The 57,671-nt window shown below is 54.3% G+C and carries 47 protein-coding genes and 1 pseudogene (1 of these 48 running past the window's edge); 2 read left to right on the forward strand and 46 right to left on the reverse strand.

Annotation, left to right across the window (positions count from 1 at the left end):
- Window positions 1-116: 116 nt before the first annotated feature.
- Complete coding sequence (gene ftsZ, locus ACTQ52_RS06000; RefSeq protein WP_410042444.1) at window positions 117-1,361, reverse strand: cell division protein FtsZ; 1,245 nt, start codon at window positions 1,359-1,361, stop codon at window positions 117-119.
- A gap of 287 nt (window positions 1,362-1,648) precedes the next feature.
- On the opposite strand from ftsZ, the gene ACTQ52_RS06005 reads away from it, so the two are divergent.
- Window positions 1,649-2,965, forward strand: a complete 1,317-nt coding sequence (locus ACTQ52_RS06005) for an IS30 family transposase (RefSeq protein ID WP_441982067.1) — start codon at window positions 1,649-1,651, stop codon at window positions 2,963-2,965.
- A gap of 364 nt (window positions 2,966-3,329) precedes the next feature.
- On the opposite strand, the gene ACTQ52_RS06010 is transcribed toward ACTQ52_RS06005, so the two are convergent.
- From ACTQ52_RS06010 to yajC, 27 genes and pseudogenes are all read right to left on the reverse strand, one after another.
- Window positions 3,330-4,088, reverse strand: coding sequence for a cell division protein FtsQ/DivIB (locus ACTQ52_RS06010; RefSeq protein ID WP_410042443.1), 759 nt, complete (start codon window positions 4,086-4,088; stop codon window positions 3,330-3,332).
- Window positions 4,089-4,213: 125 nt separating this feature from the next.
- Window positions 4,214-5,347 (reverse strand): FtsW/RodA/SpoVE family cell cycle protein, encoded by a 1,134-nt coding sequence (locus ACTQ52_RS06015; protein ID WP_441226161.1) that lies wholly within the window; start codon window positions 5,345-5,347, stop codon window positions 4,214-4,216.
- Window positions 5,348-5,365: 18 nt separating this feature from the next.
- Window positions 5,366-6,721 (reverse strand): UDP-N-acetylmuramoyl-L-alanine--D-glutamate ligase, encoded by a 1,356-nt coding sequence (murD, locus tag ACTQ52_RS06020; protein WP_441982068.1) that lies wholly within the window; start codon window positions 6,719-6,721, stop codon window positions 5,366-5,368.
- A 31-nt stretch (window positions 6,722-6,752) separates the two neighbouring features.
- Window positions 6,753-7,715 (reverse strand): phospho-N-acetylmuramoyl-pentapeptide-transferase, encoded by a 963-nt coding sequence (mraY, locus tag ACTQ52_RS06025; protein WP_441226162.1) that lies wholly within the window; start codon window positions 7,713-7,715, stop codon window positions 6,753-6,755.
- A gap of 138 nt (window positions 7,716-7,853) precedes the next feature.
- On the reverse strand, window positions 7,854-10,028 hold the full coding sequence (locus ACTQ52_RS06030; protein ID WP_441982069.1) for a peptidoglycan D,D-transpeptidase FtsI family protein: 2,175 nt from the start codon (window positions 10,026-10,028) through the stop codon (window positions 7,854-7,856).
- Window positions 10,029-10,107: 79 nt separating this feature from the next.
- Entirely contained in the window at window positions 10,108-10,647 is a 540-nt protein-coding gene (locus ACTQ52_RS06035) for a cell division protein FtsL (protein WP_410042438.1), read from the reverse strand.
- Between the two features lie 38 nt (window positions 10,648-10,685).
- A complete protein-coding gene (gene rsmH / locus ACTQ52_RS06040; protein WP_410042437.1) occupies window positions 10,686-11,636 on the reverse strand; it encodes a 16S rRNA (cytosine(1402)-N(4))-methyltransferase RsmH in 951 nt (316 codons plus the stop codon).
- A complete protein-coding gene (mraZ, locus tag ACTQ52_RS06045; RefSeq protein WP_410042436.1) occupies window positions 11,629-12,057 on the reverse strand; it encodes a division/cell wall cluster transcriptional repressor MraZ in 429 nt (142 codons plus the stop codon). Before mraZ ends, rsmH begins: the two co-directional genes overlap by 8 nt.
- Before the next feature lie 269 nt (window positions 12,058-12,326).
- Window positions 12,327-13,424, reverse strand: a complete 1,098-nt coding sequence (gene ychF / locus ACTQ52_RS06050) for a redox-regulated ATPase YchF (protein ID WP_441982070.1) — start codon at window positions 13,422-13,424, stop codon at window positions 12,327-12,329.
- Between the two features lie 258 nt (window positions 13,425-13,682).
- Complete coding sequence (gene lgt, locus ACTQ52_RS06055) at window positions 13,683-14,543, reverse strand: prolipoprotein diacylglyceryl transferase (RefSeq protein WP_410042434.1); 861 nt, start codon at window positions 14,541-14,543, stop codon at window positions 13,683-13,685.
- An 84-nt stretch (window positions 14,544-14,627) separates the two neighbouring features.
- A complete protein-coding gene (gene ligA, locus ACTQ52_RS06060; RefSeq protein WP_441982071.1) occupies window positions 14,628-16,634 on the reverse strand; it encodes an NAD-dependent DNA ligase LigA in 2,007 nt (668 codons plus the stop codon).
- A 104-nt stretch (window positions 16,635-16,738) separates the two neighbouring features.
- Window positions 16,739-17,590 carry a pseudouridine synthase gene (locus ACTQ52_RS06065; protein WP_441982072.1) on the reverse strand — a complete coding sequence of 284 codons (852 nt, stop codon included), beginning with the start codon at window positions 17,588-17,590 and terminating at the stop codon, window positions 16,739-16,741.
- A gap of 188 nt (window positions 17,591-17,778) precedes the next feature.
- Window positions 17,779-18,795 (reverse strand): annotated as a pseudogene (gene queA / locus ACTQ52_RS06070) (tRNA preQ1(34) S-adenosylmethionine ribosyltransferase-isomerase QueA); the annotation flags it as partial.
- A 146-nt stretch (window positions 18,796-18,941) separates the two neighbouring features.
- The gene (locus tag ACTQ52_RS06075) at window positions 18,942-20,144 is read right to left on the reverse strand and encodes a hypothetical protein (RefSeq protein WP_410042431.1); all 1,203 of its coding nucleotides are present in this window, start codon (window positions 20,142-20,144) and stop codon (window positions 18,942-18,944) included.
- Window positions 20,145-20,166: 22 nt separating this feature from the next.
- Window positions 20,167-21,000 (reverse strand): hypothetical protein, encoded by an 834-nt coding sequence (locus tag ACTQ52_RS06080; RefSeq protein ID WP_410042430.1) that lies wholly within the window; start codon window positions 20,998-21,000, stop codon window positions 20,167-20,169.
- A 122-nt stretch (window positions 21,001-21,122) separates the two neighbouring features.
- Window positions 21,123-21,929, reverse strand: coding sequence for a VTT domain-containing protein (locus tag ACTQ52_RS06085; RefSeq protein ID WP_441982073.1), 807 nt, complete (start codon window positions 21,927-21,929; stop codon window positions 21,123-21,125).
- Window positions 21,926-22,192, reverse strand: coding sequence for a TIGR03905 family TSCPD domain-containing protein (locus ACTQ52_RS06090; RefSeq protein ID WP_441982074.1), 267 nt, complete (start codon window positions 22,190-22,192; stop codon window positions 21,926-21,928). Before ACTQ52_RS06090 ends, ACTQ52_RS06085 begins: the two co-directional genes overlap by 4 nt.
- Before the next feature lie 81 nt (window positions 22,193-22,273).
- A complete protein-coding gene (gene tuf, locus ACTQ52_RS06095; RefSeq protein WP_410042427.1) occupies window positions 22,274-23,467 on the reverse strand; it encodes an elongation factor Tu in 1,194 nt (397 codons plus the stop codon).
- Between the two features lie 234 nt (window positions 23,468-23,701).
- The gene (fusA, locus tag ACTQ52_RS06100; RefSeq protein WP_410042599.1) at window positions 23,702-25,774 is read right to left on the reverse strand and encodes an elongation factor G; all 2,073 of its coding nucleotides are present in this window, start codon (window positions 25,772-25,774) and stop codon (window positions 23,702-23,704) included.
- 66 nt (window positions 25,775-25,840) lie between these two features.
- Window positions 25,841-26,311 carry a 30S ribosomal protein S7 gene (gene rpsG, locus ACTQ52_RS06105; RefSeq protein ID WP_410042426.1) on the reverse strand — a complete coding sequence of 157 codons (471 nt, stop codon included), beginning with the start codon at window positions 26,309-26,311 and terminating at the stop codon, window positions 25,841-25,843.
- Between the two features lie 172 nt (window positions 26,312-26,483).
- Entirely contained in the window at window positions 26,484-26,903 is a 420-nt protein-coding gene (gene rpsL / locus ACTQ52_RS06110) for a 30S ribosomal protein S12 (RefSeq protein WP_410042425.1), read from the reverse strand.
- A gap of 118 nt (window positions 26,904-27,021) precedes the next feature.
- A complete protein-coding gene (rpoC, locus tag ACTQ52_RS06115; protein ID WP_441982075.1) occupies window positions 27,022-30,741 on the reverse strand; it encodes a DNA-directed RNA polymerase subunit beta' in 3,720 nt (1,239 codons plus the stop codon).
- An 11-nt stretch (window positions 30,742-30,752) separates the two neighbouring features.
- Window positions 30,753-34,877, reverse strand: a complete 4,125-nt coding sequence (gene rpoB, locus ACTQ52_RS06120; protein WP_410042423.1) for a DNA-directed RNA polymerase subunit beta — start codon at window positions 34,875-34,877, stop codon at window positions 30,753-30,755.
- A 600-nt stretch (window positions 34,878-35,477) separates the two neighbouring features.
- A complete protein-coding gene (locus ACTQ52_RS06125; protein ID WP_410042422.1) occupies window positions 35,478-35,966 on the reverse strand; it encodes a hypothetical protein in 489 nt (162 codons plus the stop codon).
- A 106-nt stretch (window positions 35,967-36,072) separates the two neighbouring features.
- Complete coding sequence (locus ACTQ52_RS06130; protein WP_410042421.1) at window positions 36,073-36,483, reverse strand: DUF1934 family protein; 411 nt, start codon at window positions 36,481-36,483, stop codon at window positions 36,073-36,075.
- On the reverse strand, window positions 36,480-36,878 hold the full coding sequence (locus ACTQ52_RS06135) for a helix-turn-helix domain-containing protein (RefSeq protein ID WP_441982076.1): 399 nt from the start codon (window positions 36,876-36,878) through the stop codon (window positions 36,480-36,482). Before ACTQ52_RS06135 ends, ACTQ52_RS06130 begins: the two co-directional genes overlap by 4 nt.
- A gap of 74 nt (window positions 36,879-36,952) precedes the next feature.
- On the reverse strand, window positions 36,953-37,249 hold the full coding sequence (yajC, locus tag ACTQ52_RS06140; RefSeq protein WP_441982077.1) for a preprotein translocase subunit YajC: 297 nt from the start codon (window positions 37,247-37,249) through the stop codon (window positions 36,953-36,955).
- 257 nt (window positions 37,250-37,506) lie between these two features.
- On the opposite strand from yajC, the gene ACTQ52_RS06145 reads away from it, so the two are divergent.
- Complete coding sequence (locus ACTQ52_RS06145) at window positions 37,507-38,844, forward strand: MATE family efflux transporter (RefSeq protein ID WP_441982078.1); 1,338 nt, start codon at window positions 37,507-37,509, stop codon at window positions 38,842-38,844.
- Between the two features lie 42 nt (window positions 38,845-38,886).
- Here the strand turns inward: ACTQ52_RS06145 and ACTQ52_RS06150 are convergent, their stop codons facing one another.
- The 18 genes from ACTQ52_RS06150 to secD form a co-directional block, all read right to left on the reverse strand.
- A complete protein-coding gene (locus ACTQ52_RS06150; RefSeq protein ID WP_441982079.1) occupies window positions 38,887-40,242 on the reverse strand; it encodes an MATE family efflux transporter in 1,356 nt (451 codons plus the stop codon).
- Window position 40,243: 1 nt separating this feature from the next.
- Entirely contained in the window at window positions 40,244-40,654 is a 411-nt protein-coding gene (locus tag ACTQ52_RS06155) for a hypothetical protein (RefSeq protein ID WP_410042416.1), read from the reverse strand.
- Between the two features lie 119 nt (window positions 40,655-40,773).
- Window positions 40,774-41,682 (reverse strand): LysR family transcriptional regulator, encoded by a 909-nt coding sequence (locus ACTQ52_RS06160; protein WP_410042415.1) that lies wholly within the window; start codon window positions 41,680-41,682, stop codon window positions 40,774-40,776.
- Between the two features lie 146 nt (window positions 41,683-41,828).
- Window positions 41,829-42,611, reverse strand: a complete 783-nt coding sequence (locus ACTQ52_RS06165) for a hypothetical protein (protein WP_441982080.1) — start codon at window positions 42,609-42,611, stop codon at window positions 41,829-41,831.
- 107 nt (window positions 42,612-42,718) lie between these two features.
- A complete protein-coding gene (locus ACTQ52_RS06170; RefSeq protein ID WP_441226170.1) occupies window positions 42,719-43,699 on the reverse strand; it encodes a diaminopimelate dehydrogenase in 981 nt (326 codons plus the stop codon).
- A 154-nt stretch (window positions 43,700-43,853) separates the two neighbouring features.
- Complete coding sequence (locus tag ACTQ52_RS06175) at window positions 43,854-45,113, reverse strand: alanyl-tRNA editing protein (protein WP_441226171.1); 1,260 nt, start codon at window positions 45,111-45,113, stop codon at window positions 43,854-43,856.
- Complete coding sequence (locus ACTQ52_RS06180; protein ID WP_441982081.1) at window positions 45,113-46,942, reverse strand: aminopeptidase P family N-terminal domain-containing protein; 1,830 nt, start codon at window positions 46,940-46,942, stop codon at window positions 45,113-45,115. Before ACTQ52_RS06180 ends, ACTQ52_RS06175 begins: the two co-directional genes overlap by 1 nt.
- A gap of 371 nt (window positions 46,943-47,313) precedes the next feature.
- Window positions 47,314-47,745, reverse strand: a complete 432-nt coding sequence (locus ACTQ52_RS06185) for an aspartate carbamoyltransferase regulatory subunit (protein WP_410042410.1) — start codon at window positions 47,743-47,745, stop codon at window positions 47,314-47,316.
- A gap of 11 nt (window positions 47,746-47,756) precedes the next feature.
- Window positions 47,757-48,674, reverse strand: a complete 918-nt coding sequence (gene pyrB / locus ACTQ52_RS06190; protein WP_410042409.1) for an aspartate carbamoyltransferase — start codon at window positions 48,672-48,674, stop codon at window positions 47,757-47,759.
- Between the two features lie 54 nt (window positions 48,675-48,728).
- Window positions 48,729-49,373, reverse strand: a complete 645-nt coding sequence (pyrE, locus tag ACTQ52_RS06195; RefSeq protein WP_410042408.1) for an orotate phosphoribosyltransferase — start codon at window positions 49,371-49,373, stop codon at window positions 48,729-48,731.
- A gap of 123 nt (window positions 49,374-49,496) precedes the next feature.
- Complete coding sequence (gene pyrF, locus ACTQ52_RS06200) at window positions 49,497-50,195, reverse strand: orotidine-5'-phosphate decarboxylase (protein ID WP_410042407.1); 699 nt, start codon at window positions 50,193-50,195, stop codon at window positions 49,497-49,499.
- Window positions 50,196-50,219: 24 nt separating this feature from the next.
- Window positions 50,220-51,131: a dihydroorotate dehydrogenase gene (locus ACTQ52_RS06205; protein WP_410042406.1), complete on the reverse strand. Its 912-nt coding sequence runs from the start codon at window positions 51,129-51,131 to the stop codon at window positions 50,220-50,222.
- A complete protein-coding gene (locus ACTQ52_RS06210; RefSeq protein WP_441982082.1) occupies window positions 51,125-51,850 on the reverse strand; it encodes a dihydroorotate dehydrogenase electron transfer subunit in 726 nt (241 codons plus the stop codon). Before ACTQ52_RS06210 ends, ACTQ52_RS06205 begins: the two co-directional genes overlap by 7 nt.
- 141 nt (window positions 51,851-51,991) lie before the next feature.
- Window positions 51,992-53,317, reverse strand: coding sequence for a dihydroorotase (locus tag ACTQ52_RS06215; RefSeq protein ID WP_441982083.1), 1,326 nt, complete (start codon window positions 53,315-53,317; stop codon window positions 51,992-51,994).
- Window positions 53,318-53,463: 146 nt separating this feature from the next.
- Window positions 53,464-53,736, reverse strand: coding sequence for a type II toxin-antitoxin system HicB family antitoxin (locus ACTQ52_RS06220; protein WP_441982084.1), 273 nt, complete (start codon window positions 53,734-53,736; stop codon window positions 53,464-53,466).
- Between the two features lie 3 nt (window positions 53,737-53,739).
- Complete coding sequence (locus ACTQ52_RS06225; protein ID WP_441982085.1) at window positions 53,740-54,630, reverse strand: helix-turn-helix transcriptional regulator; 891 nt, start codon at window positions 54,628-54,630, stop codon at window positions 53,740-53,742.
- Between the two features lie 136 nt (window positions 54,631-54,766).
- Entirely contained in the window at window positions 54,767-55,948 is a 1,182-nt protein-coding gene (gene tgt / locus ACTQ52_RS06230; protein WP_410042401.1) for a tRNA guanosine(34) transglycosylase Tgt, read from the reverse strand.
- A 289-nt stretch (window positions 55,949-56,237) separates the two neighbouring features.
- Window positions 56,238-57,671, reverse strand: partial view of a protein translocase subunit SecD gene (secD, locus tag ACTQ52_RS06235; protein ID WP_441982086.1) — the 3' portion only. The gene runs 762 nt beyond the window's last position; only the last 1,434 of its 2,196 coding nucleotides appear in the window; its start codon lies off the right edge, out of view — the gene reads right to left on this strand; the stop codon is at window positions 56,238-56,240.

The raw sequence follows: 57,671 nt of genomic DNA on the forward strand, positions 1-57,671 counted from the left end.
TTTTCCATCGTTTCCGCTCTTTTTCGGCACAAAAAAACTCCACCCCGTGGAATTTACTCCTACAAGGTGGAATTTAGTCTTACAAACTGGAATTAGCTTTTACAACTGACCAGTGATTACTTTCTGTTTCTCAGGAAGTCCGGAATATTGATGGACATTTCCTTATTCTGCTGCGGACGGAAGGTCGGCTGCTGCGGCTGTACCGGTGCTGCGCCCTGTGCAAGCGTCTGCTCCTGTGGTGCTACCGTCACCGGAGTCGTCGGACGAAGCTGCGGCTGGAAGCTGGTGTTTCCGTTCAGGAAGCTCGGCATGGTCGGTCTGACCGTGGTCTCTGCTGCCTGCGCTGCTGGTGCGGCTGCCTTCGGCTGCGCCGGCTTCTTCAGCGTATCAAATGCAGAGCTGGTCGCCGCGGAATCCTCTATACCGGTTGCGATGACGGTGATCTTACACTCATCCTGGGCATTCTCGTCATACATCGCACCGAAGATGATGTTTGCATTATCACCTGCCAGCTCCTCGACATAGGAAGCGGCTTCGTTTGCCTCTACGAGGGAGATGTCTCCGGAGATGTTGATAATCACATCTGTAGCGCCCTCGATGGTGGTCTCGAGAAGCGGGCTGGAGATCGCCATCTTCACCGCCTCGGTCGCCTTCTCGTCACCCTTGGCTGCGCCGATACCGACATGCGCCACACCCTTATCCTTCATAACAGAAGAAACATCTGCGAAGTCGAGATTGATGAGGCCTGGAACATTGATCAGATCCGTGATGCCCTGTACAGCCTGCTGGAGAACCTCGTCGGCCTTCTTCAATGCATCCGGCATCGTGGTTCTGCGATCTACGATCTCAAGCAGACGGTCATTCGGGATGACGATCAGGGTGTCTACGGACTCCTTCAGCTTCTTGATGCCATCGATTGCGTTCGTCATACGCTGACGAGCCTCGAAACGGAACGGCTTCGTCACGACGCCGACGGTAAGGATACCCATATCCTTCGCAATCTTCGCGATGACCGGTGCTGCACCGGTTCCGGTTCCGCCGCCCATACCACAGGTAACGAATACCATATCGGCACCCTGCAGTGCAGCGGTGATATCCTCAGAGCTCTCCTCTGCAGCCTTCGCACCTACCTCTGGTCTGCCGCCGCAGCCGAGTCCCTTCGTCAGCTTCTCGCCGATCTGCATCGTGGTCGGTGCCTGGCTGTACTGAAGCGCCTGCTTATCGGTATTGATGCCGATGAACTCGACGCCCACGATACCATCCGTCACCATGCGGTTTACCGCGTTGTTACCTGCGCCACCAACACCTACGACGATAATCTTTGCAGCTGCCTCTGACTCAGGAAGCTTAATCTCAAGCATAATCTTCCTCCTTCAATCCCTCATATATATTCATTATATAAGATAACCTGTTTTACTGCGGCCACATACGCATATGACTGCACAATAAGATAATATACAAACAAAGCTATCAGATTGCAATAGCTTAGTCCATATAATATTACCACCAAAATTGAAATTCGAAATGCTACTCCTCTGAGTGCAAGTTGCATTTAGTCTTACACAAGTAGCATTTACTCTTTCATATATCCCAAACAGACTATAATGACCTCTTGTACGTTTGCCTGGCGGCAGCAAAGGAGGTACTCATGTCAAATCTTATACCAGGCAACCAGAAACACCTTACTCTTAACGATCGTTTGTACATCGAGCATGCTCTTGATGAGGGCCGCTCATTCCGGGATATTGCCAAGTACTTATGCAAGGACCCTACCACGATTTCCAGAGAAGTCCGGCTCCATCGTTCTCTCGACACGTGGCACAAAGGCAGCTTCAACAATCCATACAACTTTTGCATCCATCGCTTCAAATGCAGAAAGACCAACGTGTGCAAAAAGCTTTTGATCTGTGACCAGAAGTGTGCGTCATGTCACAAATGCAACCAGGTCTGTGATCGTTTTGAGAAGGAAGCCTGCCGTCATTTGGACAAGGCTCCATTCGTTTGTAATGGCTGTAGCAAGGCAAGGAACCTTTGCAGTATTCCGACCAAGTATTCCTACGATGCTCATTTCGCACAACGAAAATACGAGGAGCTTCGCACGTCTTCCAGAGAGGGTATCGCAAAGTCCAGAGCCGAGATTCATCGTATCAACTCCATCGCTCACCCGCTGATCATGCAGGGACAGTCACCTTACGTCATTCTGACAAACCACCCGGAACTGGATATGTCCGTCAGGACCATGTACAAATACATCGACATCGGCGCTCTAATCACGAGGAACATAGATCTCAAACGGAAAGTAAAGTTCAAGACCCGCAAGGTTCATAAGACGCAGATCAAGGATAGAACCGTATTTGAAAATCGCACATACGACGATTTCAAGGCGCTGAATCTCCAGCTCAGTGAGTTCTGGGAAATGGATACCGTTCTCTCTGCCAGAGGTTGTTTAAAATGCATCCTGACCTTCGTCGATCCGGAAATTTCGCTTTTCTTTGCACGGCTGTTGCCATGCCATGAACCCTGCTATGTCGAAAGAGCATTTGATACCCTCGAGAAAACATTGGGCGGTGTCTATGAATTTCAATCCATGCTGCCGATCATTCTCACAGACCGTGGTTCGGAATTCGGAAAGCCCGATAATCTCGAAACGAATAAGGATGGCATCATACGGACCAGCATCTATTACTGCGATCCTATGCGTAGTGGTCAGAAGGGATGTCTCGAAGAGGCACATACACTACTTCGAATGATCTTGCCGAAGGGAACCTTATTTACAGATCTGACTCAATGGGATGTTCGCCGGATTGTAAATCACATGAATTCCTATGCGCGCAAAAATCTCGAGGGAGCCACGCCATACCAACTAGCATTAAAAAAATACGGCCCCAAGATACTCGAGGCCTTGCAGATCAAATTCATCCCGCCAGATGAAGTGACAATGTCACCAGACCTGCTTAAAAAGTAACCCATTCACTCAGATACAAGCTGCCGCCAGATGATTTTCAAATCTTCTGCCCAGGCATGTGGAATTTAGTCTTACACACGACTTTTTCAGATGCCTGTTTGCCATACGCAAAAAACAGAAAGTGCCGAGAAAATGTGTCTTAAATTATACCACATCTATCCCGGATGATAGCAAAACCTTCAAAAATTCGGCCACTTTTCATGCAGTGTAGCATTTATTTTTTCATACTGCATTTACTTTTACAATTCAGCTATAATATTACCACGCTTAGAAGTGGAGCTCTATCGAAATTTTCACATTATTTCTTACTTTTTTATAACTTCAGCCGTCGTTATGCGCAGAAAACGGTGCTGTTATGCGCAGATCAGCCCGTCTTTTCCTTGAAAATATAGGACTCATGATCCGAGGTCTCCGAATAATCTGAAAGATTCAGCTCCCCCTTCCGTCCACTGAGATGGGGCAGGATATCATGCAGCGTCGAGATTTTCATCTCCATGTCCTTATTACTGCCGAGGCGGACGCTGATGTCGCCGATGCGGAGTGTGGCATTCAGAAGTGAATCGTACTGAATCTCCTCACAGTCGATATCGTAGGTACGAAGTGCGCCGGTCAGGTTCAGGATATTATTGAAGACATCCTTATTTTCTACCGGCAGCTCCCGGTAGAGAACGATGGAGCCGAAGCTGAGACCGCTGATGCGCGGGATTCCCTCCAGCCGGTTGCCGGTGGACTCTACGATGATACCATCCTTATCGAAGTACATATGACTCGACATATAATCCACATAGCCGACGACATTTTTCTCATAGACGGTGATGCTCACCGCGAAGGGACCGTCGAAGTCGATATCATAACGCTGCACAAACGGAAGTTCCTTGTGCGGCTTCGTCTTATCCTTCACGAAGCACCAGGCCGTATCCGTATCCCATGGATCCGAAAAAATCATCTGGACGATCTCATCACTGCTGTACTGTGTATTCCCCACCACCGTGAAACGCTGAATCCGTACACTGGCGAGCAGGATGGCGATCAGCAGGAGCAGGACGACGATGCTCCAGCGAAGCAGATGCCGCTTATTCTGGTCCCTCGGATCATCGTAGCCGTAAAAATCTCTATCTGTCATTCTATACGTTCTTTCTGTTTACGTTCTGTTCCATTGCGATTTTTGCAATGCACACTGTCTGTTCTTTTCGGTTCTTTACTCTACCATAAAAAAAAGAGCTTTGCCATGGGCAAAGCTCTGAATACTTACGTCGGATCTTCCAGTCGGATCTGCCGTGAAACCGACAGCGCGAGACCGATCTCCGCCATCAGCAGCATCAGTGAAGTACCACCATAGCTGACAAACGGGAGCGTAACACCGGTATTCGGGATGGTGTTCGTCGCGACACCTATGTTCAGGATGACCTGCAGCGAGATGTGGCACAGAATTCCGATCACCAGCATTGACCCATAGAGGTCACGGGCATTTCGTGCGATATCGAACAGCCGGTAGATGATGAACACATAAATGAGAATCAGTGAGATCGCGCCGAAGAGGCCGAGCTCCTCACAGATGATCGTAAAGATCATATCATTCTGTGCCTCCGGCATGAGAAATTTCTGTACGGACTCACCGAGGCCCTTACCGAAGATACCGCCGGAGCCGATCGCATACAGGCCCTGCAGGGTCTGGAAGGTTTCGTCTGAGTAGCTCGCCGGATCCTTCCATGCGAAGATACGTGTCAGCTGATAATCCTGCAGGATGTTCAGCGCGGACAAGAGCTTCGCCATCGGATAGGCGAAAATGTACACGAGGACGCCCGCGACGCCACAGAGAACGAAGGGCCAGTACTTCTTCGATGCGATCCACATCATAAAAAAGGTGATGCCGAGGATGATCATGGCGGTCGACAGGTTCGTCGCCGCGACCACGATGCCCGGCGCGATGCCGACCAGCGCGACCTTCCACCAGGTTCTCCCGTTGTTGATCTGATATCCATAGTGGGTAATCAGATACGAGAGCAGTACGATCACCGCGATTTTCATGATCTCCGAGGGCTGGAAACGCACACCACCGAGCCGGATCCACCGCGCGGAGCCGTGGGAGGCGACACCGATGACCATGGTCGCTACGATCAGCAGCCAGGCCACGATATACAGGATCTTCGAAAAGATCGCGGTCAGGTGGTAATCGATGACCGACACGATCAGCATCGCTACGAGGCCGCCGGCCGCGAACACCGCCTGATGCCGGAGAAAGTACATGGCATCATTCATCTGGCTCTGCGCCGAGTAGCCGGAAGCCGAGTACATCATGATCATACCGAAGCCGGTGATGAAGATGACGGCAAACAAAAGGCTGTAGTCATAAAAATATTTTCTTTTCTTCTTCGCTGCCATCCTTCCTCCTGTCCATATTTACAGATTCTTTACGCACTCCTTGAAGATGCGTCCACGCTCTTCATAGTTCGGGAACATGCCCCAGGATGCGCAGGCCGGGCTCAGAAGGACATAGTCGCCTTCATCCGCATATGCCGCACAGTCCTTCACGGCCTCATCCATATCCTCTGCGAACATGACATTCGTAAAGCCGTACTTCTTCGCACACACTGCGATGATGTTCCGTGTCTGCCCGATCAGAACGAGGTACTTGACGCGGCCCTTAAAGAGCTTACACCAGTCATCGAAAGGGATCTCCTTGTCATAACCGCCGCCGATCAGAACGACCGGCCCCGGCATCGCCAGTAGTGCCTTGATGGCTGCATCCGGATTGGTGCCCTTCGAGTCATTATAGTAACGAACGCCATTGCGCTCACGTACGAACTCGATGCGGTGCTCCACCGGCTTGAACTTCTTTACGGCCGAGATGATCTTCTGCATCGGCACGCCCATCTCCATAGAGACAGCGATGGCGCACATGATATTCTCGTAGTTATGTGCACCGAGAAGGTTCGTATCCCGTACATCGAGCAGAGCCTCATCCTCGCCATCATGCGCATGATGAATCTCGAAGTTCTTATAGTAGAAGCCATCCTTCAGCTCATGTGCAGAGCTGAACCAGATGACCTGTGGCTTCAGGGTCTTTCGCTTTCCGAACTTCCGAAGCTCCGGATCTTCATAATTCAGGACGATGAAATCCTCCTCGGTCTGGTTCAGCGCGATGCTCTCCTTCACCTTCACATAGTTCTTCATCGTTTTATGACGGTCGAGATGGTCCGGGGTGATGTTGGTGATGCAGGATACATGCGGATGGAAATCCATGATGGTCTCGAGCTGGAAGGAGCTCACCTCGAGGATCGTCGCAGAGGCATCCGTCGTTTCCAGTGCTTCGGCCGTAAACGGATTACCGATGTTTCCACATATATGCGTATCGTCGTAGGTCGTTTTAAAGATTTCACCGATCAGGGAAACCGTCGTGGTCTTGCCGTTCGTTCCAGTCACGGCTGCAAGTTTCCCCTTGCTGGACTGATACGCGAGCTCGATTTCACCCCAGATCGGGATCTTCGCCCCATCGATCAGCTTCACAAACGGCTTATCGAGCGGGATACCCGGGCTGATAACTGCGAGATCTACGGATACGAGATCCGTCGGCTTCAGTTCTCCGACCACCAGTGAAATCCGTTCTCTCTTTCTGAAATTTTTCATCACCTTCACGGTGTCCAGCTTTTCATTGGAATCGAACAGAACGACCTGTCCTCCCAGCTGTAAAATCTGCTTTGCGGCGCAGATACCGCTTTTTCCCGTGCCGAGCACGAGCACCTTCTGACTATCCATCTAATCCACCCCTATTATGTTCTACTGTCTCTTACATCCCCAGGCTCGCCACCAGACATAAGAGCACTGTCAGCACTGTGAAGACTGTCACCACCTTCGTCTCCGACCATCCTCCGAGCTCAAAGTGATGGTGAATCGGTGCCATGCGAAAGATCCGCTTTCCATGTGTTTTCTTAAAGTAGGTCACCTGGATGATGACCGACAGTACTTCCACAAGATAAATCAGTGCAAAAATCGGTATAAAGAGCGGGATTCCCATCTCGAAGGCCGCTGCCGCGACGAAGCCGCCGAGTGCCAGTGATCCGGTATCCCCCATAAATACCTTTGCAGGGTAGCAGTTAAACATCAGAAAGCCCATCAGTGCCCCGAACACCGCACCGGAAATCGGTGCAAGCTGTGCATCTGCCTTTCCGAAATACAGGCTGACGAAGCCGAGGAACAGTGCGATCACAGCCGTGACAGAGCTCGCGAGTCCATCGAGACCATCGGTGAAGTTCGCACCATTGTCCGTACCGAGCACGATGAAGAGCAGTGCCGGCACATAGAACCATCCGAGATCGAGATAGATCTCCGTAAACGGGACCTGCATACGATGATCATAGGCAGGCGAGAGATAAAGATACAGTGCGAAAATCACACAGAACACCAGCTGGCAGAGAAACTTCTGCTTCGGATTGAAGCCCTCGGACTGATGCTTCACGACCTTCAGAAAGTCATCGATGAAGCCGACGATACCGAAACCGACCGTGAGAAGCATCACCGGAAGGATCTTCGGATAGCGGCGGACATAAACGAGGCTGACGATCACGATGGCCAGTACGAACACGAGGCCACCCATCGTCGGTGTGCCCTGTTTCTTAAGATGTGCCTTCGGTCCATCGTCCCGGACCTCCTGCCCGAATTTCAGCTTGTGAAGCTCCGGAATGGCGAAAGGCATCGCAAGGGCTACCAGCGCAAAGCCCATAAGAATAGAAACAACAAAATCAAGATACATAATCTAACTCCATATATAAATCATCCGCTGCCTGTGACCCGGATAAGCAGTGAATCTTAAGAAAATCGTAATGGGGTCTGACCCCCTTACGGTGAGCTTAAGAATTTCGTAAAGGATTCTTAATGGGGTCTGACCCCATTAATTTTCGGCGGAGGTTTCGGTTTCGCCTTCGCTGCTCTCGCCCGGCACGGCCTCCGGGAGCGCGAAGCTCGCGTCGTCACCCGCCGGTTCGATGTACTCGTCGGTCACCGTTGCAGCCGTGGTCGGCGTCATCACATTGCCATCCGCATCGGTTTCGGTGCTCGTTTCGTCCGCCGTGGTTTCACTCTCCGCGCCGTTCTCACCGCCTACCTGTGCACCCATCGTCTCGGAGGAGATGCCCTCCGGGTTCTGCTGAAGCTGCGCGTTGATGGAATCCTCCGGATTGGTATCTCCGGATGGTGCGATATTCAGGAACTGCAGCGCATCGTTCATGATTTCACGCTCGATGTTCACGGCGAAGGAGGCCGTCGCCTGTGCCTCTCCGACGAGGTTCGGCGTATCGACGATGACGTAAACAAGTAACTGCGGATCCTCCACCGGCGCGAAGCCGCAGAAGGAGACGAGGTAGTTCTTCGCCGAACGTGGCAGCTTCTCGGCGGTACCGGTCTTGCCACCAACATGGTAGCCCTGGATCTTCGCCTTCTTACCGGTACCCTCTTCTACGGTGGTATAGAGGGCCTGCTTCAGGAAGTTACTCGTCGACTTCGAGCAGGTGGTGCGGAGAAGCTCCGGCTTCACATCCTCGATGACGGTGCCGTTGCCGTTCAGGATCTGCTTCACCACATGTGGCTTGTAGTAGCTGCCACCGTTGATGATGCTGCAGTACGCAGCCGCCATCTGAATCATGGTGACGTTAAAGTTCTGGCCGAAGGAGTTGGTCGCGAGGGCCGTACGTCCCATGTTTTCTGCATTGTACACGAGGTCCGTGGTGTCGGCCTCTGCCGGCAGGTCGATGCCGGTATACTCACCGAAGCCGAAGATATGCTGGTACTTCACGAAGTTCTCGGCGCCTTCATTGAACGCGGTATTCATGAGGTATACGTTACAGGACTTCGCAAGCCCCATCGTGGCATCGAGCACGCCGTCACCGTTCCGGTTATGACAGCGGATACGCCAGGTATGGATACCGTCGTTCAGCTCGATGTAGCCCTGGCAGTCGAAGGTCGTATTCGGTGTGATGGACTTCTCCTCCAGTGCACCGGCGATCGTGATGCTCTTCGCTACCGAACCCGGCTCATAGGTATCGGATACCGGGATATTTCGCCACAGCTGGTTCCAGGCCACCTGACGGCCATAGGACAGGATGTCCTCGGTCGAATAGTACTTCGACACCTCATCCTCTGTGATCGCGGCGGCATCCGGATTCTCTCGACGATATACGCCGACGGCCTCCTTGCGGCCGAGCTGCATGAGATACTCATCGGTATAGACCGAGCTGTCCAGCGCACGCGGATCGTTCAGGTTAAACTGATTGGTGGAGCCCATCGCGAGCACCTCGCCGGTGTTCGGATCCATGACGATCGCCGCCGCCATCTTTGAGCCCACATCTTCTGTCTGCCACTTGTTGAGGTACTTCTCCAGCGACATCTGAATATTCGTATTGATGGTCGTCACGACGGAATTACCGTCGGTCGGCTCCTTCAGTACGGACTGCAGCTTCGTATCGCTGTCGAGGTAGCCGTACTCCCGGCCATTGACGCCCATCAGGGTATCGTTGTAGTACTGCTCGACGCCACCGGTTCCGCTGGAGCCGTCGGCACTCGAGAAGCCGATGATGTTGCAGGCGAGGGAATCGTACGGATAGGTACGCTTGTACTCATCCTCGAACCAGATGCCCTTGATGCGTGCCTTCGAGCCACTGCTGACATACGCGGCATTCTGCTCCTTCACATACGCTTCCCAGGCCGATTTCTGGTCGTAGCTCAGTCCCTTCGCATACTTCACATAGGACTTGTCGGCCTTTTCGCTGAGCAGCTTTCGAAGCTCGGTCTCATCGTATTCGAAGCAGGCGACGAGCGCCTGAATCGTCGGATCCACATAACGCTCATCCTGACCGGAGTAGATGACACGCGGGTCGATGATCAGGTTATATACCTTCTGGCTGGTCGCCAGCACCGTACCATTCCGGTCCATGATGTCGCCACGCCGGAACGGAATCGTACGTGAATCATAGGATGCCTGTCGCTGGGACAGAACGATCTTGTTGTACTCCTCGCTGTTGTTTTTTATCAGATTATAAATCGCCAGGATAAGCGCAATTAAAGCTAGCATGATCACACATAGTGTGACGGCTAGCTTTCTCTGCATGTACGGGGGAAGAATCTTCCCCCGGTTTCGTCTCTGGTTTTGATCAGTACTTCGGGATGTCCTCATATTGTCTTACGTACTCGCTTTCCGTCTTGTCATAGGTAATCGTCTGATCCTTGCCGGCATATACCATGCCGAGCTCCTGCGTGGCTACCCGATAGATCTCATCGAGATTCACGGACGTATCTATGCTGTTCTGAAGCGCGTCGTTCTCAGACTTCAGCTTGTCCAACTGCTGCTTTTTCGTCTCAATCGACGAAATCCGCGTATTGATCGAGGTCTGCATCTGAATATAGGAAAAGCAGAGTCCCAGCGTAAACAGAGAGGCGATGATCAGCACCGCAAGGTAGGTCCGATCGACCACGACCGTCTTATGGCGAAGTCGCTCCTGCTGCGCACGGTACTCCATCTCACGCTCGTCGAGGATCCGCTGCCGCTCCCGCATACGCGCCTGCCGTCTCCGCTCCAGTTCCTCCGGATTCGGACGACGCTTCGGCTGGATGCGACGGACCGTATTACCATCTATATAGGTCCCTGTCGTCCGCGGCGCACGTACCGCGGCTGCCTGTCTCGTTCTGGTCATACTACTCTTTCTCCCATTTTCCGGATCGGTTCCGGATTCTAAACTTTCTCATCATGTTTCTCGAAGATCCGAAGCTTCGCGCTCTTCGATCTCGAGTTCTCCTCGAGCTCCTCGGCACTCGGCAGGATCGGCTTTCGGGTGATCACCCGGCCCTTCGACTTCCGGCCACAAACGCATACCGGAAACTCCGGCGGACAGATGCACGGCTTCTCAGCAGTGCGGAACTTCGTCTTCACGATCCGGTCCTCGAGGGAGTGGAAGGTGATGATACAGAGGCGTCCACCCTCTGCGAGATCATCGATCATGCGATCGATGCTGTCCTCCAGTACATCGAGCTCACGATTCAGCTCGATTCGAATCGCCTGGAAGGTACGCTTCGCCGGATGGCCTCCGGTGGCACGAATCTTCGCTGGAATCGCACCTGAGATGATCTCGGACAGCTCCAGCGTCGTCTCGATGCGCTTCGTCGCACGATACTGGCAGATATGCTTCGCGATGTTCTGTGCGAAACGGTCCTCTCCATAGTTTCGAATCATATGGAAAAGCTCGGATTCACTATAATCGTTCACGATATCGGCAGCGGTGATCGGATTCCGGTCATCCATCCGCATATCGAGCGGTGCATCGCTCCGGTAGCTGAAGCCACGCTCCGCGGTATCCAGCTGGTAGCTCGATACACCGAGATCGAGGTAGATCCCATCGACCTTTCCGATGCCGAGTTCCTTTAACACATCATCGATTCTTTCGTAATTACTGCGGACGATCGTCACGCGGTCCCGTACATCCGAAAGCCGCTCGCTCGCTGCCTGAATCGCATCCTTATCCTGGTCGATGCCGATCAGGCGACCGGCCGGTGAAAGATGGGTACATACCTCATGGGCATGTCCGCCACCACCTAAGGTTCCGTCGACATAGATGCCATCGGGCCGGATGTTGAGTCCATCCACGGTTTCGTGGAGAAGTACGGAATAATGCTTAAACTCAGACACCTAAGCCCTCCCAGTCTGCTTCTAATGCAGCTTCATCATCGAAGCTGTACTTTTCTTCGTACGTGTTTGTATCCCAGATCTCGATATGGTCACCCACACCGAGTAAGGTGATATCCTTGTCAAGGCCCGCCCGATCACGGAGGACCTGTGGAAGAAGGATTCTGCCCTGCTTATCCAGCTCACAGATCGCGGCTGACCCCAGCAGAAAGCGCTTCAGGCTTCTCGCCTTCTCGTTCGTCATCGGAAGCGCATTCAGCTTCTCTTCGAGCGCCTGCCACTCCGGAGCTGCGTACATAGCAAGACAACCGTCCAGGCTTCTAGTGACCGTAAACTCGTCTCCGAGCTGGTCCCGAAATCTGGCCGGTATGATCAGTCTGCCCTTGGCATCCAGATTGTGGCGATACTCTCCTGTGAATGACATTTCCCTTTTCTACCACTTTCTACCACTTCTTACCACTTCATGACATAATAATGCGCTAATTTGGGTTTAGTGTCAAGGCAGGATACAGCAATAAATTAAAAAAAGAAGCCTCTCGAATGAGAGACTTCCTTCTATATAACGATATATTATCTGTCCTGAAAGGTCTGCAGCAGGCAGGCGGCACGCTTTTCCATAAATTGATCAGCACCCGCACCAGAGCTGCTGCACGGCGGCAGGCGGCACACTTCCTTCTATAGAATGATGGCGAATTATACGTTGAAGCGGAACTCAACGACATCGCCGTCCTGCATCACATAGTCCTTACCCTCCATGCGGACGAGGCCCTTTTCACGTGCTGCCGCGATAGAGCCACAGTCGAGGAGATCCTGGTAGTTGATGACCTCGGCCTTGATGAAGCCACGCTCGAAATCGGAGTGGATCTTACCGGCCGCCTGCGGTGCCTTCGTACCCTTCCGGATGGTCCATGCTCTGGTCTCCTTCTCACCGGCGGTGAGGAAGGACATGAGGCCGAGCAGATCATAGGAGGCACGCACGATCTTGTCGAGACCAGACTCGCTCATACCGAGGGACTCGAGGTACTCTGCCTTCTCGTCGTCCTCGAGCTCGGAGATCTCCTCCTCGATCTGCGCGGAAATCACGAAAACACCGGAGCCGTTCTCTGCCGCGTATTCACGCACCTTCTGGACGTAGGCATTGGACGCACCATCATCGGCGACGGAATCCTCGGAAACGTTCGCCGCATAAATCACCGGCTTACGGGTCAGGAGGTCGAGGGTATCAATGAAGGCGTTCTTATCATCATCACCGGCGTCGAAGCTGATCGCCAGCTTATCTGACTCGAGGTGGTCGTGAAGCTCGGTGAGGAGCGCATACTCTGCCTTCGCATCCTTATCGTTCATCGCGAGCTTCTTCGTCTTCGCGAGACGACGATCGAGGAGATCGAGGTCGGAGAAGATAAGCTCGAGGTTGATGGTCTCGATATCGCGAATCGGATCCACGGAACCATCGACATGCACGATGTTGTCATCATCGAAGCAGCGAACGACATGCACGATCGCATCGGTTTCACGGATGTTCGACAGGAACTGGTTACCGAGGCCCTCCCCCTTGGAGGCGCCCTTGACGAGACCTGCGATATCGACGAACTGGATCACCGCCGGCACGATCTTCTGCGTATTATAAAGTGCGCCCAGCTTCTCCAGACGCTCATCCGGCACAGCGACGACACCGACGTTCGGCTCGATCGTGCAGAACGGATAGTTGGCTGACTCTGCGCCCGCCTTCGTGATTGCGTTAAACAGTGTAGACTTACCGACATTTGGCAGTCCGACGATACCTAATTTCATAATCTAAATCTCCTTTATCCTTCCCTGCATCCCCCGTTTCCGACAGTGCCGAGAAGGTCGATAGCAGTTCCATCTATAAAATACAGCTAAAAAAGCATCGCTATTATAAACCAGAAGTTTCCGCTTTACAATGCCGGATATGCAACGCCCGTGTTCATCCCCTCGGCTGCAGTAAGCGTTCAGGCAGGCAGGGGAACCCGGAGTGGCGGCAACGGAGGCACAGTACTCCGAGACCGGTGACTGTTACAGGCTGCATCCTCACTTCGCCTTCCGCACACCGCGGAGGATCATCGCGAGACCGAGTACGGCGAGGGCCCCTGACAGGGCCTGCGAAACGGCGATGTTCGTCCCCCAGAGGAGCAGTGAATCCGTGCGGAGCCCCTCGATCCAGAAGCGACCGATGCCGTAGAACATGAGATACTCCCAGAAAATCTGTCCGGTGAACTTCTTCTTCGGCCCGGTGATCCAGAGGAAAATCAGGGTGCAGAGATTCCAGACCGACTCATAAAAGAAGGTCGGGTGCACCTGGATGAACATCTCGTCACCGATCCGGATCGCATGTGTGAGCACGTTCTCGTTCAGCATGTTCGGGTTTACGATGGATTCCTTGATCCGCATCGCGAGCAGTGAATCCGTATAGCGGCCGAAGGCCTCTGCATTGAAAAAGTTTCCCCAGCGGCCGATGAGCTGTCCTGTGAGAAGGCCGAGCACCGCAGAGTCCGCGATGGAGAAAAACTTCACCTTCCGCCGGTAGCAGAAAATCACGCAGCAGAGGATGCCGGTCAGGATGCCGCCATAGATGGCGAGACCGCCCTGCCGGAGGTTGAGGATCTCCCCGAGATGCTGCGAGTAGTAGTCCCACTCGAAGATGACATAGTAGGCACGCGCACCGAGAATGGCGAAAATGATGCTGTACAGCGCGAGGTCTTCGATGTCCTCTGACTTCTGTCCACGGCGCTTGTAATCAAAGCTCGCGATGAGCACGCCCATCAGCATACCGATACCGATGATGATGCCATAGTATGCGATGCGGAAGCCGAACACGGAAATCGAGTTTCCGAGATGCTCGACGCCGATCCCGAGATGCGGGAAATAAATATCATAATTGTCTGTATTCATCCAGTCTGTCCCTTTCCTGCAGTGCCAGGCGAGTGCGATCTATGCCCAGCCCGCGTCTTTCTGCCGTTACGGCATCCACGACGCTTATACTTCTCCCTTTAAGATCCGAAGAAACTCTTCCTCGGTGACGATCGGAACGCCCAGCTCCTTCGCTTTTTTGTTCTTGCCAGAGGTCGATGTGATGTCGTTGTTGACAAGGTAGGCGGTCTTCGCGGATACCGAACCTGCTGCCCGGCCACCGGCCTCTTCGATGAGCGCCTGCAGCTCCTTCCGGTTCTCGAAATGCTCGAGCGATCCGGTGATGACGACCGATTTTCCTTCCATCGTCTTCGGCGTCGTATGGTCTTCCACCTTCTTCTCGATGTCAAGATCCTGCAGCAGCGCATCCACCTGCTTCATCACCGTTGCATCCTGGAAGTAGCGTACGAGGTTCTCTGCGAGCACCGCGCCGATGCCGTCCACCTCCTGCAGCTCATCCACGCCTGCTGCCCGCAGCTTCGTGAAATCATCCCCGAAGTGTCGGCAGAGGACCTTCGCGTTTGCGAGGCCAATGCCGGCGATCCCGAGTCCATACACGACGCGGTAAAGCTCCGTATGGCGGGCACGCTCTGTCGCCGCCATCAGATTTTCATAGCTCTTCTCACCGAAGCCCTCCATCGTCACGATGTCGGCACGGCAGCGATCGAGATGGAGGATATCACTGTAGTGATGAATGAAGCCATGCGCGATGAACTTCTCCAGCGTCTGCTCGCTGAGGCCCTCGATGTTCAGTGCATCACGGCTCACGAATAGTGAGAAATTCTTGATCTTCTTCGCCGCACAGTCCGGATTCGGGCAGTACAGGAACTTCGCCTCATTATCCGAACGAATCTCCGTCGGCTGTCCGCAGACCGGGCAGACCTCGACCGGCTTCAGATTTCCGGAGCGTGTCCGGTTTTCCGCAATCTGCGGGATGATCATGTTTGCCTTATACACGGTGATCCGGTCCCCGATGCCGAGCTCCAGCTCCTCACAGTAGGAGAGGTTATGGAGACTTGCACGACTGACCGTCGTGCCCTCGAGCTCCACCGGGTCGAAAATCGCCACCGGATTGATGAGGCCGGTACGGCTCGGTGACCACTCCACCTCACGAAGAACGGTCTCTGCCTGCTCGTCGCTCCACTTGAAGGCGATGGCGTTTCGCGGGAACTTCGCGGTACGGCCGAGGCTGAGGCCATAGGCGATGTCCTCGTAGATCAGCACGAGGCCATCCGACGGGAAATCGTTGTGCTGAATCGCCTCCGAGAACCACTGTACCGTTTCCGCGATCGTAGCATTCGTCACATGCTTATACTCGACGACATCGAAGCCCTGGGCACGAAGAAATTCATACTGCGCCGCACGGGAGTTCTGGAAATCCACATTTTCGCCCTGCGCATCCACGGCACTCACGAGTGCGAAGGCCATCAGATTCACATGTCGGGATTTCGTCACCTTCGGGTCCAGCTGACGTACCGAGCCAGAGCAGAGATTCCGCGGATTCTTATACTTCGCATCCGCATCCGCGATGGTTTCGTTGATCTTTTTAAATTCGGAATACGTGATGATGGCCTCCCCGCGGAGCACCAGATCACCGGCGAAGGAAATCCGCGTCGGGACGTTATCAAACATCCGCGCGTTCTGTGTGATGACTTCACCGATCTCACCGTTGCCACGGGTGACTGCCTTCACCAGCTCCCCGGCATGGTAGCTCAGGACGACGGTGAGCCCGTCCATCTTCCAGCTGAGAAGGCCCTCTTTATCCCCCAGCCAGGAGGCCAGTTCCTCGACGGACTTCGTCTTATCGAGGCTCAGCATCGGGCTCGGATGACGCTCCTTCGGAAGCTCCGACAGCACCTCGAAGCCGACACGCTGGGTCGGCGAGCCGCCGAGAATCATGCCGGTCTCCTGTTCGAGCTTCTCAAGCTCATCATAGAGCTGGTCATAGCTCAGGTTCGACATGATCTCATTGCCATCCACATAGTACACACGGGCCGCTTCATTCAGGGTGCGGATGAGCTCCTTCATGCGTGCAAGCTTCTGGTTTTTCTCTTCGTTATGGGAAACACTCATAGTATCTTTACCTGTTCCAGTTTACTGTTTTTTACTTCCATGTCCGATGGAGGACGCGAATCACCCTCCATGGCAACGCCGCTTTCGAAAAATTTCTCTGCCCACTACTTTCCGGCATTTTCTTCCATATCCTCTTCCCGGAGGCCGAGCTCGGACAGCTCGATCTCGCGATACTGCCCCGGCTTCAGTCCATGCAGGGTGAGGTCCATGATACGGATGCGCTTCAGCTTCTTCACCTCATAGCCGAAGGCTGCACACATACGGCGAATCTGACGATTCAGTCCCTGTGTGATCACGATATGAAACTCCTGCTGACGAAGCTTCGGCGGACGGGTCATGTCCTGCCACACCTCACATGGGCGGGTCGTCGCATGCAGTTCCTTCAACTCGACGCCATCGGCGAGCGCATCCAGGAACTCCTTCGTGCACGGCTTATCCACGGTCACGACGTATTCCTTCTCATGGTAATTCCGTGCACGGTTGATCCGATTTACGAGATCGCCCTGATTCGTCAGAAGGATGAGTCCCTCCGACTCCTTATCGAGACGACCGATCGGGTACACTCTCGTGTGGTAGTGGATCGCTTCGATGATGTTCGGTGCTTTATCCTTATCACTCGTCGTGCACACGATCCCACGCGGCTTGTAGTACGCGAGCAGCACCGGTGCCGGACGGTCATAGTCCTGCCCCACCGTCGAAATCTGCTCTCCATAACGCTTCGCCATCCGGCGCGACTCCGTATGGAGAAGGTACTGTGCTTCCAGATTGCCGGCAGCGGCGTTCAATGCATGCGGATTCACACACTGTCCGTCCAGCTCGATCGAGTCTGCTTCCGTTACCTGCTGGCCGAGCTCGACCGGCGTCTTATTTACGGTGACACGACCCGCGGCGATCAGCTTATCCGCCTCGCGGCGGGAGCAGACGCCGAGCTCCGATAAACGCTTATTCAGTCTCATCTCGCATCCCCCGCGTTTTCCTCCGTCTTCCAGAGTGGCGCTTCATCGGCTGCGAGCGGCCAGCTGTAGCTCTTTCCAGGGATACCCTCGACCTCTGCGACGGCATCCTCCGGAAGGAAGGTGACTTCATGGTTCCGGTTCGGATCCAGCTCCGCCGGAAGCTGTGCGTCGTTCTTGAGATCTGCGAAGAAGCAGGCATCGCCGAAGCTGAAGAAACGGTACTTCTCGCGCACCGCCACCTTATACGCGCGGAGCACGTGCTCACGCTTCGTAAAGGCAGAAACCAGCATGACGAGGGTGGATTCCGGCAGATGGAAGTTGGTGATCAGCGCATCCATGCACTTAAACTGATAGCCCGGATAGATGAAGATATCGGTCCAGCCGGAGGTCGCCGGCATGGTGCCATCCGGAAGTGCTGCGGCCTCGACGGTACGGCAGCTGGTGGTGCCGGTGCAGATGACACGATGGCCCTCTGCGTGGGCGCGATTGATCTTATCCGCTTCCGACTGCTCGACGATGTAGTACTCGCTGTGCATATGGTGTTCCTCGATCTTGTCCGCCTTGACCGGACGGAAGGTGCCGAGGCCGACATGCAGGGTGATGTGGGCGATCTCCACGCCCTTCTCCTTCACGGCCTGAAGCAGCTCCTCGGTCCAGTGGAGACCGGCGGTCGGGGCCGCCGCAGAGCCGTCATTCTTTGCATAGACGGTATTGTAGCGTGCCTTTTCCTTCAGCTGATGATGGATGTACGGTGGGATCGGCATCTCGCCGAGGCGGTCGAGCACCTCCTCCCAGATGCCCTCGAACTCGAAGCGGATGATGCGGTTGCCATCATCGATCGTGTCGATGATCTCGCCCTTCAGCAGGCCCTCGCCGAACTCGACGCGCGCACCATTCCGGAGCTTCTTTCCAGGCTTGACGAGGCACTCCCAGTCGGTCGTGCTGAGGCGGCGAAGAAGCAGTACCTCGACATGTGCGCCGGTACCGGACTTCTCGCCATGCAGACGTGCCGGGATGACCTTCGTATCGTTGATGACGAGGCAGTCACCCTTATGAAGATAGTCGATGATGTTATAAAAATGACGGTGATTGATCTCGCCGGTGAAGCGGTCCATCACCAGAAGCCGGCTGTCCGAGCGCTTCTCGAGCGGATCCTGCGCGATCAGCTCCTCCGGCAGGTCATAGTAAAAGTCTTTCGTTTCCATACTGTGTTTTCTCCTTTTCTGCTGTCTCACGACATGTACACGGTGCAGAGCGCACCATAAACCTTATTATTATATACTGTCTTTCAGGTTTCTTCTACATAAAAGAGCAGGCGAATGCTTCTGCATTCGCCTGCATTTGTAAGTGTTCAGCCGACCGGGCCGTCATCGGAGATGACGGCATCTCCAGCCGGTGCGTTATCTGCAGCCCCCGGCTCTGCGATGGTCTCGCCGGAAGCAGCCGCTGCGGTCGTTTCTGCCTTTCCGCCTGCGCCCGTGTTTTCGGAGATGGTTTCTCCTGCGGTCGTCGTTTCCGTCGACTTTTTCGTCTCGGTCGTGCTCTTCTCCGAGCTCTTCTGATCGCTGTTCTTCTTACTGCTCTCCTTCGTTTCTTCGTTCGCCGTATCTCGATCAGACGGTGCCGTGGTTTCTGCCTCGGTCACGGCGGCCTCGGTTTCTACAGAGATCAGGGAAACCTCGCTGTCGATTTCTTCCTGCGAGTCTGTGTAGATACGTCCGCTCTGGATAGCATCATAGATGACCGCGAGCCGCTGATCACTCGAGATGGCCTCCAGCAGACGCGAGTTGGTCGCATTGATCAGCTCCTGTACCTCACTGTGATTCGTGATATAGCTGTTCACAAACTTCGTCTGCTCCGGCGACATGTTCTCGACGATTTCGAAGCTGTTCTGATCGTTTACCTTCACATAGCAGTACATGATGCCCGGTGCCAGCGTATCTGTCCGGCGGAACTTCACATTATAGGTGACGAAAACGAGCTTCGTGTTCTTCTCGAGTCCATCTACCGCATACTGCTGGATATCCTGGTATGTCTCGATGTAGCCGGCCTGGGTCTTCAGCTTCTTCTGAAGACTCGCGGTCTGCTCCTCGGTCTGATTCGTGACGCCGGTCAGACGGTACAGTGTATCGGTATCACCCTCGAGACGTGCGTTAAAGTAATCCTGGAAAAGCTTCGTCATATACTCGTCATTATACTGACGTACGAGTGACGCGTCCTCGTCGGCACCCGCGTTGCCGTCGGCAATGCCGGGAGATGCACTCTCATCGTCGCCCCCCGCGTTTTCAATTTCGGAAGCGCTGGCCACCTGCGGACCACCACTCTGTGCATCCGGATTCTTCGGATTCCGATCCAGAATCAGGATGATGATGATCAGCACGACCACCAGTGCCGGAATGCCCAGGAGACCAAGCATCTCATGAAGCTGCTCCTGTTTCTGACGTTTCCTCATATTCGCGATGCGACGCGCACGCTTGCGCTCGATCACACCCTCGACCGGTTTTTCCTCCAATGCCCGATCGACATCATCCAGATCTTTTAATTCTCTGTCCATTCTTTCTGCCTCATCTGTTTCGTCAGTTTACTCTCGCACCGTCCGCTCCGAAAAAGAAGCTTCCGATCCAAGCGTTCTGCAGCAGTGCACCATCCTGACCTGCATAGTAGTATCTGCCATCTGCGAGCAGCAGTCCCGGTCCCTGCAGCTGTCCACTGTTCGGTTCAAAATAGTATAGCCGGCCACTGATATTCTGCAGCCCACGAAGCATCTTCGCATCTGCCCCTACATAATACCAGGCACCATTCGCCTCGTAGATCCAGGTATTCACCTCGAGGTAGCCACCCTGGTTAAAATGATAATTTGCGCCATCGATACTGCGCCAGGAGCTGACCGGATAGGTCCCATCCGGATAGAGGTACCACATACCGTTATTTTCGAACTGCCAGCCGTCCTTCAGGTAGGTGTTCGCCACCACACGACGTGCATTGATCACCGTCGAGCTCGAGCTGTAGTGATTTCCCGCCGGATTCATCTGCGACGGATTCGTCACCTGTGCGAGTCCCGTCGCTGCCTGGTTTCCCGCCATCGGCCCGACGTTCAGTGTATTATACAATACCCCATTTACATAGTAGCCGCCCGTCGTACCGGTATAGTTCGTCGTATACATGGTATGATTCGTACTGCTGCTGTTCAGATACGGATTTGTATTCGCATCGGATGAAGGCGTCGCATGATAGACGACACCGCCCTGGCCATCCGGACTCACCGCGGACACCTGTGTCACGCTCTGTCCAGATGTCATCCCGGTATAGGCCACACCACCGCGGCCATCCGGACTCACCCCAGCTAACGCTGGACCCGCAAGCACCAGTGACATCACGATCGCCACGGTGCACACTCTATGTACTCTCATAAAAACTCCGATTCAGCATCACATAATTTTACATACACCATCATACTATATGCGATCCGAAGATGATAGTAGCAAAGTTCTTACAAAAATATCATCAGAAGTAACTGTTCAGATAGAAGGCTTTACTTCAAACTTCCGAGCAGCGCTTCTCTCTTCCAGCTGATCAGCCCGATGATGACGAGCTGCGCGACGAACACGATCGCCGCTCCGAGGTATTGCCCGAGAATCAGAAAATAACCACAGAGACAGTTCGTGACACACTGCAGCCAGGCGGTCGCCGCAACGGCGCCGACATACCCCCGACCTGTAATATCCGCACGCGACGCAATATACGGTATCGCGCCATTCGGCACGGCCGGTACCATGCAGGCGATGGCAACCACAAACGCCGGATGCGTCGAGTTGATTTTCTGTGTCAACCAGTTCTGGCGGTTCAGTCCCGGAATGAAATTCCCGAGTCGACGCCCGAGCCGCCTCGCCACAGCAAATACAAACGCATTTCCCAGGACAAAGCCGATATAGCAGGCGATCGACGCTTTCAACCAGCCATAAATCATACCAACCGCCAGGTGGATCGGAAGTCCCGGCAGAACGATACTCACCACCTGCAGCGCAGACAGTACGACTGCCAGCATCAGACCCTTCCACTCTCCCTCCAGCTCGAGATAACGTGCGATTCCCTGCTCATCGCCAGCCTTCAGAAGCGGCCATAAACCAGGAAAAATGTGGTTAAAAGTCACATAGAAAATCAGGACGATCAGGAGCAGAAGCAGCACGATCGTAGAAATACCGATCAGTTTCTGGTGAAATTTCGGCTGATCTTCAGACGAATCCGATCGTATCTGACTGCTGTTCTGCGCTTCATTCTCCCGCTCAGAAACATGCACCTGCTTCATGACATCCTTCAGCCTCCCGCGGTTCTGCTTCATGCGATCTTCTCAGCAAGCGCCTGATCGATCGCCTTTGAGAGCTGATCAGCGCAGGAGGTCGGACGTGGTCCACATGTATTTCCGCGCAGAATCTCTGAAACCTTCGACGCCTCCTGACCCTCTACGAGCCGCCCGATCGCCTTCAGGTTGCCATTGCAGCCACCACGAAAGCGAAGATTGTGAATCTTATTTTCGTTATCCAGCTCAAATGTAATCTCCGTAGAACATACCATCTTCGGTCTATATGTAAATTCCTGTGTCATATGATTTCTCCTATATTTCAAAAAACAGCGTGGAGATTTCTCTCCACGCTGTTTAAATGCTTAGCTTATCGCCTGACAGAATTAGTCGAGGATGCTGATTACTCTACCAGAACCAACGGTTCTACCACCCTCACGGATAGCGAAACGGAGACCCTCCTCCATAGCTACCGGGTGAATAAGCTCAACAGTCATCTCGGTGTTATCACCAGGCATGCACATCTCTGTACCCTCTGGAAGCTCGCAGACACCAGTTACATCAGTTGTTCTGAAGTAGAACTGCGGTCTGTAGTTTGTGAAGAACGGAGTATGACGACCACCCTCGTCCTTGGTAAGAACGTAAACCTGAGCGGTAAACTTCTTGTGGCACTTTACAGTACCCGGCTTGCAGAGAACCTGACCTCTCTCGATCTGATCACGGTTGATACCACGAAGGAGAAGACCTACGTTATCACCAGCCTCAGCCTCGTCAAGAGTCTTACGGAACATCTCGATACCAGTTACGACAGTCTTCTGAGTCTCCTCGGAAATACCAACGATCTCAAGCTCATCGGATACGTGAAGAACACCACGCTCTACACGGCCGGTAGCTACAGTACCACGACCTGTGATGGTGAATACGTCCTCGACTGGCATAAGGAATGGCTTATCAGTCTCACGAACTGGCTCAGGGATGTAAGAGTCAACAGCGTCCATGAGCTCCATGATCTTATCGCCCCACTCAGACTTCGGATCCTCAAGAGCCTTCAGAGCAGAACCGTGGATTACAGGGATCTCATCGCCTGGGAACTCGTACTCGTTCAGAAGGTCTCTAACCTCCATCTCAACGAGCTCAAGAAGCTCAGGGTCATCAACCATGTCGCACTTGTTAAGGAATACAACGATAGCCGGAACACCTACCTGACGAGCAAGAAGGATATGCTCTCTGGTCTGTGCCATAACACCATCGGTAGCAGCTACAACGAGGATAGCACCATCCATCTGTGCAGCACCAGTGATCATGTTCTTTACGTAGTCAGCGTGGCCCGGGCAGTCAACGTGAGCGTAGTGACGCTTCTCAGTCTCGTACTCAACGTGAGCGGAGTTGATGGTGATACCTCTCTCTCTCTCCTCCGGTGCCTTATCGATCTGATCGAAAGGAACAGCTGGCTCCATGCCAAGTCTGTCAGCGAGAACAGCTGTGATTGCAGCTGTAAGAGTGGTTTTACCGTGGTCTACGTGACCGATGGTACCAATGTTACAATGTGGCTTCGTTCTGTTAAAATGTGCCTTTGCCATTTTAAAATACCTCCATTAAATGTAATACAACGAGAATCATGTCAAGCACTATGCATGCGCTTGCATGCTCCGTGCAATACATTATGCTTCTGAGCGCAGTGTATGCTCAATCAGCAAACATGATTTTATCATCGTTATTCTATTTTATCAAGTATTTTTAGGCGTCCGAACGCCGTCGGAGGCCCGAAAACACTTGATTTTTATGATATGGACTGAAATCATCCACCGCGGTAATTACTTACCGTTACGCTCCTTGAGTACAGCATCCTGAACGTTCTTCGGGCACTTCTCATAGTGATCAAAGAACATAGAGTAGTTTGCACGACCCTGGGTCTTGGAACGAAGATCGGTTGCATATCCGAACATCTCAGAAAGCGGAACATACGCGTTTACCTGCTTACCGGATGGGATATCCTCCATGGACTCGATACGGCCACGACGAGAGTTGACGTCACCGATAACGTTACCCATGTACTCCTCCGGAGTCGTGATCTCGACCTTCATGATCGGCTCGAGAAGAATCGGATCAGCCTTCGCCATCGCGTTCTTGAATGCGATCGATCCGGCGAACTCGAATGCACGCTCGTTAGAGTCGACATCATGGTAGGAACCGTCGTATACGTTTGCGTCTACGCCGAGTACCGGATAGCCTGCAAGTATACCAGACTCTGCTGCGCTGCGGATACCCTTTTCGATTGCCGGGATGTACTCCTTCGGAATCGATCCACCGACAACGGTCGACTGGAACTTGAAGGTCTCCTCGCCGTTCGGATCCATCGGTGTGAACTTAACCTTACAGTCACCATACATACCGGAACCACCGGACTGGTGAACGTAACGGCCCTGTACATCGACAGCCTTGGTGAAGGTCTCCTTGTACGCTACCTCTGGTGCACCTACGTTTGCCTCAACCTTGAACTCACGGAGAAGACGATCAACGATGATCTCCAGGTGAAGCTCACCCATACCGGAGATGATGGTCTGACCGGTCTCTTCATTGGTTCTTACACGGAAGGTTGGATCCTCCTCGGCAAGCTTTGCGAGTGCGTCGGTCATCTTGCCCTGAGAAGCCTTGGTCTTCGGCTCGATCGCTACGGAGATAACCGGCTCCGGGAACTCCATGGACTCAAGAATGATCGGATGGTTCTCATCGCAGAGAGTATCACCAGTCGATGTGGTCTTGAAGCCTACCGCAGCTGCGATATCACCCGAGAATACCTCATCGAGATCCATTCTCTTATTTGCATGCATCTGAAGCAGACGGCCTACACGCTCCTTCTTACCCTTGGTAGAGTTCAGGCAGTAGGAACCGTTCTTGAGGGTACCGGAGTACACTCTGAAGTAAGCAAGCTTACCTACGAACGGGTCGGTCATGATCTTAAATGCGAGTGCAGAGAACGGAGCATCATCAGAAGAAGGTCTGCTATCCGGATTTCCATCCTCATCGGTACCCTCAACATCCGGGATGTCGGTAGGAGCCGGAAGGTAATCGATAACCGCATCGAGCAGCTTCTGAACGCCCTTGTTTTTGTAAGCAGTACCGCAGAGGCACGGAATCGCATCGCCGGCGATGGTTGCCTTACGAAGGACAGCCTTCATCTGCTCTACGGTCGGCTCCTCACCCTCGAGGTACATCATCATCAGATCATCATCGAGCTCACAAACCTGCTCTACGAGCTTGTCGTGATACTCCTGCGCTGCATCCTTGTACTCCTCAGGTACGTCGGTAACCTCGATATCCTGGCCCTTGTCATCTCTGTAGAAGTAAGCTCTCATCTCGAAAAGATCGATGAGACCTACATAGGTATCCTCAGCGCCCATCGGGTACTGAAGGATAACGCAGTTCTTACCGAGACGATCAACGATGGTCTGTACAGAGTGGAAGAAATCTGCACCGACGACATCCATCTTGTTGATGAATGCAAGTCTCGGTACGTGATAAGTATCCGCCTGTCTCCATACGTTCTCAGACTGAGGCTCAACACCGCTCTTCGCGTCAAATACGCCGACAGCGCCGTCAAGTACACGGAGAGAACGCTCAACCTCTACGGTAAAGTCTACGTGGCCCGGAGTATCGATGATGTTGATACGGTACTCAGGTGCACCGGCGATCTTCTTATGCTCATGCTCTGGGATCCAGTGACATGTGGTAGCGGCTGATGTGATGGTGATACCACGCTCCTGCTCCTGGGCCATCCAGTCCATGGTTGCAGTACCGTCGTGGGTATCACCGATCTTGTGATTAATTCCAGTGTAGAAGAGAATACGCTCTGTAAGTGTGGTCTTACCGGCATCGATATGTGCCATGATACCAATATTTCTTGTATGCTCAAGTGAATACTGTCTCTTATCAGCCAAAGTATTTCCCCCCTATCAGAATCTGTAATGAGCAAATGCCTTATTAGCGTCCGCCATTCTATGCATTTCCTCTTTACGCTTTACAGCTGCACCCGTGTTGTTTGCAGCATCCATAATCTCGTTTGCCAGTCTCTCAGCCTGTGTCTTCTCAGATCTCTTACGTGAGAACTCAGTAAGCCAGCGAAGACCAAGGGTCTGACGTCTCTGAGGCTTAACCTCCATCGGTACCTGGTATGTAGCACCACCGATACGCTTAGCCTTAACTTCAAGAACAGGCATGATGTTGTTCATAGCCTCTTCAAATACTTCTGTTGCTTCCTTGCCGCTCTTCTCAGCGACAATGTCGAATGCACCATAGACGATCTTCTGAGCAATACCCTTCTTACCATCAAGCATGATGGAGTTAACCAGCTTGGTTACAAGCTTGGAATTGTAAACCGGGTCTGCAAGTACGTCTCTGTGCAGAGTATGTCCTTTACGTGGCACGTTACTTCCCTCCTTAAAAATTTGTTTTAGATCATCGGTACTCTTCGCAACTGCAATCTATCATTGTGTTTTGCGAGTTCATGCGGACTTCTGGACATCTCTTCTTATATAATAATGAGTTCCATTATCCGTCATTTTAACCATGTCTTTTTACAACGTAGATCGAGGCTGATTACTTCTTAGCCTTCGGTCTCTTGGCACCGTACTTTGAACGGGCCTGCATTCTGTTTGCAACGCCGGCTGTATCCAGTGTTCCACGGATGATATGGTATCTTGTACCAGGAAGATCCTTAACACGGCCGCCACGAATCATTACAACAGAGTGCTCCTGCAGGTTGTGGCCCTCTCCAGGAATGTAGGATGTAACTTCGATACCGTTGGAAAGTCTTACTCTGGCGATCTTACGAAGAGCGGAGTTCGGCTTCTTCGGTGTTGCTGTCTTAACAGCTGTACATACACCACGCTTCTGAGGAGCGCTATTGTTAGTTGCAACCTTCTTTAAAGAGTTGAAACCTCTCTGAAGTGCAGGCGCTGTGGACTTCTTCTTAGCAGAAGTTCTGCCCTTTCTTACTAACTGGTTAAATGTAGGCATTTGGTTCTCCTTTCATTAGGTTTATTCTCTCGTTTTGGTCCCTGGAAACAAAAAACAGGGCATGCTTTTGCGCATGCCCTAGTAATATACTTCAATCGAATTTTCTTGTCAATGAGTTTTACAGAATGTTTTCCTTTTCCTTCTCGATCCGGCGGCGTGCAGCGATACGCTCTACGCCCTCCGCATCGATATCGAAGGCCTCATCCGCTGTGAACATCTGATCGTGATCATCCTGAAGATCCTGCTCGTCCTGACTGAGCTCTACATTTCTGTAGCGTCTCATACCGGTACCAGCCGGAATCAGCTTACCGATGATAACATTCTCCTTGAGACCGATCAGCTGATCTGACTTACCACTGATGGCCGCCTCGGTCAGAACCTTGGTGGTCTCCTGGAAGGATGCAGCGGACAGGAAGGAATCGGTCGCGAGGGACGCCTTCGTGATACCAAGCATCACGCGCTTACCCTCTGCCGGCTTCTTGCCCTCGGCGATCAGGCGCTCGTTCTCATCCTCGAAGTCGAGGCGATCGACGGTGGTGCCAGGGATGAAATCGGAATCACCGGCCTCCATGATACGCTCCTTCTTCATCATCTGATGAACGATCATCTCGATATGACGATCCTGAATCTCTACACCCTGCAGACGGTATACACGCTGAACTTCAGAAATCATGTAATCCTGTACTGCCTTGGTGCCCTTGATCTTCAGAAGATCGTGCGGGTTGATGGAACCCTCGGTGAGAACATCACCGGCCTCGAGTATCTGTCCATCCATGACCTTCAGTCTGGAACCATACGGAATGAGGTAGGTCTTCGACTGGCCTCTCTCCGCATCCGTGATGACAACCTCTCTCTTCTTCGCTGTTTCCTTGATCTCTACGACACCCGGAATCTCAGTAAGAATTGCAAGTCCCTTCGGTCTACGAGCCTCGAAAAGCTCCTCGACTCTCGGAAGACCCTGTGTGATATCACCACCCGCAACACCACCGGTATGGAAGGTTCTCATCGTAAGCTGAGTACCCGGCTCACCGATGGACTGTGCAGCGATGATACCGACGGCCTCGCCGACCTGTACCGGCTGACCCGTTGCCAGGTTCGAGCCGTAGCACTTCGCACAGATACCATTCTTCGAACGGCAGGTGAGGACGGTTCTGATCTTCACCTTCATCTTCTGCTTCGCATCGTGCTTTCCTTCCGCAACCTCCTGATCGAAGCGCTTCTGGAGTGCAGCGATGACCTTCGGTGCCCGCTTCGGGGTAACCATACGGTCTGCCTGTACGACAAGCTTGCCGGTCTCCGGATCGTATACATCCTCTGCGATGTAACGACCGGTGATACGCTCCTGCAGTGACTCGATCTTCTCCTGGCCTTCCTCCAGTGCGGAGATCTCCAGGTATGGAATCTTATCCTTATCTGCAGAGCAGTCAAGCTCACGGATGATCAGATCCTGGGTAACGTCAACCATTCGTCTCGTAAGGTAACCGGAGTCTGCCGTACGAAGCGCGGTATCGGAAAGTCCCTTACGTGCACCGTGTGCGGAGATGAAGTACTCGAGTACGTCAAGACCCTCACGGAAGTTTGACTTGATCGGGAGCTCGATGGTACGTCCGGTCGTATCCGCCATGAGTCCTCGCATACCAGCGAGCTGCTTGATCTGCTTATCGGATCCACGGGCTCCGGAATCGGCCATCATGAAGATGTTGTTGTAGGCATCGAGACCGCCGAGAAGATCCTTGGTCAGCTGATCATCGGTCTTCTTCCAGGTATCGATTACCTCCTGGTAACGCTCCTCCTCGGTAACGAGACCACGACGATAGTTACGTGCGATCTTGTCAACAATAGCCTGTGCGTCTGCCAGCAGCTTCTGCTTGCTCGCCGGAACGGTCATATCCGAGATGGATACGGTCATCGCCGCGAGGGTGGACTGCTTATAGCCCATCGCCTTGATATCATCCAGGGTGAGGGCCGTCTGGGTAGCGCCATGTACATCCATGACTCTCTCCAGAATCTTCTTGAGATCCTTCTTCTTTACGATGAAGTCAATCTCCGGAAGAATCTCATTGCCCGGAATCGAACGATCCACGAAGCCGAGATCCTGCGGGATGATCTCGTTGAAGATCAGACGACCTACCGTGGTATTCACCACGCCCTCGATGATCTTCTCGCTGCCATCCTCTGCCTTTACGACCTTACGGATTCTGCACTTGATCAGGGTGTGCATCGAGATGTAGCCATTCTCCTTCGCGAGGATCGCCTCGTTGATGCTCTTGAAGAACATACCCTCGTTCGGCTCACCCGGACGCGCCTGTGTAATATAGTAGATACCCAGTACCATATCCTGTGAAGGAACGGCTACAACACCACCATCCGACGGCTTCAGGAGGTTATTCGGAGAAAGCAGCATGAATCTGCACTCTGCCTGTGCTTCCTGTGTCAGTGGAAGGTGGATCGCCATCTGGTCACCATCGAAGTCGGCGTTGAAGGCCGCACATACGAGTGGGTGAAGCTTGATGGCCTTACCCTCGACGAGGGTCGGCTCGAAGGCCTGGATACCGAGTCTATGCAGGGTAGGGGCACGGTTCAGCATAACCGGGTGGCCCTTGATGACATCCTCGAGGATGTCCCATACCTGCGGATCCAGACGGTCAACCATCTTCTTCGCATTCTTAATGTTGTGGGCCTTACCGGACTGTACCAGCTCCTTCATCACGAACGGCTTAAACAGCTCGAGGGCCATCTCCTTCGGAACACCGCACTGATAGATCTTCAGCTCAGGTCCTACGACGATAACCGAACGTCCGGAGTAATCTACTCGCTTACCGAGCAGGTTCTGACGGAAACGTCCCTGCTTACCCTTTAACATATCAGAAAGGGACTTCAGGGCACGGTTACCTGGGCCGGTCACCGGACGGCCACGACGGCCGTTATCGATCAGCGCATCGACCGCCTCCTGCAGCATACGCTTCTCGTTACGTACGATGATTTCCGGAGCGCCCAGCTCGAGGAGACGAGCCAGACGGTTGTTACGGTTGATGATTCTTCTATAGAGATCATTGAGATCCGAGGTTGCGAAACGGCCACCATCGAGCTGAACCATCGGACGAAGATCTGGCGGAATCACCGGAAGGTTCGTGAGGATCATCCACTCCGGCTTATTACCGGAGGAACGGAAGGCCTCCACGACCTCGAGACGCTTCACGATTCTGGTTCTCTTCTGTCCGGAAGCGTCGTCGAGCTCCTGACGAAGCTCTGCATACTCCTTCTCGAGATCGATACCACGAAGCAGCTCCAGTACAGCCTCCGCGCCCATGCCAGCACGGAAGGAGCCATAGCCATACTGCTCGATCGCATCTCTGAACTCCTTCTCGGAGAGGATCTGCTTGTAATCCAGGCCGGTCTCGCCCTTATCGAGTACAACATAGCTTGCGAAATAGAGCACACGCTCCAGAATACGCGGGCTGATGTCGAGGATCAGACCCATTCTGGACGGGATACCCTTGAAATACCAGATATGAGAAACTGGCGCCGCCAGTGTGATGTGTCCCATACGCTCACGACGAACGGAGGACTTGGTCACCTCAACACCGCAGCGGTCACAGATGACGCCCTTATAGCGGATCTTCTTATACTTGCCGCAGTGGCACTCCCAGTCCTTGACCGGTCCGAAAATACGCTCACAGAAGAGTCCATCCTTCTCCGGCTTCAGCGTTCTGTAGTTGATGGTCTCCGGCTTCTTCACTTCGCCGTGGGACCACTCCAGAATCTTCTCCGGAGAAGCCAGGCCGATCTTGATCGAATCAAACTGAACAGGCTTATTTATATTATCAAGCTGTGCCATCTTTCCTCCTATTATTCATGATCGCCGTCGCCGTAGTCGTCATCCGACTGGGAAACCGCGCTGTCACCGTCATCGAACATATCCGAGTCCATATCCTCGCTGAAATCGCCATCATCGGAGAGATCTGCAGAAATTGCGGATGCAAGTGCATCGTCGCCTTCATTGACATAATCATCCTCCGCTGCGTTCTCTTCAGCGCTGTTTACAAGCTCGCCGTCCTTAAACTCCTGGGTCTCGTAGCCGTACTGTCCGTAATTTTCATTACGCTCATAGCGGCTGTCACCACCGGAAAGGAGACGGTGCATATCCTGGTTTGCATCATAGAGATCCTCTGTGATCTCGATCTCGTTCTGATTCTCATCGAGAACGCGTACATCCAGGCAGAGAGCCTCAAGCTCCTTCAGCATAACCTTGAAGGACTCTGGAACACCCGGTGCCGGGATATTCTGGCCCTTGATGATCGCCTCGTAGGTCTTTACACGGCCTGCAACATCGTCGGACTTCATGGTCAGAATCTCCTGCAGTGTATATGCCGCACCGTATGCCTCGAGTGCCCATACCTCCATCTCTCCGAAACGCTGTCCACCGAACTGTGCCTTTCCACCGAGCGGCTGCTGTGTAACGAGAGAGTACGGTCCCGTGGAACGTGCATGGATCTTATCATCTACCAGGTGATGCAGCTTCAGGTAGTGCATGAATCCGATCGCGGTTCTGCCGTCAAATGGAAGACCGGTACGTCCATCGCGGAGCTGAACCTTACCATCGGTCGAGATCGGAACACCCTTCCACTCCTCACGGTGATCGAGGTGTGCACCGAGGTACTCATAGACCTCCGGATCCAGCTCATCCTTATGAAGTTCCGAGAACTCCTCCCAGCTCTTGTTTGCGTAATCGTTCGCAAGAATCAGGGTCTGGGCGATATCATTCTCGTTTGCGCCATCGAAGATCGGGGTAGAAACATTGATACCCAGAACCTTCGCAGCGAGGGAAAGATGCAGCTCGAGCACCTGTCCGATGTTCATTCGGGAAGGTACGCCGAGAGGGTTCAGTACGATATCGAGCGGACGACCGTTCGGAAGGTAAGGCAGATCCTCTACCGCAAGTACGCGTGAGCATACACCCTTGTTTCCATGACGGCCGGCCATCTTATCGCCGACACCGATCTTTCTCTTCTGTGCAATATAGATACGAACGGACTCGGACACACCCGGCGCCAGCTCGTCACTGTTTTCTCTTGTAAATACCTTTGCGTCTACGACGACACCATATGCGCCGTGCGGAACCTTGAGGGAGGTATCACGAACCTCACGTGCCTTCTCACCGAAGATTGCACGAAGCAGTCTCTCCTCCGCGGTCAGCTCGGTCTCACCCTTCGGTGTCACCTTACCGACGAGGATATCACCGGCACGAACCTCTGCACCGATGCGAATGATGCCGCGCTCGTCGAGATTCTTCAGTGCATCGTCACCGACACCCGGAACGTCCGAGGTGATCTCCTCCGGTCCGAGCTTGGTATCACGTGCCTCACACTCATACTCCTCGATATGGATGGAGGTGTAGACGTCGTTCTGGATGAGCTTCTCGGAAAGGAGAACCGCATCCTCGTAGTTGTAGCCTTCCCAGGTCATGAATCCGATCAGCGGGTTCTTACCGAGTGCGATCTCACCCTGGCAGGTGGACGGACCATCGGCGATAACATCGCCCTTCTTTACATGGTCACCGGCGAACACGATCGGCTTCTGGTTGTAGCAGTTCGACTGGTTGGAGCGCATGAACTTGGTGAGCTTGTACTCATCGAGGGTTCCATCGGAATCACGACGGATCGTGATCTTGTTGGATGCGGAGATCTCAACCACACCGTCATACTTTGCAAGGCAGCATACACCGGAGTCGACGGCAGCCTTTGCGGAGATACCGGTATCGACAGCGGCACGCTCGGTCACCATCAGCGGCACGGCCTGACGCTGCATGTTCGATCCCATCAGCGCACGGTTCGCATCATCGTTCTGAAGGAACGGAATCATGGAAGTCGCCACGGAGAATACCATCTTCGGGGATACGTCCATCATATCCACGCTTGCCTTCGGGAATGCCTGCGTCGCCTCTCTGAAACGACCGGAAACGTTATCATGCACGAAATGTCCGTCGGCGTCGAGCGGCTCGTTTGCCTGTGCTACGACATAGTTATCCTCTTCGTCTGCCGCGAGGTATACGACGTCCTTCGTAACCTTCGGGTTCTTCGGATCCGACTTGTCCACCATACGGTACGGAGCCTCGATGAAGCCGTACTCGTTGATACGTGCGTAGGATGCCAGCGAGTTGATCAGACCGATATTCGGTCCCTCAGGTGTCTCGATCGGGCACATACGACCATAATGTGTATAGTGAACATCTCGAACCTCGAATCCGGCACGGTCTCTGGAAAGACCACCTGGTCCGAGGGCGGAAAGTCTACGCTTGTGTGTAAGCTCCGACAGCGGGTTGTTCTGATCCATGAACTGTGACAGCTGGGATGATCCGAAGAATTCCTTCACGGATGCCGTCACAGGCTTGATGTTAATCAGAGACTGCGGTGTGATCTCCTCGATGTCCTGTGTCGCCATACGCTCGCGGACGACACGCTCCATACGGGAAAGACCGATGCGATACTGATTCTGAAGCAGCTCACCGACCGCACGGATACGACGATTGCCGAGGTGATCGATATCATCGTGGCTGCCGATCTCCTCTTCGATGTGCATGCAGTAGTTGATGGAAGCGAAGATGTCTTCCTTCGTGATGTGCTTCGGAACGAGCTCATGGATGTCCTTGATGATCGCGATACGAAGTGCACGCTGATCGTCGGCGTTCTCCTCCATCAGACGCGCGAGCTCAGGATAGTAAACGAGCTCCTCCGGTACATCCTTATCGATGATGGCCTGCTTCTCTTCTACAGACAGGGCATCCCAGAGCTTCTTCTCTGCGTCCTGGCTCAGGAAGCTGTTCGTACGGTCAGCCTGGCGCTGGAAGTACTCACGTACGTGGTCGTACTCACGTGCCTCCTCGTAATCGATCTCCTGTGCCTCGAAGCTCACATACTTCGAAAGGTCGACCTCCATCGAGGAAAGTACCTTCTCCTTACGGGTCGGTCCCTCGATCCATACGAACGGAACGGCTGCATCCTGGATCTCTACAGCCTTCGCGAAGCTGATCTGATCACCCGCCTGCGCGATCACCTCACCGGTGGTTGCGTCGATGACGTCCTCTGCCAGTGTGTGGCCCTTGATTCTGTTTTTAAAATGAAGCTTCTTATTAAACTTATAACGTCCAACCTTCGCAAGGTCATAGCGGCGTGGATCAAAGAACATGCCGTTCAGAAGAGAGCTTGCGGAATCGACGGACAGCGGCTCACCCGGTCTGATCTTACGATAGAGCTCGAGCAGACCACCCTCGTAGTTCTGTGCCTCCGGCTGCTCCTTCTCGAAGGAAGCAAGAAGCTTCGGCTCCTCACCGAAGAGCTCGATGATCTCCTGATTCGTGCTGACACCCATCGCTCTGATAAATGCCGTCACTGGAACCTTACGGGTTCTATCCACACGTACCCAGTAAATATCATTGGAATCGGTCTCGTACTCGATCCATGCGCCACGGTTCGGAATCACGGTACAGCTATAGAGCTCCTTGCCAACCTTATCATGGTCTACGCCATAATAAATGCCAGGAGAACGAACGAGCTGTGATACGATTACACGCTCGGCACCGTTAATTACAAATGAGCCGGTATCTGTCATCAGTGGCAGATCGCCCATGAAAATCTCGTGTTCATTGATCTCATCCTTGTCCTTGTTGATGAGACGTACTCTTACCTTGAGCGGTGCGGAATAGGTAGCGTCGCGCTCCTTGCACTCCTCAATGGTGTACTTCTTCTCATCCTCGCAGAGCTTGAAGCCTACGAACTCGAGGGACAGGTGTCCAGCGAAGTCCTGGATCGGTGAGATGTCATCAAATGCCTCTTTCAGGCCGTCCGTCAGGAACCACTTATACGAATCCTTCTGAACTTCGATCAGATTCGGCATCTCCAGTACTTCGTCATGCTGAGAGAAAGTAAATCTGACGTTTTTGCCGTTTTTCACGACACGCATCTTGCTTTTTTCCATTGACCGTTCACCCCATAGTAAATTCGTTTCACTCTCTGCCGGAAACGCGGCAGCTCGAAAAACTCATTTACTTGATCACTGTGATTCATAGAAAGATGTGGATTTCAAAATGTGCATTCATCGTTACGAGCATTGTATTTCGATGTATCAACATTTCAATGAATCGGTTTTCGTTTCATCTTATCTTAAAGGAGCGGTGGTGCCGGGCGTGTCTAAAAAAAGGCGCACTGAGCCCACGTCTCCAAAATAAGCAAACTTTATCCTACCATGGCAGTGAATTTTCGTCAATACGTGAAATTTAATTTTTTGCAATGCATCGCAATAGACGGTGAGACGATGCCATCTGATGCGCCTGCGGCGTGGGCATCGTCGTTTGATTTTGCCGCCTCCGCGGCAAAACGGGCTAAGTAGCTTTGCTAAAGCAAAGCTCTGAATACGCTCGCCGCTAAGGCCTCCCAAGGGAACTCTAAAGGATATTCCCTTGGGAGCTGTATCTCGCCGCCCGGGGCATCCATGCGCCTCTCCGCGCTTCGCGCGGCCCTCTCATGGATATGTACAAAAAAGGAATCGACGATCGTCGATTCCTCTCTGCTTTCGTGATTACTTTCTGGAAGCCATCTCTCTGGCGCGTGCCAGGATGCCCTTCTTCTTTTCCGGTGCCTTCGGGATGCTGCCGCCACGGACAGACTTGATTCCACGGATGTAGAGACCGGAGATGGAGCACTTGCACTCCTTGCCCTTCGGAAGCTGCTCGAATACGTTCGGGTCTGCGATGAGGGTCATCATACGTGGACCGATCTTCGCCTTCACGACCGGAAGCTTCTGCCACTTGAGATAGAATGGTGTCTGCTCCTTGATTGCCTCCGGAAGGCCGGCTGCGATCGCCTCTTCGATGGAGAGCTTTTTCTTATCGATGATCAGCATCGATACATCCTGCGTGTTTGCATCGATGATCGGCTGCTGCTCTGCCTGCTGACGGGAGAGCTTCTTACCGTAGTAGTACATAACCGCCATTAGTACAACCAGGATGATCGCGATAACGACCAGTACGGTTGCCACGGTATTCCAGTGGATCGCCATTAATGTCATAGAGTAAATCCTCGTCTTTCCATAAATCTGCCCTTAATCTTACTATTTAGCGCATCAAAATGCAACCTTAAAAGGGGACGCCCCTCCGGGTTACCTGCCCGCACGGTTACCGTTCGCTGATCCGAATCCGGACTTCATTGTCGCTCACCGGCTGTCCGCCCTGGGTGATGGTATAGACGAGGCGTATCTCCATCAGGCAGTCCCGATGGATGCGGTCGATCTCGACATACTTCGTGTCGAAGCCGAGCTCCATCATTCCCATCGGGGTCTCATAGTTCATGATGTGGTGCTTATTCTGCTTATAATGAAACTGATTTTCCTGCTTCCAGTTCCGGGTCACGATGATCTCCTCGCCGGAGACATCAATCCGCATCTCGTTATGGATGCCATCCTGAAAATAGGTCAACACATGCTGTCCCTCGGAGAGGTCGCGCAGGATGCCCTCCGCACTGTGCTCCATGATGTCCGTATCGCCGTCGATGGTCTGGCGTGTCTGCATATCGATTTTTACTCTCATTGTTTCTCCGTCCTGTCTTCCTTCATCCAGCGGTTTTCGTCCGTCACCCGCTCTCCGTCTGCCGGCGCTGACGCCGAAGCAGGTGACCCGCCCGCAGCGGATGCCCGCTCCCGCCGCGTGTTCTCCTTCCACTCCGCCAGCATACGCTTCTGCATCCGAAGCTCATCCGAGCGCAGCTCGCTCGGCTTCAGCTCGCTGAAATCCACCTCCGAAATCAGGTCCTCCACCGAGCAGTCCAGCACCTGTGCCATCCGAAGAACGGTCTGCGCCTTCGCGGCTCCCAGATCCTTATGTCCCTGTTCGTAGTCCTGAATCGAGCGGTACGACAGCCCCGTCTGATCCGCCAGTTCCTTCCGACTGATTCCCTTTAATTCTCTCAGCGTTTTAAGATTCATACGAAACCCTCCGCTCCCCTGCAGCAGCAAAAGCCCACCGTGCAGAACACGGTGGGCTTTTGAATCGCGCTGGATTACTTCTTATCGTCAGACTTTACAGCCATGGTCGGCTTCTCAAGCTGTGCGATGGCTGCCTTCTGCATCGGGATACGGCAGTTCTTGTTATTACCGAACTCAACGATCACCGTGTCATCGGTCATATCGATGATCACACCATAGAAGCCGGATGTGGTCAGCACTGTGTCGCCGACCGCTACGGATGCAAGGAGAGCCTCCTGCTTCTTACGCTCCTTCTGTGATGGCTTGATACCGATAAAATAAAACATCGCCACGATGGCAATGATATAAATTACCCAACCAATTACGCTCATTCTTTTTTCCTCCATGAAAGTATACTATCGGCGCAGGCAAAAATGGCGGATACCAGTCGCTCACCGAATCGTCTAAATCAACATTCTACCATAGTAGTCCTCAAATATCCAGCGAATATTATCGCCAGCGCGCCGGCGTCGTGCTATAATAGCAGGCACATCTGAAAGCGCTTTCAGTACAGACCGTTCATGCGAAGTATGCGCCATCCGTAGCGCGCAAGGATCACTCTATGTCCTGTGTTTAAAGGGGAACCACTATGCGAAATATGACCTCCGGCAGTATCTACCGCCATCTTCTGGCCTATGCCATCCCGCTGATTTTCGGAAATTTCCTTCAGCTCACCTATAACGCCGTCGATTCCATCCTCGTCAGTAAGGGAGCCGGTGTCGCTGCGCTCAGCGCCGTATCCGTCTCGAATCCGGTATCGGTGCTGCTGGTGCAGAGCATCTCCGGCCTCGGCATCGGCGCGTCGGTCTACATGAGCAAGTTCTATGGTGCAGGCGAAGGCGAGAAGCTGAAGCGCTCGCTCTCCACCACGATCCTCTTCGGTACGATCGCCGGCGGCATCACCACCCTGCTCGGCATCCCGCTTGCAGCGCCGATCCTCGAGGCCATGCATACCCCACTCGATATCATGCATGATTCCGCGGTCTATCTCCGGCTTCTCTTCCTCGGTAATTTCTTCACCTTCCAGTACAACATCATGTCGAGTGCACTGCGGGCAGTCGGGGATTCGAAAACGCCGGTGACCTTCGTCGGCATCTCGTCGGTACTGAATGCATGCCTCGACTGGGTCTTCATCTTCCTCTTCCACTGGGGCGTCTTCGGTGCCGCACTCGCGACGGTCATCGCCGAAGCCCTCTCCGCAGTGCTCTGCTATATCTATGTCTACCGGCATATCCCGGCACTCGCCCTCCGCCGGGATGAGCTGATCCTCGATCACAGGCTCCTCCGCAGCATCCTCTCCAGCGGCCTCATCACCGCACTGCAGCAGTCCTGCCAGCCGATCGGAAAGCTGCTCGTGCAGAGTGTGATCAATGTTCAGGGCATCGACGTCATCGCGGCCTTCAACGCCGGCTGTAAAATCGAGGACTACGGGCGCATTCCTGCCCAGACGATCAGCCATGGCATGATGACCTGTGCCGCACAGAATCGTGGTGCCGGTGACCGGAAGCGGGTGAAGGAAACGCTGTGGAAGGGCATCCTGATCGGACTCATCTACTATCCGATCATCTGTGCGCTCATCCTGCTCTTCCGTCATCCGCTGATCCAGCTCTTCGCTCCGACCAGTGGCGGCGAGGAAATGGTTCGTCTCGGCGTGAGCTACCTGTCCATAAAGGCCTTCACCATCATCTTCCCATGCGTCACGAATGCGATGCAGGGCTTCATGCGTGGCATGGGCAACATGACCATCACGCTGATTTCGACGATTCTGCAGATTTCGATCCGCACCCTCTTCGTCTATATCCTGGTTCCGAAGATCGGCATCACCGGCGAAGCCTACGCCTGCGCGATCGGCTGGACCGTGATGATCCTCTTCGAGTACAGCTACTACTTCCTCTGCCGAAAGAAGCTCTACGCCGCGATGCAGTGAAAAAAAGAACCGTCGGAGGCCTCCGGCGGTTCTTTTCAGTATTCAGGCATCGGCCTTCGGGAACTTCCGCCGGACGCGGAGGAAGGTGATGAAGTGCGCGGTGAAGGTGATGATCCAGGTAATCGGATAGCTCATGTACAGCCAGTTCAGAGAGTGGAAGTACGGGAGCCGGAACAGGGTCAGGATGAAGATGATCCGCAGTCCGCAGGCACCGATCAGGCTTACAAACATCGGGATCACCGAGTAGCCGAGTCCACGGAGCGAACCAACCATGACATCCATGATGCCGCAGAGGAAGTATGGTCCGCAGACCACCAGCAGTCGCTCCTGTCCATAACGGATAACTTCTGCATCCGTCGTAAAGAAGCGCAGCAGCCATGGATCCAGCATCACCGCACCGATGCCCATGACGAGGCCGATGAGGACGACGGCGATCAGGCAGTCCTTCAGGATGCGATTGATGCGACTGTACTTCCGGGCGCCCAGATTCTGTGCGGTAAACGAAAGATTCGTCTGATAGATCGAGTTCATCGAAGCATATACGAACGATTCGATATTCTGTGCCGCTGTCGCACCCGCCATCGCAACCGATCCGAAGGAGTTGATGGAGCTCTGGATGACGACATTGGACAGACTGAACACGGTGCTCTGGAGACCAGCCGGCAGACCGATTTCCATAATGGAGCGAAGAAGCTTCCAGTTGACATGAAGCTTCCGAAGATCGAGGTGCAGCGCCCCCTTCTCCCGCATGAGCGTGATGAGCAGGGCGATGCCGGAAAAGCCCTGTGAAACCGTCGTCGCGATCGCAACACCCGCCACGCCGATGCCCACCACGAGGACGAAGAACAGGTTCAGAATGACATTGATCACCCCGGCGATCATCTGAAAATACAGCGGGCGCTTCGTATCACCGACGGCACGCAGAATCGCCGCTGCAAAGTCATACAGCATGATCAGTGGCATACCGAGGAAGTAGATGCGAAGATAGAGCACCGAGTCTTCGATGACATCCGCGGGGGATCCCATCAGCTCCAGCATCGGTCGTGCCAGAAACAGGCCGGCGACGCAGAGAATCGCACCGAAAATCACCGACACCAGGATCGATGTGTGGATGGTATCGGACATGTCCTCCTGACGCTTCGCTGCATAATACTTTCCGACGCAGACATTGACACCGATGGAGAAGCCGACAAAGAGCTGGATGATGAGGTTCACCAGCGATCCGGTCGATCCGACGGCGGCCATCGCCTGCGGGCTCACGAAACGGCCGACGACCACGATGTCGGCCGCATTAAACAGAAGCTGAAGCACAGACGCCACTATCAGCGGCAGTGCAAAGGTGATGACCTTCGGCATGATGACGCCGGTGGTCATATCCATCTCATATTTCTTACTCATATCACATACCAAGCAGCTTATGAAGCTCGTTCTCTACTGGTTCGACCGAAGGGCCGATGATGATCTGTACAGCGTTTTTACCCGGGCGAAGCACGCCGCCCACCTGGGCAGAGCGGATCTTCTTCTCATCGACGGCATCATACTGCCGGATCGCCACCTTGAGCCGTGCACCGTCATGCTGTACCTCGCTGACGTTCTCGCGGCCGCCGAGGCCTTCCAGGATGATCCGGGCGACCTCCGCCGCGTCGGATTGATCATCGAGTGTGATATGAAGCTTCTCGTCCTCACGGAGCTTCATCGAAAGCTTATCTGCATTTTTCCGCTTCTGATTTCTCTGTACGATGTACAGCCCCACGGCAAGCAGCAGCACGAGTGCGACCACTGCCATGATGATGACCGACGTATTCAACATAGTATTCCTTTCTGCACCCAGGGGTGCCGGCATGCCACACCGAGATGCACCTTCGGCATTACGAGACCTGCAGACGAAAGTGCCTGTGCTTATGGGTGTGTATGTAAAACCTCTGCAGACTACAGTGCCTGCGCCTTATATTTCTGAAGCTCCGCCACGTAACGTGCGCCGATCCCGGACAGCGGAATCTTCTTTTTCTTGATGTAGCCGATGGTCATGATCTCATCCGTATCGAGGCGGACCGCCGTATACTCATCGCCGTTCAGCTCCTGGCATATGATGCCGGAGCAGAGCGTATAGCCGTTCAGTCCGACCATCAGATTCAGGAAGGTCGCCCGGTCATCACACTTGATGATCCGCTTGTAATCGTAGGTGCTCAGCACCTCCTCCGAAAAGTAGAAGGAGTTTCGCTCACCCTGATCGAAGCTGAGGCAGGGATAATCCGCGAGCTCCTCCATGCGGATGATGTCCTTCCCGGCCAGCGGATTTCCCTTACTCATGAACACATAGATGTTACAGTCGAAGAGCGGGATAAACTCGAGCGAATCCTCCCGCAGGATCTTTCCGATGACCTTACTGTTGAAATCATTCATATAGATCACGCCGATCTCCGAGGTCTGGTTTCGTACGTCGTTGATGATTTCCATGGTCTTCGTTTCCTTGACCGCGAACTCGTAGGTATCCATGCCATACTCCCGTGCGAGGTGGATGAAGGCCTCGACCGCGAAGGTATAGTGCTGCATGGAGACGGAGAATTTCTTCTTCCGGGTGCCGACATTGACATACTTGTCTTCCATCAGCTGATACTGCTCGACGATCTGTCGTGCATACCCCAGAAACTCTTCGCCGTCGGCTGTGGTCACGATCCCTCGGTTCGACCGGAGAAAGATCTCGATCCCGATCTCCTTTTCCAGTTCCTTGATCGCCGCCGAAAGGGACGGCTGTGTGATATAGAGACGCTTTGCGGCCTCGTTCATGGAGCCGCTGTCCGCGACGGCGATCACCTGTCTAAGCTGCTGTAATGTCATGTATGTCCCCTCTCCCAGATGACAGAATAGCGCTGCCGATGGCAGCGCTGTGATGTTGTTTACGTTGAAGCCCCGACCAGGCTCTATGATCCGGGGATGCCTGGTTCGTCAGCACGTTCACTGTAGATGGACATGACCGGACCCTGTCAACCCTCATCCGATGCGTAGCTGATGAAGCCCGCCGGATCGATCTTAATGTGTGCCGCCGTCCACTGCTGGCGGTCCTCCTGGATCAGCCCGAACGGTCGGATATAGCGGATGCTGCCATCGCTCTCCTTTCGCTCGATCAGCGCGTCGAAACGGAAGGCACCATCGCCCTCGAACACACGCTTCCCCTTCTGTCCGTCCTCGGTCGGCTCATACAGCTTCATCGTCGCATAGATGACCCAGGTAAAGCCCCGTGCGGTCTCCCGCAGGATCTGATGACCTGTGCCGCTCGTACGATCTGAGAATTCCGCGATCAGATTCGGATTCTCCCTGAGAAGCTCCCGGTAGGTGTAGGTCTTCTCGTTCAGCTCCTCCACCGGATACTTCCCGTCCATGCGCGAGCCGTTGTAGGCGAGCTTTACGCCGTCCGGGGTCGTCGTGTCGCTCATCGCGGCACCATCCTCGCCGACATAGAAATTACCCACCATCTGACTCACCGCCATCGCGCCCGTCGACGGGTCGAGATAGTAAAACTTCCCAGCGTCGATGATCCAGCCCGTGGCGAGTACGCCATCTTCGAAATAATAGCAGCTCCCGCTGTTCGGATCCTGGTACCAGCCCTGGTATTCACTCGCGGCGCCGTTTTCGTCGCAGGTGACGAAGCGACTCGCGCCATCCGCTGTCGTGATCCACATTTCCTGTGCCAATGCAGGCACCGTGGATGTCATGGCTGCGGCCGCGGCGATCATGGCAGCGGCCAGCAGCTTTCTGAATTTTCTCATCATAAACCTCTCACATTCCGCGTCAGCTGACAGCCGCGCAGACAACGTATCGTTCGGGTACGTCACTTCATGTCGTCGCACACGCGATCTGTGATACTGATGCCTGCTTACAGGAGCGTATGACGCTGCTCCTCCTCGGACTTCGGGTTCAGGTACTTCGGTGCGACATCGAACACGCTGATGCAGCCCGTCTCGCCCTTCGCGGCCATACGGCTCACCGCTCTCGCATACGCAGCGAGTACCGAGCCCGTAAACTCCGGATTCGAATCCAGCTTCAGGCTGTACTCGATCAGCTCATGGTTGTTTCCATCCCCGGTCACACCGGAACGCATCACGAAGCCACCGTGTGGAAGTGCGGCATGCTCCCGCTGCATCTCCTCCTCGGAAATGAAGTGGATCGTCACATCATAATCGGCATAGTAGTTCGGCATGGACTTGATCTCCTGCTCCACCTTCGCTGCATCCGCGCCCTCCTCGAGCACGACGAATACCTCTCTCGTATGCATCTCACGTGCCGTAAAGTTCGGCTGGCTGCCGCTGCGTACGGCGTCCATCGCACTCTCGACCGGAAGCGTATAGGAGCGAGCATCCTTGACGCCCTCTACTCGACGTGCGGCATCACTGTGGCCCTGGGAAACGCCCTTGCCCCAGAAGGTATAGTGCTTTCCATCCGGCAGTACCGACTCCGCGTAGATACGTGCCAGGGAGAACATGCCCGGGTCCCAGCCACAGGAAATCATCGCGAGCTTTCCGGCCTTCTTCGCTGCTGCGTCGACGGCGGCGAAATGCTCCGGAATCTTCGCATGGGTATCGAAGCTGTCGATGACGTTGAAGTACTGTGCATATGTCGGCGTCTGGGTCGGGAGATCTGTCGCCGAGCCGCCGCAGATCATGAGTACATCGATCTCATCCTTATATGCGAGGATATGATCGACGGAATCGACCTTGACGCCATCGGTGTGAATCTTTACACTCGCTGGATCGCGACGTGTAAATACCGCTACGAGCTCCTCATCCGGGTTCCGCTTGATGGCAGCCTCGATGCCGCGGGACAGGTTTCCATAACCAAGTAAGCCAATTCGAATCATATTTTATCTCCTTATGTGCTGTAACATTCCGTCTATTCATCTTTTGATAAGACGCGAATATTATAACACAGCTGTCTGCGTGCGCAAACAGCTGCCTGAGAACCGTTATAGAACTGTAAGGAATTCCAGGCAAAATCAGAAGGTGGCTGCACTCTTAGAACTCATCACCGAAAATTCGATTCATCGCATCCTGAATTTTCTCTTCCGACGCCTGGAGGCTGCCCTGGATCATCTCCTTCTGTCCGCCGCCACGGCCGTTAACAAGGGCGTTAAAGGCCTTCGCCTGTGCGCGTACATCGACGTTCGTGGAGCCGATGACGTAGCTGTAGGAAGCGATGTCCTCTACAGGCGCTGCTCCGTCCGTATCGCCTTCGTCCTTCCGGCAGAAGACGCCGACGACGGAGGCTTTCGTGTGCTTCATGAAGTAGTCACAGCACTTCCGTACCTCGACCGCGTTCATACCTTCCTCGAAGTCGATGAGTACGCCGGTCTCCTCCTGCAGGGACTGTGCCTTCAGCTCGTAGTAGCGGGTGTTCAGCGCAGCGATGCGGCGATCCTTCCGGAAGCTGTCTGCCATGTAGGTCTTCAGTGCATCGACGATATCGGATGGCGCTACATTCAGCAGGCGGGAAATCTCCACTACCTGCTCGTGCTTTCGTGCGGCGTCCTGAAGTGCATCGTCGCCGCAGAAAAGCTCGAGGCGGACGCCGCCCTTATGGCCGAGTACGGAGAGGATCTTGATCGGGCCGATCTCGCCGGTGCTGAGGACATGGGTTCCGCAGCAGGCGCAGAGGTCGGCACCACCGAGGTCCACGATGCGGACATCTCCGGAGAGGGGCTTCTTCGAGCGGTAGTCGATCACCTCCAGCTCTTCCGGGGTCGGCCAGATCGCGCGCACACGACGATCCTCGAGGACGACGGCATTGGCCTCCTGCTCGATCAACATCAGCTGTTCCCAGCTGAGCGGACCGTCGAAATCGATGGTCATCACCTCGCTCATGTGGAAGCCGACGTTGTGATAGCCATAGTGCCGGTGCACGAGGCCGGACACGATGTGCTCACCGGAGTGGTTCCGGCTGTTTCGCATGCGGCGTGCCCAATCGATCACGCAGTGATATGTCTCGCCGACCGTCAGCGCCCGGTCCACGGTATGCAGTACACGGACGACGACATTGCCCCGTACATCCCGCTGCTTCTCACCGCTCGCCGGGTCGGTCACCGGCACCTCCTGCACATCCAGCACGGCTGCCTCGCCGATACTACCGTGGTCCGCGTCCTGACCACCGCCCTCCGGATAGAAGCCATGGACACTGAGCTCGACGAGATACTTCCCGTCGGCAGCGGTGCAGCTCGTCACCTCCGCGTCGAACGCCTTCACATAGTGATCCTGATAATAAAGCGCGTTTTTATCCATTAAAGCTGTACCTCACGTGTTGCATGCTGAAGCCATGCGAGCTTGTCACCGCTGAAGTATGGTGCCAGTGTCGCATAGACCTGCTGGTGATACTGATTGAGGAGCGCGAGCTCATGCGGCTCGAGCAGACGGACATCGATCGCGTCGAGGTCGAGCGGGACCATCGTGAGGAAGGAGAGACGGAAGAAGTTCCCGAACTCATTCTGGAAGGCCTTCTCAACGAGGGTCAGATTCTCGAGACGGATGCCGTGGGAGCCCTCGATGTAGATACCCGGCTCGTCGGAGGTGATATTGCCCTCGTGGAGCGGCATATGTTCCATGCGTCCCTGCGCCTGACGATAGCGGAATGCATTCGGACGCTCGTGGACATTCAGGCAGAAGCCGACGCCGTGGCCGGTGCCGTGGTTATAGTTGAGGCCCTCACGCCAGAGCACCTCCCGTGCCGCGAGGTCCAGGGTGATGCCGGAGGAGCCCTCCAGGAAGATCACATCGCCGAGGCGAAGCATGGACTTCAGTACGAGGGTGAAGTGCTTCCGCTCGATCTCCGTGATCGGTCCCATCGCGATGGTACGGGTGATGTCGGTGGTACCCTCGAAGTACTGTCCGCCGGAATCGAGGAGGTAGAGTCCCTTCGGCTCGATCACGCGGTAGCTCTCCGCCGTCGGAGCATAGTGTGGCAGCGCCGCATTCGGACCATAGGCTGAAATCGTCGTGAAGCTCGGTTCAATGTAGCCATCCTGCTCTCCACGGTAGCGCTCGGACAGCTTCGCCGTATTCCACTCGTTCATCTCCTCGCTGCCGAGCAGCTTCTTCGCCTCCTCTGTAAGCTGTCCATCGGCTGTGAATGCATGCTTCATGAAGTACATGAAATTCGTGACGGCGACGCCATCCTTCACATGTGCCTTCTTCGTGTTCTCGATCTCCACCGGATTCTTCTGGGACTTCCACATGGATGTCGGCAGCATCTCATCGAGGATACGCACCGAATCCGGGAGCTCGCTGATCGTCGCGTAGTTCGTCTTCGCAGATTCGAGCAGGACGGTGGTATCCTTCAGCTGATGCACCGCCTCATAGAAGCGGTCGTACGGAGCGACCTTTACCCGGAGGTCCTCGAGGTAGGCTTTCACTTCCTCATCGAGGTCAGCCGGATTCACGAAGAGGTAGGCACTCTTCGGATCGATGATCATATAGGACAGGAACACCGGATTGCACGGGATATCGTCGGCACGAAGGTTCAGAAGCCATGCGATGTCGTCGAGGCTCGTGATGATATGGAAGCCGGCACCCTTCTGCTGCATCAGTGCACGAAGCTCCGCGAGCTTCTCTGCGGCACTCTTGCCAGCGAAGCGATCCTCGAGGATCCATACACGGGAGCTTGCGAGGGCCGGACGGTCCGTCCATACCTGACCGACGAGGTCCTGCTCTGCCTTCACGGCGACCGCCTTCTCCGCGAGACGATCCCGCAGGGTCATGCCGTGATGGAAGTCGACACAGCGGCCATCGAAGCCGAGGTAGCCTCCCTCCGGGGTCACGGAAACGAGGTAATCATCGAGCGCCGGTACCCCCGGCTCGCCCATACGCATCAGCTCGACATCCCGACCGGCCATCTCCTGCTCCGCCTGGATAAAATAGCGGCCATCCGTAAAAAGCGCGGCGCTGTCCTGCGTCACCACCAGATTTCCCTCACCGCTGAATCCGGACAGGAAGCGGATCGCACGGAAGTACATGCCGACATACTCGCTCAAGTGAAAATCATCCGTCGGTACCAGGTAGGTATCGATGTCATACTTCTTCATCTGCTGACGCAGAGCATCCAGTGCTGCATTCATTTCAGTACTCCTTTTATATCATTTTATTATGGTTTACATTCTTTTCTATATTTCTCCCTAGTCTATCATTTTTCTCATGGAGATGGAAGCGGTGGACGATGGAATAGGCACTTCGTTTGATACAGCAAGGGCCCCGGAGGACCGACAGCAGAAACCATACGGAGAGTTCGTGAATAAATCCAAATTGGGCCCTTAGAACCAGTTAGAGTAATTTTTCCTTAGCACCCTCTGCAACGCTGAGTTTTCATAAAGAAAACTCAGTGATTGCAGAGGGCTTACTGGTTCTTAGGGCCCAATTTGTGATTTTTCCGAACTCGGAGTACTGTGTTTCTGATGCCGGCCCTCCGGGGCCATGGCGTACGATGATGTATTTACTTCAGCTCTTCGTTCCGTACGATGGTGTCGCAGTACGCGCAGCGATAGAGTGCGCGGTTCCGGTCGACGATCTTGAAGACCTGCGGAAGCTCCTGCTCGGTCGAGCTGATGCAGCGCGGATTCTTGCAGGTCAGCACGTTTGTGAGGGTCTCCGGCAGGCTCAGTGCCTTCTTCTCCACACGTGCACCGTTCTTGATGTAGTTTACGGTGATACCCGGATCGATGTAGCCGAGGACATCGAGGTCGATATCGAGATCCTCAGAGATCTTCACGATGTCCTTCCGTCCCATCTTTCCGGAGCTGCAGTTCTGGATCAGCGCCACCTGTGACGTGAGGCGATCGAGGTGCAGGTACTTGTACACCAGCATCCCCTTTCCAGCTGTGATATGGTCGAGTACGATACCATTCTCAATTCCATCTACCTTCATGTCATGCCTCCTTACTTATCCAGTCCTAAAAGATACAGAATCAGTGCCATACGCATCTGCTTGCCGCAGCGGGTCTGGTAGAAGTACTTCGCACGCGGATCCTGGTCCACCGCAACGGAGATCTCGTTGACTCTAGGGAGCGGATGAAGGATGGCCATATCCGCCTTCGCGGTCTTCAGCTTCTCCGGGGTCAGGATATAGATATCCTTCAGACGAAGGTAATCCTCCTCGTTGAAGAAACGCTCCTTCTGCACGCGGGTCATGTAGAGGATATCGAGCTCCGGCATCGCCTCCTCGAGGGATTTCGTCTCGACGAACTCAGCACCCGCCTCCTTCAGCTTATCGATCTCATACTCCGGAAGACGAAGCTCCTCCGGGGAGATCAGGATGTAGCGGTTATTCGGATAGCGGAGCATCGCATCGATGAGGGAGTGCACGGTACGGCCGAACTTGAGGTCGCCGCAGAAACCGATGGTCAGGCCCTCGACGGTGCCCTTCGTACGACGGATCGTAAGAAGATCCGCGAGTGTCTGGGTCGGATGGAAGTGTCCGCCATCGCCTGCATTGACCAGAGGAACACTGGTGTGCATCGCTGCCACGACCGGCGCGCCCTCCTTCGGATGACGCATCGCGATGATGTCAACATAGTTCGATATCACCTCGATCGTATCGGCCACCGACTCACCCTTCGACGCACTCGTGTTCGATGCACCGGCGAAGCCCAGGGTCTGTCCCCCTAGTGCGAGCATCGCGGACTCGAAGCTCAGTCTCGTACGCGTGGACGGCTCGAAAAACAGTGTCGCGAGCTGCTTATGTGCGCATCGATCCTGATACTTCTCCGGGTGCTGGTCGATATCATCGGCGAGATCCAGCAGATGATGAATCTCATCTACTGAAAGATCCAGAATATTTACAATACTTCTTGCCATCAGAAAGCCTCCTTCAGTCTTATATCTTATGCCAATGTCTCATGTATGTATGTTTTATCCCTTGTGGGTCATCCAGGATTCGTCGGAAGGATTATCACGGAACTTGAGCAGCTTCGCCTCATCCTCCGGCTTGATGTAGTTCTCTTCAACCGCTACCTTGACGAGCGTGTCGAGGTCGCAGAGCGAGGTGTTCACCACGTTCGCTGCGCTCAGGCGGTCGATGCCCTTCTGCATGCCATAGGTGAAGATGGACACGATGCCGAGCACCTCTGCGCCGGCCTCACGAAGTGGCTCCACGCAGTCGAGCACGGAACCACCGGTGGAGATCAGATCCTCGATCACGACGACCTTCTCACCCTTCTCGAGTCTTCCCTCGATCTGGTTCTTGCGGCCGTGATCCTTCGCAGAACCACGCACATAGCCCATCGGGAGTCCGAGGATGTCCGCTGCGATCGCTGCATGTGCGATACCCGCGGTGCTGGTGCCCTCGAGTGCCTCTGCCTCCGGGTAGAGCTCCTTCACCTTATCGGCGATGGCATGCTCTACGAGGGAACGAACCTCCGGGTAGCTCAGTACCAGACGGTTGTCACAGTAGATCGGGGACTTGATGCCCGACGCCCAGGTAAATGGATCGTCCGGCTTTAAAAATACTGCCTTAATCGATAACAGACCTCTTGCGATATCTTCCTTCGTTGCCATAGTCATACTCCTTATTCTAAGCGGATCAGCGGCCGTGCTTCGGACACCGATCTGTTTCTTCTGTTCTTATGTTCCTGCGTCCAATGCTTCCGGCTTCACATCATCACGAAGCGCCACAGCGTCTCAGCCGACGAAATCCGCCATCGCGCGCTCGTACGCCGCGACCGGATCGGCGGCTGCCGTGATGGAGCGGCCGACCACGATGTAATCAGAGCCGATCTCACGTGCCTTCGCCGGGGTCGTCACACGTGCCTGATCACCGACCGCATCGCCTGCGAAACGGATACCCGGGGTGATGGTCTGGAAGTCTGCACCGACCTCCTCATGGATACGACCTGCCTCGAGCGGCGAGCATACGACGCCCTCGAGTCCGGCTGCCTGCGCGTTCTTCGCATACTGTACGACGACGTCTGCGATCGGACGATCGATGAGCAGCTCCTCGGTCATGGTCTCCTGGGAGGTAGAGGTGAGCTGTGTCACCGCGATCAGGATCGGACGGGTGCCATCCTCTCTCGTGAGTCCCTCGACCGCCGCCTTCATCATGCGGATACCGCCGCTCGCATGTACGTTCGTCATGTCGACGCCGAGATCACGCAGGGACTGCATGCCGCCCTTCACGGTGTTCGGGATATCGTGGAGCTTCAGATCGAGGAAGACCTTGTGACCGCGCTTTTTGATCTCACGCACGATCTGTGGTCCCTCGGCATAGAAAAGCTCCATACCGATCTTTACGAACGGCTTGCGGCCGGTGAACTGATCGAGAAAGCGGTAGGTTTCCTCCGCGCTCGGAAAATCCAGTGCAATAATTACGTCCTTACCCATATATTCCTCCTATATATTAAATATTTATTCCACGCAGCCGATGATGTCGCTGAGGCGCTCGATGCCGAGCTCCGCGCATACCTCCGGCAGGTCCTCGATGATGTCACGGCAGACATACGGATTCACGAGGTTCGCAGCGCCGACCTCGACCGCACTGGCACCGGCCATCATCATCTCGATGACGTCCTTCGCCGTGGAGACACCGCCCATACCGATGACTGGAAGCTTCACCGCGTGCGATACCTGGTAGACCATACGGACCGCAACCGGGAAGATCGCCGGACCGGAGAAGCCGCCCATCCTGTTCTTGATCACCGGCTGGCGACGACGGATGTCGATACGCATGCCGAGCAGGGTGTTGATGAGGGCGAGACCGTCTGCGCCGGCCTCTTCTGCCGCCTTCGCGATCGATACGATGTCGGTGACGTTCGGGCTCAGCTTGATATACACCGGCTTCTTCGCGACCTTCTTCACCTCACGGGTGACCGCCGCCACGTTTTCTGCGCTGGTACCGAAGGCCATGCCACCGCCATGTACGTTCGGGCAGGAGACATTGACCTCGAGGATACCGACCTCCGGCACCTCACTCATGGCCTCCGCGAGCTGTACGTACTCCGGGATACTGAAGCCGGAGATGTTCGCTACGAGTGGCTTGTGGAAGTGCTCCCGAAGCTCCGGAAGCTCCTTCTCGATGACCTCGTGCATGCCTGGATTCTGGAGGCCGACGGAGTTGATCATACCGGACGGGCACTCAGCGATACGCGGAAGCTCGTTGCCGTAACGCTCCTCGACCGTCGTTCCCTTGAAGGAGATGGAGCCGAGGATATCGAGATCATAGAGATCCCAGTATTCCTTTCCGTAGCCGAAGGTTCCAGAGGCCGGAATGACCGGGTTTGTCAGTTTGATGCCAGAAAGCTCTGTCGTGATATCTACCATACGATCTCCTCCCATGTGAAAATAGGGCCATCCTTGCAGACGCGCTTGAAGCCGTGCTTCGTCTTCTTGCTGCAGCCCATGCAGGCACCGAAGCCGCAGCCCATGCGTGCCTCGAAGCTGAACTGTCCATCCTTTACGCTGTTGTATACGGCCTTCAGCATCGGCTCCGGGCCGCAGGCGAAGGCGTAGTCGTGGTGATCACCGAAGATGTCGGTGACGAAGCCCTTCGCGCCGTGACTGCCATCGACGGTGGCGACATTGACCGGCACCCCGAGCGCACGGAACTCCTGCTCATAGAACACATCGTCCTTCGAGTTGAAGCCGAGGGCTACATACGGGGTGATGCCCTGCTGCTTCAGTGCCTTCGCCAGTGCGTACATCGGCGGTACACCGACACCGCCGCCGGCGATGACCGGGTTCTTCGGGATATTCCGGAGGTCATAGCCGTTGCCGAGGCCGGTCAGTGCGGTCAGGTACTCGCCCGGCTCCAGGAAGCTCAGATCCTCGGTGCCCTCACCGACGACCTTATAGATCAGGGTCAGTTTCCCCTCGCTCCAGTCACACACGGAAATCGGGCGACGGAGATAGCGTCCCGGGATCTTGATTTCGACGAACTGCCCCGGCTTCGTGATGTCCGAGGTGTCGCCGTCCAGCGTCATACGGAAGATGTCCTGGGCGATCATTTCGTTGCTCAGTACTTTAAATTCAACGTCCTTCATAGGTCTCTGATTCTCCTCCTGTTCTGTATTCTGATAAAAAGGCTTCGTCCGCGCCCTGCGGGCTCTGCCTGGTAATCAAATGATACCATGTATGCGGTCGTACGATGCGTTTTTGTGATCAATGCCATTTCGGTCAGCCAGTCAACGCTCGATGCCCTTTTCGCGGTCATAGACCTCGCGGCCGCCGACGAAGGTCTTCACGACCTCACCCTGCACCTCCATACCATCGTAGAGGGTGCTGTGTCCTTGTGAGTAGAACTTCGTACTGTCGACGGTCCATACCTTATCGAGGTCGAGGATCGTGAGATCCGCTTCGACGCCATCCTCGATGTACTGCGGGCCGGCGATACCGAAGATCTGACGCGGGTTCACGCACATGAGCTCGATGAGCTTCTCCAGTGTGATCGCGCCCTTCCCGGATGCCGGATGCTCCGGGTCACGCAGCACGAGATTCCGGTACAGTGCCGGGAAGCAGGTCTCCAGTCCGACGATACCGAAGGAGGCCTGATCAAGTCCTCTCGACTTCTCCTCCGCACTGTGCGGTGCATGGTCTGTGATGATGCAGTCGATGGTGCCGTCCTTGATGCCCTCGAGGAGCGCATGACGGTCCTCCGCGCTGCGGATCGGCGGATTCATCTTCCAGCTGCCAGACTCCTGAAGATCCATATCCGTAAACATCAGATAGTGCGGGCCAGTCTCACCGGTCACGTGGGTGCCGTCCTTCTTTGCTTCGCGGATGATATCCACAGATTCCTTCGTGGAAATATGGCAGACATGGTAACGCACACCCGTCTCTGCCGCGAGACGTACATCGCGCTCAACCTGCTTCCACTCAGACGCGGAGTTGATGCCGATATGGTGGTGCAGACGTGCATACTCACCGTCATGGATGCAGCCGCCCGGTACGAGCTCACGCTCATCCTCGCAGTGCGCGACGATCATACGGTCGAGGCGCTTCGCCCGCTGCATCGCCTCCCGCATAGAGGCTTCGTCCTGCATGCCCTTTCCGTCATCGGAGTAGGCGATCACATACGGCGCGATCTCCTCCATCTTTCCGAGGGCTCCGCGTCCGGTCTGCTGCTCGGTGATGGTGCCATACGGGTAGACATGCACCAGTGCATCCTTCCGGATCGCCTCAAGCTCCGGCTGCAGGTTCGCGAGGCTCGACGGTGCCGGCTTCAGATTCGGCATCGCGCAGACCGCGGTATAGCCGCCATGCGCCGCGGCATCGGTGCCGGTGCGGATCGTTTCCTTATACGAAAAACCGGGCTCACGCAAATGTACATGTACATCAACGAAGCCCGGAATCATGAACAAACCGTTTAAATCATAAACGGTATCAATGGTATCAGCTGTTAAATTATCAATGGAATCTGTAAACAGTACTCTGTGATCAGAGATCAGAACGTCCTGCTTTCGAAAGCCCTGTTTCGTGAAAATCGATGCATTTTTAAGAAGAGTAGACATGGTTCCTCCTATCCGTGCGGTCCTTAGTTCCGAGATACTATAGCACAGGGAGTACCCCTTTGCAAGGGGCGAAATCATGGTATCGGAGGCCCGGCGGGCAGGCCCTGGAAACAAAGTACTTCGAGTTCGGAAAAATCTAAAATTGTCTACTCGTCCCAGCCTTCACGCGGCATGATGATCATCATGTCGATGTATTTCTCACCTGGTGCCAGGTGAACATCCGCCTGTACGGTGTGTGGTGGGAGGTCGTTGGTGTCCTCGAGTTCGAGCTGGATCCAGTTGATGGCGTTATAGCGGGCATCGGCGAGGGCTTCCTCTTCGGTCGGGCCGACGCCGTAGCAGTCGTCGAGGTCCAGGAAATCGACACGATAGCCTTCGCTCGTCTTATTACGAATAATTGCAGGATAGTATAAGGTCATGGTTTAATCGTCCTCTCTTCCAAACTGTTTACGATATTTATGTGGTGTCTGTCCCATGAAGGACCGGAAGATCTTGATGAAGTTTCCGATATTATGGAAGCCGCACCGCTCCGCGATCTCATAGACATGGGTGTCGGAGTCCTTCAGGAGGCGGGCCGCCTGCTCCACGCGATAAGCATTGATATAATCGAGCGGAGACTCGCCGGTTACGCTTCCGAAGAAGCGGATGAAGTACTGCTCGTTGAGTCCGGTGAGCTCCGAGAGGTTCCGGACATAAATCTTCTCCTGGTAGTGCGCACGGATGTACTGAATGGTCTCCTTGATGGCGAGCACCTGCTTCTCGGAGTCGCTCTCCTCGCGTTCGTGAACGAGGCCGTTCGCATCGAACATGGCGATGAGGCGCAGAAGGTCGGCCATGATCATCAGCTGATCGGCGACCGCCGGCAGCGCATAGGTCCGGATACTGCTGTCCTCCTGCTCCGTCTTCGTTCCGTAGTCCCGGAAGCGGCGCACCATCTCGTTAAACAGGCGCAGGATCTGCAGGAAGCCGAAATCTGACACGGTGATAAAATCCGAAAAGCAGAGCTGTCCGCCGGCGAGTGGCTCGAGCAGGGCGGTATTGACCGGGTCCTCCGCCTGACGGAAGCAGAGATCCGCGAGATGAAAGCGGAGGGAGTAGGCATTGCCCTTCGTCCCGATGGACTCGAGCTTGCGCAGCACGCCAGCGTTCACGATGCAGATGCACTCATCCTGGATCTCATACTCCCGGAGGTTCAGGGTCAGCTTGTAGTGCCCGTTTTTAAAATAGATGATTTCCGGGTCATCATGCCAGTCCAGACTGACCTTCAGCTGCTCCTCTGCCGTATTGATTGACTCATAAAGTATCGCGTTCATCCTGTCTCCGATTCCGATTATCGACGGTCTATACTCTCCCAAAATAGTATGAAGTCATGATAGCATAATTTTTTTACGCAATCAAACCATTTTGTGTGGGGGTGATTTTTCGAAAAATCAGTTTGGTAACAGTATATTATTCTTCGCCACGGTCGTAGGTCTCGAGCTTATCGAGGGCCTCCGCCTTCCAGCTGTCCCAGTAGCCTCCACGGATCGCACCGCGGATTTCCTCGGTCAGGTGGTTGTAGAAGTACAGATTATGCAGTACGCACATACGCATACCGAGAATCTCCTTCGCCTTCAGGAGGTGACGGATGTACGCACGGCTGTAGCCGCCGGTGTAGCTGCCATCCGCAAGCTTCCGTCCGGCACATACCGGGCACTTGCAGCCCTCCTCGATCGGACGATGGTCGAGCTCATACTTCTGGTTGAAGAGATTGATTTTCCCCTTATGCGTGTAGACATGACCATGACGTCCGTTTCTCGACGGATATACACAGTCGAAGAAGTCAATGCCTCTGTCCACGGCTTCGATGATGTTCGCCGGGGTACCGACACCCATAAGGTAGGTCGGCTTCTCCTTCGGCAGATGCGGCACCACGACATCGAGGATGTGGTACATCTGCTCGTGGGTCTCACCGACCGCGAGGCCGCCGACGGCATAACCATCGAGGTTCATCGCTGAAATCGTATCGGCATGCGCCGTACGGATGTCCTCGAAGATACCACCCTGGTTGATGGCGAACAGGAGCTGCTCCTTATTCACGGTATCCGGCAGACTGTTGAGACGGGCCATCTCATCCTTACAGCGCTGCAGCCAGCGGGTCGTACGCTCGACGGATGGCACGATGTACTTCCGGTCCTCGAGGGCCGGCGGGCACTCGTCAAAGGCCATCGCGATGGTCGAGCCGAGATTTGACTGGATCTGCATCGACTCCTCCGGTCCCATAAAGATACGGCGACCGTCGATGTGACTGTGGAAGGTGACCCCCTCCTCCTTGATCTTTCGTCCGGTACCGGCCAGGGAGAAGACCTGGAATCCGCCGGAGTCGGTCAGGATCGGACGATCCCAGTTCATAAACTGATGAAGACCGCCGAACTCCTTGATGAGCTGATCGCCGGTACGCACGTGGAGATGGTAGGTGTTGCTAAGCTCGACCTGGGTGCCGATCTCCCGAAGATCATCCGTCGACACGCCGCCCTTGATGGCAGCGACCGTGCCGACATTCATGAAGACCGGTGTTTCGATGTTTCCATGTACCGTCTCCATGTGAGCGGATTTCGCGCGTCCGCTGGTCGCGACAATTTCATACTTCATTCTCTGAACCTCGATTGCTTGATTCTCTCAAACGCAGACCGGGAAAGCAGCCCGGCGCGCATAGTTCCATTTTTTGATAGGGCTTCCCTCATGAAGAATCCATAACATATGGGGGTCTGACCCCCTTTCTGAAAGGCGTAAGTGGGATGCATCCCTCCGAGAGGGGGTCTGACCCCTTGGCCAGGATTTCAGTTATGTATAGCTACAAAAAGACCGGTCCAAATGGACCGGTCTCTAATGTAACGGAGATTTACAGATACGTCAAGCGCTCTGTCGAAAGCCGCGGGGCTTAAACCTGCCGGCCCTTCTGCATCTTCTGTGACTTCTTTTCAACCTTCGCTGCCTTCTCGGCGGCCTTCTTCGCTGCCTTCTTCTTCGCAGCGTACATGCTGAGGTCATACCAGAGCGGACCTGCGATCGTTACGGAAGACCAGCATCCGGAGACGATACCAACCATCAGCGGCATGGTGAAGTCGCGGATGGAGGATACACCCATCACGAAGAGTACCAGCACCATGATGAAGGTGGTGAGGGAGGTATTGATCGAACGGGTGAAGGTCTGGGAGATTGCGTCATTCACAACATTTGCCAGATCACCACGCTTCGTCGGATCCTCGAGATTCTCACGGATACGGTCGAATACAACGATGGTTGCATTGATCGAATAACCCACGATGGTCAGGATGCAGGCGATAAACGTAGAACCCACGGCCCACTTCAGTGCTGCATAGAACGCGGTCGTGATCAGAACATCGTGCGTCAGTGCCATAACCGCTGCGGATGCAAACTTGATATCCTTGAAACGGATCCAGATGTAGATCAGCATGCAGACGATGGCGATCAGGAATGCCCAGACGGCATCCGCCTTCATCTCCTTCGATACGGCACCGGAGATGTTCTCGGTCGTAATCTTCGCTTCATCTACCTGGAACTCGTCGACGAGATCCTTATAGAGCTCGGTACGCTCCTCAGTCGTCAGTGTTCTGGTCTTGATGATGACCTCGTTCGTGCCGGCAACCTTCGAAGCCTGTACGGACGCGGTACCACCGGTGATGTTCTTGAAGATCGGTGCAACCTTCGCATCGATCTCCTCAAGGGACATGTCCTCGTTGAAGGTGACGTTCGTAGAAGAACCACCCTGGAAATCGAGGTCATAGTTGAACAGGTTTCCGAGAGAAGCCTTATTCATGCCCATGAACAGGAAGCCTGCGATGATAACCACCGCGGAGATGGTGTAGGCGATCTTACGGAACTTGATGAAATCAAGGATCTTCACATCCTTACGTACACCATAGAGTGCCGGGCTCGTGCAGCCGAAGCTGATAAAGCATGCAAGGAGTGCTCTCGTAACGAAAAGTGCCGTGATCAGGGAGATCACGATACCGATCGCCAGGGTCGTTGCGAAGCCCTTGACGGTTCCGGAGCCTCTCAGGTAGAGAACGGCTGCTGCGATGAGGGTCGTAACATTACCATCGATGATGGCAGAAAGTGCCTTGCTGTAACCCGCCTTCACGGCCTGCTCGATCGTGCGGCCGGCGCCCAGCTCTTCCTTCATACGTGTGAAGATGATGACATTGGCATCCACTGCCATACCGACAGAAAGGATGATACCGGCGATACCCGGGAGTGTCAGGGTGACCTCAAAGGCCTGCAGAAGCACGAGCTCGAGGCCGGTATACATGATCAGCGCAAGGGATGCTACGAAGCCCGGCAGTCTGTATAC

It is taken from the genome of Oribacterium sp. Sow4_G1_1, from assembly GCF_052116105.1.
GTDB lineage: Bacteria > Bacillota > Clostridia > Lachnospirales > Lachnospiraceae > Oribacterium.

What these genes read in the sequence shown, in the direction of transcription:
- mraZ (WP_410042436.1), bottom strand. Translation starts at nt 12,057, where the DNA reads ATGTCATTCACAGGAGAGTATCGCCACAATCTGGATGCCAAGGGCAGA.
- ACTQ52_RS06225 (WP_441982085.1), bottom strand. Translation starts at nt 54,630, where the DNA reads ATGAACGCGATACTTTATGAGTCAATCAATACGGCAGAGGAGCAGCTG.
- lgt (WP_410042434.1), bottom strand. Translation starts at nt 14,543, where the DNA reads ATGAATACAGACAATTATGATATTTATTTCCCGCATCTCGGGATCGGC.
- ACTQ52_RS06130 (WP_410042421.1), bottom strand. Translation starts at nt 36,483, where the DNA reads ATGAGAGTAAAAATCGATATGCAGACACGCCAGACCATCGACGGCGAT.
- ACTQ52_RS06155 (WP_410042416.1), bottom strand. Translation starts at nt 40,654, where the DNA reads ATGTTGAATACGTCGGTCATCATCATGGCAGTGGTCGCACTCGTGCTG.
- fusA (WP_410042599.1), bottom strand. Translation starts at nt 25,774, where the DNA reads ATGGCACATATCGATGCCGGTAAGACCACACTTACAGAGCGTATTCTC.
- ACTQ52_RS06205 (WP_410042406.1), bottom strand. Translation starts at nt 51,131, where the DNA reads ATGGTAGATATCACGACAGAGCTTTCTGGCATCAAACTGACAAACCCG.
- tuf (WP_410042427.1), bottom strand. Translation starts at nt 23,467, where the DNA reads ATGGCAAAGGCACATTTTAACAGAACGAAGCCACATTGTAACATTGGT.
- ACTQ52_RS06125 (WP_410042422.1), bottom strand. Translation starts at nt 35,966, where the DNA reads ATGACATTAATGGCGATCCACTGGAATACCGTGGCAACCGTACTGGTC.
- ACTQ52_RS06010 (WP_410042443.1), bottom strand. Translation starts at nt 4,088, where the DNA reads ATGACAGATAGAGATTTTTACGGCTACGATGATCCGAGGGACCAGAAT.
- ACTQ52_RS06150 (WP_441982079.1), bottom strand. Translation starts at nt 40,242, where the DNA reads ATGAGTAAGAAATATGAGATGGATATGACCACCGGCGTCATCATGCCG.
- ACTQ52_RS06135 (WP_441982076.1), bottom strand. Translation starts at nt 36,878, where the DNA reads ATGAATCTTAAAACGCTGAGAGAATTAAAGGGAATCAGTCGGAAGGAA.
- pyrE (WP_410042408.1), bottom strand. Translation starts at nt 49,373, where the DNA reads ATGGCAACGAAGGAAGATATCGCAAGAGGTCTGTTATCGATTAAGGCA.
- ACTQ52_RS06180 (WP_441982081.1), bottom strand. Translation starts at nt 46,942, where the DNA reads ATGAATGCAGCACTGGATGCTCTGCGTCAGCAGATGAAGAAGTATGAC.
- ACTQ52_RS06085 (WP_441982073.1), bottom strand. Translation starts at nt 21,929, where the DNA reads ATGAAGCAGAACCGCGGGAGGCTGAAGGATGTCATGAAGCAGGTGCAT.
- ACTQ52_RS06145 (WP_441982078.1), top strand. Translation starts at nt 37,507, where the DNA reads ATGCGAAATATGACCTCCGGCAGTATCTACCGCCATCTTCTGGCCTAT.
- ACTQ52_RS06170 (WP_441226170.1), bottom strand. Translation starts at nt 43,699, where the DNA reads ATGATTCGAATTGGCTTACTTGGTTATGGAAACCTGTCCCGCGGCATC.
- ACTQ52_RS06160 (WP_410042415.1), bottom strand. Translation starts at nt 41,682, where the DNA reads ATGACATTACAGCAGCTTAGACAGGTGATCGCCGTCGCGGACAGCGGC.
- murD (WP_441982068.1), bottom strand. Translation starts at nt 6,721, where the DNA reads ATGGATAGTCAGAAGGTGCTCGTGCTCGGCACGGGAAAAAGCGGTATC.
- pyrB (WP_410042409.1), bottom strand. Translation starts at nt 48,674, where the DNA reads ATGGCAAGAAGTATTGTAAATATTCTGGATCTTTCAGTAGATGAGATT.
- rpoB (WP_410042423.1), bottom strand. Translation starts at nt 34,877, where the DNA reads ATGGAAAAAAGCAAGATGCGTGTCGTGAAAAACGGCAAAAACGTCAGA.
- ftsZ (WP_410042444.1), bottom strand. Translation starts at nt 1,361, where the DNA reads ATGCTTGAGATTAAGCTTCCTGAGTCAGAGGCAGCTGCAAAGATTATC.
- ACTQ52_RS06175 (WP_441226171.1), bottom strand. Translation starts at nt 45,113, where the DNA reads ATGGATAAAAACGCGCTTTATTATCAGGATCACTATGTGAAGGCGTTC.
- rpsL (WP_410042425.1), bottom strand. Translation starts at nt 26,903, where the DNA reads ATGCCTACATTTAACCAGTTAGTAAGAAAGGGCAGAACTTCTGCTAAG.
- ACTQ52_RS06165 (WP_441982080.1), bottom strand. Translation starts at nt 42,611, where the DNA reads ATGAGAAAATTCAGAAAGCTGCTGGCCGCTGCCATGATCGCCGCGGCC.
- ACTQ52_RS06185 (WP_410042410.1), bottom strand. Translation starts at nt 47,745, where the DNA reads ATGAAGGTAGATGGAATTGAGAATGGTATCGTACTCGACCATATCACA.
- yajC (WP_441982077.1), bottom strand. Translation starts at nt 37,249, where the DNA reads ATGAGCGTAATTGGTTGGGTAATTTATATCATTGCCATCGTGGCGATG.
- rpoC (WP_441982075.1), bottom strand. Translation starts at nt 30,741, where the DNA reads ATGGCACAGCTTGATAATATAAATAAGCCTGTTCAGTTTGATTCGATC.
- mraY (WP_441226162.1), bottom strand. Translation starts at nt 7,715, where the DNA reads ATGTATCTTGATTTTGTTGTTTCTATTCTTATGGGCTTTGCGCTGGTA.
- ACTQ52_RS06090 (WP_441982074.1), bottom strand. Translation starts at nt 22,192, where the DNA reads ATGACACAGGAATTTACATATAGACCGAAGATGGTATGTTCTACGGAG.
- ACTQ52_RS06215 (WP_441982083.1), bottom strand. Translation starts at nt 53,317, where the DNA reads ATGTCTACTCTTCTTAAAAATGCATCGATTTTCACGAAACAGGGCTTT.
- ACTQ52_RS06030 (WP_441982069.1), bottom strand. Translation starts at nt 10,028, where the DNA reads ATGCTAGCTTTAATTGCGCTTATCCTGGCGATTTATAATCTGATAAAA.
- ligA (WP_441982071.1), bottom strand. Translation starts at nt 16,634, where the DNA reads ATGAGTGTTTCCCATAACGAAGAGAAAAACCAGAAGCTTGCACGCATG.
- ACTQ52_RS06210 (WP_441982082.1), bottom strand. Translation starts at nt 51,850, where the DNA reads ATGAAGGACGTTGAATTTAAAGTACTGAGCAACGAAATGATCGCCCAG.
- ACTQ52_RS06075 (WP_410042431.1), bottom strand. Translation starts at nt 20,144, where the DNA reads ATGGACAGAGAATTAAAAGATCTGGATGATGTCGATCGGGCATTGGAG.
- ACTQ52_RS06015 (WP_441226161.1), bottom strand. Translation starts at nt 5,347, where the DNA reads ATGGCAGCGAAGAAGAAAAGAAAATATTTTTATGACTACAGCCTTTTG.
- pyrF (WP_410042407.1), bottom strand. Translation starts at nt 50,195, where the DNA reads ATGGGTAAGGACGTAATTATTGCACTGGATTTTCCGAGCGCGGAGGAA.
- ychF (WP_441982070.1), bottom strand. Translation starts at nt 13,424, where the DNA reads ATGAAATTAGGTATCGTCGGACTGCCAAATGTCGGTAAGTCTACACTG.
- ACTQ52_RS06065 (WP_441982072.1), bottom strand. Translation starts at nt 17,590, where the DNA reads ATGAGACTGAATAAGCGTTTATCGGAGCTCGGCGTCTGCTCCCGCCGC.
- ACTQ52_RS06005 (WP_441982067.1), top strand. Translation starts at nt 1,649, where the DNA reads ATGTCAAATCTTATACCAGGCAACCAGAAACACCTTACTCTTAACGAT.
- ACTQ52_RS06035 (WP_410042438.1), bottom strand. Translation starts at nt 10,647, where the DNA reads ATGACCAGAACGAGACAGGCAGCCGCGGTACGTGCGCCGCGGACGACA.
- ACTQ52_RS06080 (WP_410042430.1), bottom strand. Translation starts at nt 21,000, where the DNA reads ATGAGAGTACATAGAGTGTGCACCGTGGCGATCGTGATGTCACTGGTG.
- ACTQ52_RS06220 (WP_441982084.1), bottom strand. Translation starts at nt 53,736, where the DNA reads ATGACCTTATACTATCCTGCAATTATTCGTAATAAGACGAGCGAAGGC.
- tgt (WP_410042401.1), bottom strand. Translation starts at nt 55,948, where the DNA reads ATGAAGTATGAAATTGTCGCGACCAGCGGACGCGCGAAATCCGCTCAC.